Genomic DNA, 54,619 nt, shown 5'->3' with positions numbered 1-54,619 from the left:
TCGGCGCCCCGGAAGGAGTAGATCGCCTGGTCCGGGTCGCCGATCGCGCAGAGGTTGCCGTCGGCGGGGCTGAGCAGGCGCAGCAGCTCGTACTGCACCTCGTCGACGTCCTGGTACTCGTCGACGAAGATCCAGCGCCAGCGCTCCCGGTAGTGCCGCACCAGCTTCCTGTCGGCCTTGAGCAGCGCGACCGGCAGGGTCAGCAGCTCGTCCAGGTCCACCAGGTCCTGCTTGCGCAGCAGCGCGGCGTAGCCGGCCTCGTCGTCGCCCGCCTCGGCGCGGGCCTCCGCCCGCTGGGCGTCGTCGGCGATGCGGAAGTCCGCCGGCAGGCCGGCGGCGTCGGCGTTCTCCCGGAGGATGGTCAGGCCCAGCGAGTGGAAGGTGCCGACGGTGACGTCCTCGGCGACCGGGCCGAGCAGGCCGTCGAGGCGGTGCCGCAGCTCCTCGGCGGCCCGTCGGGTGAACGTGATCGCCAGGCACTGCTCCGGAAAGACGTTCAGCTCCGCGCAGAGGTAGGCGATCCGGTGGGTCAGCGTCCGGGTCTTGCCGGTGCCCGGCCCGGCGACGATGAGCAGCGGACCGCCCGGCGCGGAGGCGGCCACCCGCTGCATGGCGTCCAGGCGGTCCAGCAGGCCGGTGCCGACCTCCTCCATGCCGGCGAGCATCGGCTCGAACGGCTCGTGCGGCGAGGGCGTCGGCGCGATCGGGGGCGGGGGCGTGGCCGGCGCGGCCTTGCGCTTCGGCTCGGGCTTGGCCGCCGCCGGGCGCTTGGCCCGGGGCTTCGACGCCGGCTCCGTCGGGGTGCGCTGCGCCGGCACGGGTACGTCGAAGAGCGTCTCCTGGGCCCCACCGGCGTTGCCGCCCAGCTCGGCCGGGTCGAAGAGGGTGATGACGCCGTACTCGCCGTCGTAGCCGGGGACCCGGCGGACGTCGCCCCGGCGCAGCCGGCCGATGCCCTCGGCGAGCAGTTCCCCGCCGACCCGGCCGATCTCGTCGAGCGGCGTGGTGGTGAGGATCTCCAGCTCCGGTCCCAGGGCGGCGACCAGCTCGTGGAGCTTCCCCTCGACCTTCTTGGACCGGGCGCCCACCTTGTTGATCTCGCCGAGGATCTCGGCCAGCGGCACCAGGTGGGTGACGTCGCGGGCGTGCGCGGGCCGGTGCCCCGACGGCCGGTCGGCCAGCTCCTCGACCCGGCTGAGTACGCCGACGGTCAGCGGCTTGCCGCACTCCGGGCAGCGGCCGTCGGCGGCCCGGGTCTTCTCGGGCGACCAGTTGACCCCGCAGAGCCGGTGCCCGTCCGCGTGGTACTTGCCCTCCTCCGGGAAGAACTCGATGGTTCCGGCGAGCCCGTCGCCGGTACGCAGGGCGTCCCGGATGGCGAAGTAGTCGCGGGCGGTGGCGAAGACGGTGGCCTCCCGGGCCAGCGCCGGTGGCGAGTGCGCGTCGGAGTTCGACACCAGCCGGTAGCCGTCCAGGCTGCCGACGCGCCAGTTCATCTCGGGGTCGGAGGAGAGGCCGGTCTCCACCGCGAAGATGTGCCCGGCCAGGTCGGCGTAGCAGTCGGCGATCGCGTCGAAGCCCGACTTGGAGCCCAGCGCGGAGAACCACGGGGTCCAGATGTGCGCCGGCACGAGGTAGCCGTCGGCGCTGGCCTCCAGGGTGATCTCCAGCAGGTCCCGGGAGTCCAGGCCGAGGATCGGCCGGCCGTCCGAGCCGAGGTTGCCGATCCGCCCGAGCGCCGTGTTGAACCGGGCCACCGCGTCCAGGTCGGGCAGGTAGATCAGGTGGTGCACCTTGCGGGTGCGGTCGTCCCGCTTGTAGATCGTGGAGATCTCCACGCTGAGCATGAACCGGACCGGGTCCGCCTCCGCCTCGCTCGCCAGCCGGGGCGGCAGCCGGCGGGCGATGTCCCGCTCCGCCTCCGGGCTGAGCCGGTGCAGGCCGGGCTCGGCCGGGTGCAGCGTCTCGCGGAGGTGGTCGTACCAGGCGGGGTGGGTGAAGTCGCCGGTGCCGAGCACCCCGATGCCCTTGCGCCGCGCCCACCAGCCGAGGTTGGGCAGGGTGAGGTCACGGCTGCACGCGCGCGAGTACTTCGAGTGGATGTGCAGATCCGCGACGAACGGCGAGAGGCCGCCGGGGGGTGCGGGACTGAACGGAGGCACGCCGCATCCTGTCACGCCCGCGCCATTACCCACCCGTCGCCACGCACACCCGTGACCTGAGCATCCGGTGCTGGACAACGCCGGCCGCCCGCGCTATGGGTCAGCGGGAGCGCAGCTCCACCAGGGTGATCTGCGGCTCGGCGCCGACGCGGACCGGCGGGCCCCAGAAGCCGGCGCCGTTGGTGACGTAGACCTTGGTGCCGTCGACCTCGCCCAGGCCGGAGACCACCGGCTGCTGGAGCTTCACCAGCAGGTTGAACGGGACCATCTGGCCGCCGTGGGTGTGCCCGGAGAGCTGGAGGTCGACGCCGAACTTCGCCGCCTCCACGGCGGCGACCGGCTGGTGGGCGAGCAGCACCACGGGCCGGTTCGGGTCGCGGTCGCCGAGCGCCGCCGCGTAGTCCGCCGGGGCGGCCAGGCCGGTGCCGGCGGCGGTGACGTCGTTCACCCCGGCCAGGTCGAGCGCGCCGCCCCGGGCCTGGATCTCCGTCCGCTCGTTCTGCATGACCCGCAGGCCGAGCCGGTCCAGCTCCTGGACCCACTCCTCGACGCCGGAGTAGTACTCGTGGTTGCCGGTGACGAAGTAGCTGCCGTGCCGGGAGCGCAGGCCGCGCAGCGGCTCGGCCGCCTCGCCCAGCTCGGCGACCGAGCCGTCGACCAGGTCGCCGACGACGGCGACGATGTCGGCGTCCAGGCGGTTGATCGCGGCGACGATCCGCTCGGTGTGCGCCCGTCCGCGCAGCGGGCCGAGGTGGATGTCGGAGACCGTGGCGATCCGCAGGCCGTCCATGCTGCGGGGGAGCTTGGCCAGCGGGATCTGCACCCGGTCGAGCTGCGGCGGGCCGAGGGCGGTGCGGATGCCGTACCCGGTGAGGCCGGTGGCGGTGAGCCCGGCGAAGATCGCCGCCCCACGGGCGAGCAGCAACCGGCGGGCCGGGTCGTGGTCGGGCTGCGCGACGGCGTCGGCGGCCGGCGGGTCGGCCGGGCCCGCCGCGCCCACCATGGCGGGCTCGGGCGCGGCGGCGGTGGGCTCCGCGGCGACGACCCGGCGGCGCCGCACGAGCTTCGTCACCGCCATCGGCACTTCCAGCGCCACGAGCAGGACCAGCAGGTAGAACATGACGGCGAGCCAGAGGTAGCCCGGCCACGCGAGCCAGTAGAGGCCCGCCTGGGTGCCGGCCATGGTCGCCGGTACGAGCAGCGCGAGCACCAGGGCGGTGATCCCGCCGATCCGGCGCCAGCGCCCCGGGGCGGTGGTGTCCCGCACCAGACGCTTCCACAGGTAGAGGTGGATCAGGCCGGTGATCAGGGCCATGGTGGCGACGAACGCCAGTGCCGCCAGCATGTGTGTGCCTCCCTCAGCCGCCCGCGAAGGGCGGCAGGACGTCGATCGTGGCCCCGGCCGTCAGCGGTGCCCGTCGATCATGACAGGTCACGCCGTCGACCAGGAAACTCGCCACCGTCAGGACGGCGGCGAGCCGCTCACCGTGCCGGTCGGTCAGCTCCATGACGAGTTCGTCCAGGGACCGCCCGGCGGATGCGGTCTCCTCGGTCCGGCCGGCGGCGGCCCGCGCCCCGGCGAAGTAGCGGACGGTCAGCGGCGCCCCGGCGTCGGCCGGGCGGGTCGGTTCTGCCACGGTCAGCCTCCGATCGCGGACATCGGCCGGGCGGGCTGGAGGAAGGCCGGGTCGTCGATGCCGTGCCCGGCCCGCTTGCCCCACATCGCGGCCCGCCAGCGCCGGGCCAGCTCGTCGTCGTCCGCCCCGGCCCGCAGCGCGCCGCGCAGGTCGGACTCCTCGGTGGCGAAGAGGCAGGCGCGCACCTGCCCGTCGGCCGTGAGCCGGGTGCGGTCGCAGTCACCGCAGAACGGCCGGGTGACGCTGGCGATCACGCCGACCCGGGCCGGGCCGCCGTCGACCAGCCAGGTCTCGGCCGGCGCCGCGCCGCGTTCCGCCGGGTCGGGGGTCAGGTCGAACTCCCCGCGCAGAGCGGCCAGGATCGCGTCGGCGGTGACCATGGTCGCGCGGTCCCAGCCGTGCTGGGCGTCCAGCGGCATCTGCTCGATGAACCGCAGCTCGTAGCCGTGCGCGAGGGCGAAGCGGAGCAACCGCGGGGCCTCGTCGTCGTTGACGCCGCGCATGAGCACCGAATTGATCTTGACGGGGGTGAGCCCGGCGGCGGTCGCCCCGGCCAGCCCGGCCAGCACGTCCGCCAGGCGCGGGCGCCGGGTCAGCCGGGTGAACCGCTCCGGGTCCAGCGTGTCCAGCGAGACGTTCACCCGGTCCAGCCCGGCGGCGCCCAGCGTGGGGGCGAGCCGGTCCAGCCCGATGCCGTTGGTGGTCAGCGAGATGCGAGGGCGCGGCTCCAGCGCCGCCACGGCGGCCACGATGTCGGCCAGGCCGGGCCGGATCAGCGGCTCCCCGCCGGTGAAGCGCACCTCGGTCACGCCGAGCAGGCGTACCGCGACCCCGACCAGCCGGACGATCTCGTCGTCGCCGAGCAGTTGCGGGCCGGGCAGCCAGGCCAGCCCCTCGGCCGGCATGCAGTAGGTGCAGCGCAGGTTGCACTTGTCGGTCAGGGAGACCCGCAGGTCCCGGGCGACGCGGCCGTACCGGTCGGCGAGGACGCCGGCGGTCGGCGGGGCGGCGGTCACCCGTCGACGGTAGCGCGCCCGAGCCCGGCCAGGGCCGCCCGGGCGGTACGGGCGACCGCATCCCGGTACGCCGCGCCGAACAGGGCGGTGTGCACCAGCATCAGGTGGAGCTGGTGCAGCGGCACCCGTTCCCGCCACCCGTCGGCCAGCGGCCACTCCTCGGCGTACGCGGCGAGGATCCGGTCGAGGTGCGGCGCGCCGCCGAAGAGGGCCAGCTGCGCCAGGTCGGTCTCGCGGTGCCCGCCGTGCGCCGCCGGGTCGACCAGCCAGACCCGGTCGTCCGCGCCCCAGAGCGCGTTGCCCGGCCAGAGGTCGCCGTGGATCCGGGCCGGCGGCTCGTCCCCACCGAACTCGCCGATCCGCTCCACGACCTGCTCGACCAGGCCGGCCTCGGTGCCGGTGAGCGCGCCGCCGTCGACCGACCTCCGGAGGTACGGAACGAGCCGGGCCCGCGCGAACCACCCCGACCAGGGGCCGTCGTCGGGCGTGTTGTCCGCCGGCAGCGCCCCGATGAAGCCGTTCCACCCGGCGCCGAAGGTCGACGCCCCGGCGCGGTGCAGCCCGGCCAGCTCCCGGCCGAACCGCTCGGCCGCCCCGGGCGTCGGCTCGCCGGGGTCGACCCACTCCAGCGCGAGCAGCTCGGGCAGCGCCACCACCACCTCCGGTACGGCGACCGTCCCGGCCTCGCGGAGCCAGCGCAGGCCGGCCGCCTCGGTGGCGAAGAAGCCCTCCGGCGCGGGCCTGCCGGCAGTTTCCGGCCACGTCTTGGCGAACACCGAGTGTCCGTCGTCCAGCGTCAGCCGGGACGCGGCGCAGATGTCGCCGCCGGCGACCGGCGTCTCGCGGATCCGTTGGTGGGTCAGGAAGGTCGGCAGGTGCTCCGGATGCGCCCGCAGGTACGCCAGATCCATGACGGCAAGGTAACCCCCTGACGGCGTCCAGTCCCGCCGGAAACGGCCTGCCGTCCGATCCCGCCTGCCGACCGGTCCTGCCGGAATGGGGCGGTTGTGATCTTGGCGAGTTCCGGCCCCTCGGGGGGCCTTTTCGCTCCAAGATCGCCTCAGGTGGTTCGGGCGGTGCCCGTTGGGGGTGGTGTCAGCGGTCGAGGATTGGCTTGAGCTGTGTAAATACTCTCCGTGTCTGTGGATGAACCGCGTGTCGTCCACAGGGGCGGCGAGCGGCCCGCTGGCGTCGGAGGCTGCCAGACATGACCCCGACCGACCGCCCCCGGCTCGCCGTCCGTTCCCCCGCCGACCTCATCGCCGCCGTGCCCTACCTGCTCGGCTTCCACCCCGTCGACAGCGTCGTCGTGGTGGCGATGCGGGGCCGCCGGATCACCTTCGCCGCCCGCGCCGACCTGCCCGACCTCGCCGACCCGCGCGATCCCGCCGGCCACCTCGCCGGCGTCGTTGCCCGGCAGCACGCCGAGACCGCCACGGTCCTGGGCTACGGCCCGGCAGCGCTGGTCACCCCGGCCGTCGACGCCGTGCGCGCCGCCTTGACCGCCGCCGGGATGTCCGTGCTCGACGCCCTGCGTGTCACCGAGGGCCGCTACTGGTCGTACCTCTGCACCGAGCCGGAATGCTGCCCGCCCGACGGCACCCCCTACGACGCCGGCGCCAGCGAGGTCAGCGCGGCGGCCGTCTTCGCCGGCCAGGTCGCCCTGCCCGACCGGGCCGCCCTGGTCGCGCAGGTCGCCCCGGTGACCGGTCCGGCTCGTTCGGCCGTACGCCGGGCCACCGCCCGCGCCGAGCGACGCCTGGCGGACCTGCTCGACCGGGCGTCCGCGACCGACCCGCGCGGCGAGCGGGCACTCCGCTCCGCGGGGGCGGCAGCGGTACGCACCACGCTGCGCCGGCACCGGCGGGGGCAGCGGCTCACCGACGACGAGGTCGCCTGGCTGAGCGTGCTGCTGACCCACGTGCCGGTTCGCGACCACGCCTGGGAACGCACCGACGGGCGGGACGAGGACATCGCGCTCTGGACCGACGTGCTGCGCCGGGCCGAGCCGGAGCTGATCGCCGCGCCGGCCGCGCTCCTGGCGTTCGCGGCGTGGCGGGCGGGGCAGGGGGCGCTGGCGGCGGTGGCCCTGGAACGCGCCCTGGCCGAGCACCCCGGCCACTCGATGGCGCTGCTCCTCGACGACCTGCTGCGCCGGGGCGTGCCACCCTCCGAGCTGGACGGCTGGCCGGCGGTGGGGGCGCCCGGCGTGCTACGCCGCAGACGCAGGCGGCGCGAACGCTGAGCCGTGCGGCCAGGTCATCGCTCAGCTGCCGGTGAGGCAATCGCTCTGCTGCCGGTGAGGCAATCGCTCAGCTGCCGGTGAGGCAGAAGGGATGCCCCGCCGGGTCCTTGAAGACCCGCCACCGGTCGCCGCCCGGCTGGAACTCGGGTTTGGTCGCGCCCAAGCCCAGCACCAGCGCCTCGGCCTCGTCGAGGTCGTCGACGGTGAAGTCGAAGTGGCGCTGCTGCGGCGTCGTCTGGTCGGGCCAGCTCGGTGCCTGGTAGCCATCGACGCGCTGGAAGCCGATGAACAGCCCGTCCCCACGGGCCAGGGCGGCGAAGTCGTCGTTGGAATCAGCGGTCATGTCGAACCCGGTGGCGCGCTGATAGAACGACGCCAGTGCCCTCGGCTCCGGGCAGTCGAGTGTGATCGCCGTCAGCCTCAGTCTTGCGGGCATCAGCGCCTCCCTGGTGGCAACGATGTTGCGGCCGCGTGGCGTCGGGGCTGCGGGGCCACCGCGACATACTGCGGGCCCGCCTGCTGCACCGTTCAACCTAGCGCCGCCAGCACCAGGTCCCCGCCGGTCGAGCGCATTCGTACGGCGGCGGCGCGTCGGTGGGGTGAGGTGCCGGGCCGCACCACACGGCGGCCTGTCGGTGCGCCGCGTTCATAGGTCCTGACGTGTCGCATGTGAAGAGTCAGTCCGGGCGGAGTACTTTTCGCGCGCCGGGTCCCGTAGGGCGGGTGTCGCAGTAGTTCCGAGCCGAGGTGGTGGTAGGTGGAGGAGTTCCGGCGGCATGTCCCGTCCTGCCCGCGAGGCCGCCCGCCTGGCATGCGTCGCTTGGACGTCGCGTTCGACTACGGTGCCTTCCCTGTGTGGGCCTGGATCACGATCCCCGCTCACGGCGGTCGCCCAAGCCGTGAGGTCGTGGGCTCGGTCAGCCCGGAATGGCTGAGCATTTCGGCCAAGCTGGCGACCGAGCTGCGTGCGTGGTCGGACTGGATGGACCTGCACAGCGAGTACGGCGGTGGTCGGGCCGCCACCGACGAGCAGTACCGGGCGTGGGCGGCACAGGGCCGGAAGCTGGCCCAGCAACTGGCAGAGGAGACCGGCGCCGAAGTCGTCTACCAGGGGGATCGCGGCGAGATCGATCTCGACTGCCCGCACTGCGGTCGCCGCGGCTAGGAGCCCTCTCGGAGTTGGTCAAAGCCGAGTCCGATACGCCCGGCCAGTTCGGCGACGAACGCGCGCCACGTGGGCGGCGCGGAGGCGAGCGCCGGGAGCGTTCTGCGCGATGCCGACGACCGCAGCTTCACGTTCCGCCGGCCAGGTTCAGAGTGCGAACTGCCGGGCCACCTGGTCGGCGACCTCGTCTTCGCACATCCCGGGGACCAACCGTATCGCCCGCATGCCGAGCCGGTCGGTCTCGACGGTCAGGCGCTCGGTGAACAACCGGTCGCGTTCGCTCAGATTCTGCCTCGCCCGTTCCGGGTCGCTGGTCTTCGCCGGGATCTGCCAGGTCGAGCCTCGCTGGGCGAGGGCGGCGTCGCGGAAGTCCTCCGTGGGCAGCAGCCAGACCGCGCGATCGACCTCGGCGAGCAGTGGCTTGACCAGGTGCGGGAGGAGCCGGAAGCCCTCGGCCACCACGCGAGTGCCTGCCGGCAGGCTCAGCAGGTCGTCCACGATCAGGTGGAACGCCTCGCCATGGAACCAGTGGAACGTGTCCAGCATGATCTCGGGGGAGCGGGTGAGCCAGCGCTCGTCCATGTCCATCGCCTTGAACCGGTCCAGGCAAGGCGCTTCCTCGGCGGTGACATGGCCGGCGTGGTCACCCATGACATCGTCGGTGGCGTACAGATGCAAGCCGTACCGGTTGGCGAGCCGACGCGCGATCGTCGACTTACCGCTCGCGGGTCCACCGCCGATCCAGAACACGTTGCCAAGGCCTTCACGTATGGCATCCGTCGTCAGGTCAGCCTGTCGTGTGGGCATCCCCTCGGCCATGGCTCCGCTTGGGCATTGGCCGAGGTGCCCGTAGAGGTGGTCCACACACCATGTGTAGCGGATGCGCCATCCGACGAGAGGACTGCGGGGCGAGCATCGTCGGCGCGGCCCCGCCTGTCTCGGTCCCCACGAGATTGACGGTCCGTGGGCGTCACTGACGTTGTGGCAGGCCGAGAAGCCGTTCGCGGCCCAGTTGCTTCCCGTAGCAGTGGAAGAGTTCGAGGGGCGGGAGGAGGGTTCGCGTCCCCCGCGTCAGCCGGTCTGGGGGACGGGCGTGGCTGCGTCCCGGGTGTTCAGGCCCGCTCGGCCAGTTCGGCGACGAACGCGCGCCACGCGGACGGCGCGAAGGTGAGCGCCGGACCGGCCGGGTCCTTCGAGTCACGGACGGCGACGACGCCGGGGAGGTTGTCGGCGACCTCGACGCAAGCGCCGCCGTTCGAGCTGCTGCGGGTGCTCTTGCGCCACTGCGCGCTGGTCAGGTCATCCATGATCGCGCTCTCAACAGGTCGATGGTTTGGTCTCGCGGCAGCGCGACCGATCTCACGGTATCCCAGACCGCCCAGAGCGGAGCAACGTCATTCGTGAGACGGCCGGTGGCTTGGTCATCGAGGTAGCCGACCTCGCCGTCAGGCGTGCTGGCGATGATGAACGGTCCGGCCTGGCCGGGATGCAACCCCGCGCGGAGAGGAAGCACGTGGATCATGAGGTTCGGACGCCGGGCAAGCTCGATCAGGTGATCAAGCTGTGGTTGCATGACCGCCGGCTCTCCCCGGCGAAGCGCGGACTCATCAATGACGAAGACCAGAAGGGGAGGACGCGGGCGGTCGAGCACGGCGGCCTGCCGGCGTAGCCGGGCGTCGACATAGGCCTCCGCGTCGGCCATCAGCGGTCCGCTGGTGAGGACCGCCCTGGCGTAGTCCTCGGTCTGTAGGAGGCCCGGGAGGACGGCCGATTCGAACCACCGCAGTCCTGACGCCTCACGCTCGATCTCGGTCCACGGTCTGAACCAGGCTGGCTCGCGGCGTTTCAACGCGTCCGGCCAGAGTTCTTCTATGTCCTTGTTGAGAATCTCGGCGACCCGGGCACGGTGGCGGGTCTGCGGAATTCGTCCCTGGCTGACCCAGCGTGCCGCCGTCTTCGGATCGACGCCGACCTGAGCTGCGAGGCTCTCCGCAGTCTCCCCGGCCTTCGCCATCGCTACCTGTACCGCCCGGTTCATCCCCGCTCCTCGCCCGAACGTCCCGAATATCCCCGGTACAGATTGCTACGCGGTGTGATCGACTCGCAACCCTCGGCAGGGTGCTCTGTAGACGGCGCGAGCCGGTGGAGGCGCCCGAAGCCCGCCGGTCGCGCCGCGAGGGGGTCGCCGCCGGGCGAGCATCCGCGGCGGCCCCCTCCTCCAGACCGAGGGACGAGGGGGAAGACCTTGCCGCAGCGCCAGCCGCCGCCGAAGCCCGACCCGAAGCCCGCGCCGAGGCAGATCAGCTCGGGTGACGTCCTGTACCTGACCCGGTCCGCGAGCCCGCAGTTCGTCCGGCCGATCTCCGTGCGCGTGATCCGTGTCCTGACCGACTGGCACACGTACCACGGTTGGTGCTGGATCGACGTCTACCAGCTGGGCGCGCGCGGCGACGCCGTGGACCGGCGCTCGCTCTACGTGCGGTGCGAGGGGGTGCGTTGGCGTACCGCAGCGGCTCCGGCCTCCCCGGCGCCGGCCCGCCGCCGGCCGGTTTCCCGTCGGCGGGTCACGGCATGACCCGCCGCCGCGCCCACCTGCCCACCCGGCCCACCTGGCGCTGCGCGGCCTGCGGGATCGCCTGGCCGTGTTCGGCGGCGAAGCTGCGGCTGCTCGCCGAGTACCGGACGGACCGGCCGGCCCTGCTGATCCACCTGGCGACCCTCCAGGTCGAGGCGGGCGAACAGCTCGCCGCGCTGGACCAGGCCACCACTCCGGCCGACCTGACCGCCCGCTTCACCGGCTGGGCACGCCCGCGCTGACCGCACGATCGGAGGCACCGCCATCGGAGGCACCGGCACGGCAGACACCGGCACGGCAGACATCGGCACGGCGGGCACCGGCAACGGTGGTCTCCGTCGAAAGATGTACTGGACGTTCGTTCCGTGGGGCGAGTCGACAGGATCGACGCCGGCACAGAATGGTTCTGTGCCCCTACCCATCGCAAGCACCGCATGAGCGTCGGACTGCTGCTGTCGCTCGCCGGCCTGGCCCTGGTCGACAGCACGAGCATCGGCACGCTCTTCATCCCCGTCTGGCTGCTGCTCGCGCCCGGGCCGGTCAACGCCCGCCGGATCCTCCTCTACCTCGGCACGATCGCCGTCTTCTACTTCGGCGTCGGGCTGCTGCTCGCCCTCGGCGGTAGCCGGCTGGCCGACGTCCTCGGCGGGGCGATGGACAACCGGCCGGTGCTCTGGGCGCAGCTCGTCCTCGGGGTCGGGCTGTTCGTGCTCAGCTTCCGCTACGACGGCAAGCGGCGTCCGCGCAGCGGGGGCGTGCTGCGTTGGCGGGACCGGGCCACCGCCGGCGACTCCTCGGCGCGTTGGCTGGTCGGGCTGGCGCTGCTCGCCGCGCTCGCGGAGGTGGCGACGATGCTGCCGTACCTCGGCGCGGTCGGCCTGCTGACCACCTCGGGGCTCGGCGCGGCCGAGATGGTGGGGCTGCTCGCCGCCTACTGCCTGGTCATGGTCCTGCCGGCGGTGCTGCTGCTGGCGGCCCGGATGGCGCTGCCGAGGCTGGTCGAACCGGTGCTGGCCCGGCTCAACGCCTGGATCATGCGGGCCTCCGGCAGCATGCTCGGCTGGATCCTCGGCATCGCCGGTTTCCTGCTGGCCCGCGACGCCGCGTTCCGGTTGGGGCTGTTCGGCTAGGCCGGCGGATCAGGTGGTGACCCGTTCGGGCCGGGCGTAGACGTTCATCGCGTCGCCGCGCAGGAAGCCGACCAGCGTCAGCCCGGCCTCCTCGGCCAGCTCCACGGCCAGGGTGCTCGGCGCGGAGACCGCCGCGAGCAGCGGCACCCCCGCCATCCACGCCTTCTGGGTCAGCTCGAAACTCGCCCGCCCGGAGACCAGCAGGACGTGCCCGGCCAGCGGCAGCCGCCGCTCGCGGACCGCCCAGCCGACCACCTTGTCGACGGCGTTGTGCCGGCCCACGTCCTCGCGCAGCACCACCAGGTCGCCGTCGGCGGTGAACAGGCCCGCCGCGTGCAGGCCGCCCGTGCGGTCGAAGCCGCGCTGGGCCGCGCGCAGCCGGTCCGGCAGCGCGGTGAGGACCGCCGCCGGCACCGTCAGCGGGTCGTCGCCCACCGCGAAGACCGATCGGGTACGCACGGCGTCGATGCTCGCCTTGCCGCACACCCCGCAGGAGCTGGTGGTGTAGAAGTTCCGCGACGGATCGACGGTGGGTTCGGGCACGCCGGGCGACAGCACCACGTCCACCACGTTGTACGTGTTGGGTGCCTCCGCGCCGGCGCAGAGCTGCGCGGTGCGTACGTCGTCGGCGGAGCGGATCAGCCCCTCGGTCAGCAGGAAGCCGATTGCCAGGTCGAGGTCGTCGCCGGGCGTACGCATGGTCACCGCGAGCGGGCGTCGCCGGCCGGGACCGGCCGCACCGACCCGGATCTCCAGCGGCTCCTCCACGGCGAGGGTGTCCTGCCGGCGTACCGAGGTGCGGCCGGTCGCCGCGTCGAGGTCGATGCGGAGCACGCCGCGCCGGTCAGTCGCCCGTCCCATCCCGCCATCCTGCACCCCTGGGCCGGGACACCGCGCGGCGACGACCCGTCCGTATCCGCGATGTACGCGACCTGTACGCCGCCCGCCGTACGGTGTGACCCGTCCGCAGGAGGAAGTCCGGAGAGGTGGGCCATGGCCGTCAGGGTCGCTGTCGTGGACGACGGGTCGCTGACCTTTCGGGGGGTCGCCGACGCCCTCGGGCGGGCTTCCGGGGTGACCGTGGTCGGCGTGTTCCCCTCGGTCGAGCCGGTCGCCGCCCTGCGGGACGCGCCGCAGGTAGTCGTCGCCGACCGCTGCGCGGAGTCGAACGCCGGCCCGTGGTGGCCCGACGGGCCGGCGTTCGTCGTCCTCGCCACGTGCCAGGACACGGTCCGGGTGCGGGCCGCCCTGGACGCGGGCGCGCTCGCCTATCTCGGGCGGGACGTCGACGAGGCCACCCTGCTGCGGGCGGTCCACGCCGTCGGCCGGGGCGACCTCTACCTCGATGGCGCGGCGCGGGTCGCCCTGCTGCCCGACGCCGTCGCCGACGTCTGCGACGACGGTCCGCCCGCGCTGACCGCCCGGGAACGGGACGTGCTGCGGCTCGTCGCCGAGGGCCTCACCCACCAGCAGATCGCCCGCAAGCTCTGCCTGTCCAAGTCGACGGTCGACACGTACACGCATCGCCTGCGACAGAAGACGGGCGCCGTGAACAAGGCGGGACTGACGCGGATCGCGATGGCGTTCGAGGCGTACCCCGCCGCCTAGGACCGAAGGACCGTTACGTCAGCCCCGGGTCTTCACCAGGAACGAGTAGCCGATCCGCTTCGTGCCGTTCCAGTTGTACATCGGGTAGCACGGCCCCGGCGAGGTCCACGAGCTGATGTACGACGGCCGGGCCGCGTTGCACGCCTTCAACGTCGAGTAGAGCGGGCTGTTGTAGTCCGCCTGGGCGGGCGCGGCCAGGCCGAGCACGGCACCGCCGGCCACGGCGGCCACCGCGATGAGACTGCGGACGCGCGGGCGGCGCGGAGTCTTCGCCATCGTTGTTCCCTTTCTTCGCCTCGACCCGTCGCGCCGAGGGGTGTCGCCGGTGGAGGTCGGGCTGTTCCCGGCCACTCGCGCTCGTCGAGCCCCTCACTCGGCAGAGCGGCGTTACAGGACCAGACTCGACCGGCGGCCGTCCACGGTCACGTCCCACTTCTGTGTAGGCCGCTCGACGCCGAGGCCCCGCTCGGGATCGGTCCGCATCCCGGCCGACGCCGACGGCGGGTCGCCGCCAATGCCCCGCCGAGCCGCCCGGCGGATACCGTGGCCCGGTGGACGCGTACGCAGCTGTGGTGCTGGCGGGCGGCGCCGCGCGGCGGATGGGGGGCGTGGACAAGCCCGCCCGGACGGTCGGCGGCCTGCCGATGCGGGACCGGGTGCTGGCCGCGGTCGCCGATGCCGCGCCGCGCATCCTGGTCGGCCCGCCCGGACCGGTGCCCGCCGGGGTGCGGGTGACCCGGGAGGATCCCCCGGGCGGCGGCCCCGTCGCCGCCGCGGCGGCCGGGCTGGCCCTGCTCGACCCCGGTACGCCGGTGGTCGCCCTGCTCGCCGCCGACCTGCCCCTGCTCACCCGCGCGGCGGTCGGGGAGTTGCTCGACCGTCTCGACGCCGACGGTCACGACGGCGCCTGCTACGTCGACGGCGACGGTCGGCGGCAGACCCTCTGCGGGGTGTGGCGGGCGGCCCCGCTGCGCGCCGCCCTGGACCGCCTCGCCGCCGAGCGCGCCACCAGGCCCTCCGGCGGGTCTCCTGACGGCCGGCCCACCGGCGGGGCCGCCGAGCGCGCCACCAGCCACGACGACGGCTCCGCCGCGCCGCTGGCGGGGGCACCGATCAGGGCGCTGCTCGCCGGGCTGCGGGTGCGCGAGGTGCCGTGGTCCGGTGCCGGCCCGCCGCCCTGGTTCGACTGCGACACTGACGAGGACGTACGCCGGGCGGAGGAGTGGACGCGATGACGGTCATGGACGACTGGGTGACGGCGGCCTGTGCCGAGCTGGACCTGGACCCCGCCCAGGTGCCGGTGCCGGCCGTGCTCGACCTGGCCAAGGACGTGGCGCACCAGGTGCTGCGTCCGGGCGCGCCCGTCACCGCGTACCTGCTCGGGCTGGCGGTCGGGCGGGGCGCGGACCCGGCCGGCGCCGCGGCCCGGCTCAGCGCGCTGGCCGCCGCCTGGCCGGTCGAGCTCGGCGCCGAACGCGCGGGCGGAACACCCGCCTGACCTCCGCTGTCCGATCACGGTCGGGCTGATTCGTCTCCCCCGTTCCGTGGGTAGGGTGACCTTGACGGACGGAGGCGATCATGACGGCAGACCACCCCTCGGCGCCGGGCGGCGACTCGCCCGGCACCCTGCCGGCGCACCACGAGCCGATCCTGCTCGACGAGCCCAGTACGGCCGACCTGCGGGCCAAGGTCACCCAGGCCTGGCACGAGTTCGCCCGGGCGCTCGCCGAGCGGTTGACGGCGCTGCCCACGGGCACGCACGTCGCGCTGACCCTCGACCCCACCGCCTCCGGCACCGGCGACGCGGTCTACTCGGTCAGCATCGACGTCGGTGAGGAGGGCCGGCTGGCCGCCCGCGCGGTCGGCAACGCCACTCTGCCCGAGGGCTACCGGCTGGACCGGGCCGCCGTGGCGGACATGATCGCGCTCGGCTGGTCGCCGCCCGGCGTCGTGGAGGGCTCCGGCGAGCACTTCGGGCTGGACGGCGGCACCGCCGAGGCGACCCGACTGGCGGCCCTGCTCACCCGGACGCTGCGCGACGTCTACGGCGCCCCGCACCCCGCCTTCCTCGTCTACCTCATCCACGACGCCGAGGGCGAGCCGCTGCCGGTGGAGCCGCTGGGCACCGCGCGCAGCGAGTTCGGCCCGGACCGCAACGTCGAGGCCGACCTGGACGAGGCGCTCGCGGCGGCCGCCGCCGCCCAGGCGCCCGAGCACGACGTGGCCGCGCTCGCCGAGCAGGTCCGCACGGTCGTCTCGACCATGCTCAAGTCGGACTCGGACCGGTTGCAGGTCGACTCCGACGGTGACATCAACATCCGTGCCGGCTCGGCGATGGTCTTCGTCCGGGTCCGCGACAACCCGCCGCTGGTGGACGTCTTCTCCCCGGTGCTGACCGAGGTCGAGCCGACCGAGCGGCTCTACGTGAAGCTCTCCGAGCTGACCAACCGGATGCCGATCGGCCGGCTCTACTGCGCCGACGACACCGTGTGGGCGTCCATCCCCGTCTTCGGCCGCAACTTCCAGGCCACCCACCTCATGCTCGCGGTCCAGGTGATGACCGGGCTCGCGGACGAGCTGGACGACCGCCTGCACGGCGAGTTCGGCGGGAAGCGGTTCTTCGGCGAGGGGGACAAGCCGGTCAAGCGGGACCAGGAGGAACACCGCACCGGCATGTACCTCTGATCCACGCCCCACCCCCGGTGGTGGCGGGTGGGGCCCGGAAACCCCGAGAAACCGGGCCCCACCCGCCGGGGAGGGAGGATCAGGTCACGGGGAGCCAGTCGAGGCTCCGGGCGGTGGTCGGATCGGTGGCCCGCAGGCCGGCGGCGGAGACGGTCCACAGCACGTCCCCGACCAGCAACGACCGGAGGACCGGGCCCGCCGGGCCGGTGTGGGAGACCGTGCCGACCTCGCCGATGTCGGTCCCGGACACCCGCAGCAGCCGTACGTCGTCGCCGACCGGCAGGGCGACCAGGCCCGTCTCCGGGTGGTGCAGGAAGGCGTGCGTGTCGTGCTCCAGCGCGGAGTACGCCCTCGGCACGTGCCACTGGTCGAGCCGGGCCGGGCGGGCCGGGTCGCGGACGTCGAACAGCGAGACCTGGAGCCCCTGCGTCCGTCCCCGCCGGTCGGCCTCCTGGCCCACCCCGAGCAGCCGGCCCTCCGGCAGCGGGTGCAGGTACGCCGAGTACCCGGTGATCTTCAGCTCCCCGGTGACCCGGGGCGCGGTCGGGTCGGTCAGGTCGACCGCGTAGAGCGGGTCGGTGAGCCGGAACGTGACCACGTACGCGGAGCCGCCGAGGAAGCGCACGGACCAGATCCGCTCGCCGGGGCCGAGGCCGGTGACCGCACCCGTGCGGACCAGCGTGTCCCCGTCAGGGCGCAGCACGTACACGGCGGACTCCGAGGTGGGACGGGTGCCCCAGGCCTCGCCCGTGGTGGTGGCGACCCGCAGGTGCCCCTGCCACTCCGAGAGGGCGTACTGGTTGACGAGCGTGCCGGGCACCGAACCGGAGGCCACGTAGCGGGGACGCCCGGGCGAGCCGGTGTCGAACCGGTGGATCTCGGTGACCTGCGGGTCCGGCCGCCAGGTGCCCCCACGGGGCGAGCCGGGCCGGGCCGTGACCGCCCGTTCCCCGGCGAGGTAGAGACTGCTCCCGGTGCCGTAGACGGTGGTGGCGTCGGCGGCGACGCTGACCGGGTCGCCGTCGCCGAGCCGGTCGCCGGCGAGGTCGAAGCTCAGCACGGTCAGCATCGACGTTCCGGACCAGGCGGGTGGCCGGCTCAACCGGTCGCAGCCGACCCGGCCCACGTGCCGTTCCGTCCCGGCCGTCCACTCGTACGCCGGCAGCCACGCCTCCACCCCGGCGGCGGCGATCACCGCGCGGTTGGCGGCGGTCCGCGTCGCGTCGGTGCCCCGTTCGGCGTACGGGAAGACCAGCCGGGGGCGGCTGCGGACCACGACCCGCGCGGTGGTCCCCGTCTGCCGGGCGTCGACGAGGCTCCCGTCCATCCGGTAGGTGCCGAGCACCCGTGGCGTGCCCGCGAGGTCGACCAGGATCAGGCTCGGCGCGGTGCGGGGCCGCGCGGCGCGGGTCGCCCGCTGGAGTTCCGGGCCCACCTGGGTCAGCACCAGCGCCCGGTCGCCCTGCAACAGCAGGGTCGCCTGCTCCCCCCAGCTCAGCTCCGGCGTCGCCCGCGTGAGGTCGAGGCGGCCGGTCTCCCGCCGGGCGGCCGGGTCCACCACCCGCAGCACGCCCCGGGTGACGGTCACGATCCGCCGCCCGTCCGTCTTGACCAGGTCGGGTTCGTCCGCGCCGGCCTCGTGCACGTTGGTCGTGGAGTGCTCCTGGGCGGGCTGGGCGGACTGGGCCGACGCCCGGGCCCCGGACGCGTCCTTGGGAACGTCGCCGAAGGCGGCCCCGGTGCGCCAGCCGTTGCCGAAGCCCCACGGGCCGACGGACGCGTCGGCGGCGGCGCGGAGCCCGGCGAGCGCCTGGGCGCAGGAGTCGTAGGAGACCAGCAGGGGTGCGGCCGTCGGCTGCCTCGGGGCCGCCGGGCCGGGCGGCGGCGCCGGGATCGCGCTGCCGCCGAGCAGGGTGAGCGCGGCCAGCGTGCCGACCGCGAAGATGGGGGCTCCCCGTGTCATGGCCGGTTCGACGCGCCCGACCGGCCGATGGTTCCGGCCCTCCGCCGACCTTCCGCGCCGCCTTCCGCGCCGCCGTCGGATGTTCCGGCCCTCCGCCGACCTTCCGCGTTGCCTTCCGCGCCGCGCCCGCCCCGGTCAGCGGGGAGAGGGGCCGACGCCGGGGGAGTCCACGAGCCGGGAGAGCACGATGGTGCTCCGGGTCGAGGTCACGAAGGGCTCGGCCCGCAGCCGCTCCAGCGCCGCCTCCAGGTGCCCGATGTCGGCGGCCCGCAGGTGTACGAGCGCGTCGGCCTCGCCCGAGACGGTGTAGGCGCCGACCACCTCGGGGTGCCGGCGGGTGGCCACCCCGATCTGGGCCGGGGTGGTCCGGCCGGCGCAGAACAGCTCGACGAACGCCTCGGTGGTCCAGCCGACGGCGGCGGGGTCGACGACGGCGGTGAAGCCCCGGATCACGCCGGCCGCCCTCAGCCGGTCCACCCGCCGTTTGACCGCCGGGGCGGAGAGCGACACCCGCTGACCGATGTCTGCGTACGAGGCGCGGGCGTCCGCGACGAGCAACGCAATGATCCGCTGGTCTACAGCATCTATCTGCAACGTTCCGCCTCTGCGAAGCAACGGTTGTGGCTGTTACCAAAGTTCGAGGGTACCTACTCTTGGTCACCGTGAACCAGCAGCGAGTCCCGCGAAAGCGGACATATCTCATGTGCTCGCCCGAGCACTTCGCGGTCGAGTACGCGATCAACCCGTGGATGGACGTGAGCACCCCGGTCGACTCGGAGCTCGCGGTCAAGCAGTGGGACCGCCTGCGGGAGACCCTGGTCGGTCTCGGCCACGAGGTGCACCTGCTGACCCCCGAGCAGGGGCTGCCCGACATGGTCTACGCCGCCAACGGGGCGTTCGTGGTCGACGGCACGGTCTACGGCGCGCAGTTCAAGCACGAGCAGCGGGCCGCCGAGGCGGCCGCGCACCGGGCGTTCTACGAGACGCAGGGCTGGCGGTTCATCGCGCCGATCGAGACCAACGAGGGCGAGGGCGACTTCGCGTACCTGCCGGAGGCGCACGGTGGGCTGATCCTCGCCGGTCACGGCTTCCGCACCGAGCTGCCGGCGCACGCCGAGGCGCAGGAGGCGCTCGGCCGGCCCGTGGTGTCGCTGCGCCTGGTCGACCCGCGCTTCTACCACCTGGACGTCGCGCTGGCCTCGATCGACGACGAGAACATCGTCTACTACCCGGGCGCCTTCTCCGCCGCCAGCCAGCGCGTGCTCACACAGATGTTCCCCGACGCGGTGGTCGCCGACGCCGAGGACGCCCTGGCCTTCGGCCTCAACCTGGTCAGCGACGGGCTCAACGTCGTGCTGAACAGCGAGGCGACCCGGCTGGCCGGGAAGCTGAAGGCGGCCGGCTACCACCCGGTCCCGGTCGAGCTGGCCGAGCTGAAGAAGGGCGGCGGCAGCGTGAAGTGCTGCATCGCCGAACTCCGCCCCTGACCGCCCGCCCTCCCATCCCCCCTCCCCGCCCCTCCGCCCCTCCCCACCCCTCCCCGCCCCCGCTCCTGACGACGCGTCGATCATGCAGTTGTGGTGCCGGTTGCGTGTTGGAATGCGCACTTCATCCCCCACCACAACTGCATGATCGGCGGGGCGGGGCGGGGCGGGGCGGGGCGGGGCGGGGCGGGGGGCGGTGGGGTGGGGTGGGGTGGGGTGGGGTTAGCCGAGGGTGGCTAGTTCGGTGACCAGGACGTTGGACAGGACCTGGCCGTCGAGCTGGACCTCGCGCAGGTACCACTTCTGCTGCGGCGTACGCGGCTGGTTGAACTGCCACACCCCGCGCGGGCTGTCGATCTGGCCGATCTTGCCGAGGGCCAGGTTGACCTGCTGCGGGGTGGGTGACCCGCCGGCGATCCGGATCGCCTGGTCGAGCACCTGCGCGGCGTCGTACGAGGCCATCGCGTAGGTGGTCGGCGAGGTGCCGTGCTTCTTGCGGTATGCCGAGGCGAACCGGCGGTTGGCCGTGTTGTTCAGGTCGGACGAGTAGTTGAGCGCCGTCTGGATGCCCAGCGCGTCCTCGGCCTTGACGCTGCCCAGCACGGCGCCCTCGGTGAGGAAGCCGGGGGCGTAGACCTTGCCGGTGAACCCCTCGATGCGCAACTGCTTGATGAACTCGACGGCGGCCGGCCCGGCGAAGAAGCAGAACACCGCCGTCGGGTTGCGGCCCAGCGCCTTGCGGATGTCGGCCCGGTACGCGGACTTCGACGGGTTGGTGAAGACCTCCGTCGAGACCACCGGGTCCTTGATCCGGGGGTCGGACTCGCCGAACTCCTGCCGGAAGCCCCGCACCACGTCCTGGCTGCCGACGCTGTCCGGCGCGATGATCGCCAGCCGGGCCGACGGTTCCAGCTGTTCGCGCAGGTAGCGGCCCAGCGCCCGGCCGGCCTCGTCGAGCACGTACGACGTCCGCCAGATGTAGACGACGCTCTGGAGGCTGGACGGCGAGGCGTTGGAACCGATCAGGGGCACCCGGGCCTGCTCGACGGTGTCCCGGATGGCGGACATGACGTTCGCGTCGACCACGCCGGTGAGGGCGAGCACGCCCTGCTTCAGCAGCCCCTCGACGGCGGCCTTGCCGGTCTTGACGCTCTCGCCCTCGTCGGCGGTGAGCAGAGTGGTGGGGTGCCCGCCCAGCAGCTTGTCGTTGAGGTCGAGGAAGAGCTGGAAGCCGTTGGTGATCTCGTCGCCGATCGCCTTGAGGCCGCCGCTGGTCGGCGCCACGAGGCCGATCTTGATCGGGCTGCCCGTGGCCGTTTCGCCGTCGGCGTCGTCGGTGCCGCACCCGGCGACCAGTCCGGCCGTACCGAGCGCGGCCAGCAGTTGGAGGGCCCGCCTGCGGTTCATCTGCGACACCGAGTTCCTTCCGGGGAGCGTTGCAGGGCGGATCACGCCCCCTCGGCGTTCTACCCGGTCAGCGACGCTGCGTCAATGCTTAGCGATCTTCCCGCAGCGATCGGAAAGCAGCCGTGATCTGCGGCCACGCTGCGGACTCCGGATCGATGAGCCCGAAATGCTCGCATTCCGCCAGCTCAACGAGGTGAATGTCGCCGCCCGCCGCCCGCCCGGCGGCGACGAACTCCCGGCTCATCCCGACCGGCACGTGCTCATCCAACGCGCCGTGCGCGACTACTGTCCGTGTCGGTACGGGCACCAATGACCGTGGATCCGCTGCGGCGTACCGCTCGGGGTGGTCCGCCGGGCCGCCGCCCAGCAGCGCGGCCACCGCCCCCTCGTCCAGGTCCAGCCGGTACGCCTCCGCGAGGTTCGACACCGGGGCCAGCGCCAGCACGCCGCCGACGGCGTCCGGGGCGGTCGCCGCCACGTACAACGCCAGGTGTCCCCCCGCCGAGTGGCCCACCAGCAGCGGCGACCCGGCGGCGACCCGGCCGGGCAGCGCCTCGGCCGCGAGCCGGGGCAGCTCCGTCACGCCGGTCAGCACGTCGGTCAGCGTCGCCGGCCAGCCGCCACCCGGCTGCCCCGTCCGGCGGTACTCCACCTGCGCCACGGGGTGGCCCAGCCCGGCCAGAGCGGCGGCCAGCGGATCGGTGTGCCGCCGGTCGTACTCGGCCCGCCAGAAGCCGCCGTGCACCACGACGACCAGCCGACGGGCCGGGCCCGACCCGGCCGGGAGACGCAGGTCGGCGAGCTGGTCCGGGTCCTCGCCGTAGGAGACGGTGACGTCGGGGGCCGGAGCGGGCCGGCTGAGCACGTCGCGGGGGTCGGCGGGCATGGCGCGACCGTAGCGCGGATCACGCGCGGATCCGAGGCCGGGGATCGGTCCCCGGGCGCATGGGCGCTCGCGGCTGGGTAAAGATGGGTCCCATGACCGAAGCGCACTCCGCTGGACAGAACGACGAGCCGGGCCAGGATGGCACCGGTCACTCCGGAACGGTGGTGGTGGTCGGCCCGGACGGGCGACCCGTCGGCACCGTGCAGACCGACGAGGCACACGGCGAGGACCCGACCCGACTGGTCGAGCAGCCGGCCAAGGTGATGCGGATCGGCAGCATGATCAAGCAGCTGCTCGAGGAGGTCAAGGCCGCCCCGCTCGACGACGCCAGCCGGCACCGGATGCGGGAGATCCACGAGCGGTCGATCGTCGAGCTGAAGGAGGGGCTCGCCCCCGAGCTGCGCGAGGAGCTGGAACGCATCTCGCTGCCCTTCACCGAGGAGAAGGCGCCCAGCGAGGGCGAGCTGCGCATCGCGCACGCCCAGCTCGTCGGCTGGCTGGAGGGCCTGTTCCACGGCATCCAGGCGGCCCTTGTCGCGCAGCAGATGGCCGCCCGCGTGCAGCTGGAGCAGATGCGCTCCGGCCGGCAGGCGCTGCCCAGCGGCCCCGGCGGCGCCATGCTGCCGGGCATGCCGGGGATGGGCCAGCCGCCGCAGGGCGGCGAGGGGCACAGCACCGGCCAGTACCTCTGACCGCGCGGCCGGCCGGGGACGCCGGCCGGCCGCTCACCCCACCCCGAAGACCTTCTCCAGGTACGCCGCCACGCCGTCCGCCGAGTTCGCCGCCGTGACCTCGTCGGCGATCTCCAGGACGGCGTGGTGCGCGTTCGCCACCGCCACCCCCCGTCCGGCCCAGGTCAGCATCGGCACGTCGTTCGGCATGTCGCCGAAGGCGAGCACGTCCCGGGCGTCGATGCCGAGCCGCGCGCAGTACCACGCCAGCCCGGCCGCCTTGGTCACGCCGGCGGCGGAGATCTCCACCAGCCCCGAGTACGACGAGTGGGTCGCCTCGGCCAGCCCTCCGAGGGCCGCGGCCACCAGGGCGACGAACGCGTCCGGGTCCTGCTCGGCGGAGCGGGCCAGCAGCTTCACCGCCGGCGCCGCCAGCAGCTCCTCGGGGGTCTCGACCGCCCGGATGGCGTCGTGGTCGGCGTCCCAGCGCAGCGGGTAGTGCGCCTCGTGCCGCATCTGCCGGCTGTCGACGATCTCCACCGCGAAGCTGACCTCGGGCACCTCGGCGCGCAGCCGCCGGGCCACCTCGGCGAGCAGTTGCGGGGCGAGCGGATCGGCCCGCAGCACCTCGTCCGTGACCGGGTCGTAGACCACCGCGCCGTTGGCGCAGATCGCCGGCAGCGGCTCGGCGAGCTGCTCGTACACCATCTTCAGCCATCGGATGGGACGGCCGGTGACCAGCACGACCGGCGTGCCCCGCGCGGACAGCCGGGCCAGCACCTCGGCGGTGTGCGGGCTGAGCGTGCGGTCGTCCCTGAGCAGGGTGCCGTCGATGTCGGTGGCGATCAGCCGTGGTGCCTCTCCCATCAGCGGGACAGTAGCCGATCGAGGTACACCGCCACCCCGTCGTCGTCATTGCGCAGGGTCACCTCGTCCGCGACGGCGCGGACCGTCGGGTGGGCGTTGGAGACCGCGACCCGGGCCCAGCCGGCCCACTCGAACATCGGCAGGTCGTTGGGCATGTCGCCGAAGACCAGCACCTCGGCCGGGTCGACGCCGAGGCGCTGCGCCACCACGGTCAGCCCGGTGGACTTGTCGACCCCCGGCGGGCAGATCTCGACGAAGCCCAGCCCGGCCTGGGTGAGCGTGGCGACCTCCGGCGGGACGACCTGCCGGGCGACCGCGAGCAGTTCGTCGACGTGGTGGTCGGCGGTCCGGACGAACGCCTTGATCACGTCGCAGGAGAGGCACTCGGCGCGACTGCGCGTCTCGAACGCGTCCTGGTAGGGCCAGCTCGGGTGGTAGTCGCCCCAGAGCGGCGCGTCGTGCTCGTCCGACGCTTCGACCATCACGGTCAGCGGCCCGACGGCCGCCTCCAGGTCGGCCAGCAGCGTGGCCAGCACCTCGGCGGAGAGGCGCTCGTCGCGCAGCACCACCGGCCCGGACGGGTCGCTCTGGTCGACGACCCGGCCGCCGCCGGCCATCACCAGGAAGTCCGCCGCCCGGATGTCGTTGCGGGTCAGCTCGGCCAGGCGGGGCCCGCGCCCGGTGGCGCCGACCACCGGGATGCCGGCGGCCCGCACCCGGTCGAGCACCTCGTGGGTGTACGCGGAGACGGTCTCGTCGCTGCGGACGAGCGTCCCGTCGAGATCCGTGGCGATCAGCTTGGGCAGGCCCGGGCGGGTCATCGTTCCTCCTTCGCCCGCCGCCGTCGCAGCCAGCCGTCTCGGTCCTCGGTGCCTCGACCTCTTGGTGACGGCGGGCAGCAAACGTACCTCGCGGAACGGGCCCCGACCATGGCGTTCCGGCGAATGCGGTGCCAACGGTCGACGGCCTGCCGGTGTCCCGTCCGGGACCCTCCTGCGGGCCGTACGGTGGACGGGTGGGAGAGCGGGACTGGCCGGTGGCGGAGGCCGTCGACACCGAGCGGCTGCTGCTGGAGCCGCTCCGCCTCGACCACGCCGAGGAACTCGCCCCCCTCCTGGACGACCCGGCCCTGCACGAGTACATCGGCGGCAGCCCGGCCACCCCGCAGCAGCTCCGGGAGCGGTACCGCCGGCAGACGGCGGGGCGGTCCCCGGACGGCCAAGAGGGCTGGCTCAACTGGGTCGTCCGGCACCGGGACAGCGGCGACGCGGTCGGCACCGTGCAGGCCACCCTGCGGCTCGACGGTGATCGGCCGGTCGCCGAGCTGGCCTGGGTCGTCCTGACGCCGCACCAGGGCCGCGGCTACGCCGGCGAGGCCGCCGTCGGCCTGGTCGGCTGGCTGGCGGAGCACGGCATCGAGGCGCTGGTCGCGCACGTGCACCCCGACCACCGGGCCTCCGCCCGGGTGGCCGAGCGGCTCGGCCTGCGGGCCACCGACGAGCGATCGGACGGCGAGGTCCGCTGGGTGGCCCCCTGAGGGAGGCCGGGCGCGCCGGCGGTCACCGGAGCGGGGTGGGGCCCGCGACCGGTCAGTCCCGGGGTTCGGGACGGGCGAAGGGGACGGTCGGCCCGACGGTGAGGTCGGCCGGCGCGGGCGGCCCGTCGTCCGCCACGTCCCGCGACCTGCGGCGACGCCAGGCCACCGGCGCCGCCTCGTTCCCGCCGTCCGTCCCGACCGCGTCGTCCGGCTCACCGGGGAGCCGGGCCGTACCGGCCGGGGCCAGCTTCAGCGCCGCCGCGAAGAGCGCACAGGCCAGGAACGCGGTCACCAGGCCCCGGCCGTACTCGACCCGGAACCCGTCGTCCGTCGAGTAGAAGAAGACGCGCTGGCCGGCCTCGTCGAGCGAGGCGGCGGTCGCGACCAGCAGCCCCAGCAGCGCCACGGCCACCGCCAGCCCGGCGAGCCGGGCGTTCGGACGCACCGCGACAGTGCCGCGCAGCGCGAGCACCACCGCGCAGACCAGGGCGAACAGCCCGACCAGGTAACCCACTCCGAACCCGCCGATGTCGGACACCCCGCCCGGCACCCGCAGCGGCGTGTTGCCCTGCGGGCCGGCGTTGGGAATGGTCATCACCTGCCACTCGCCGAGCATCGAGGCGAGGGCGGCCACCGCGCCGAGCGCCGCGAGCAGCACGGGGAGGCGGCGGTCCCGGCCCAGGCCGGAGAACGTACGCCCGAACCGCCCCGGCCCGTCCGGCTCCGTGCTGCCCCACTCCAGGACGGCTGCACCGTCGGACCGCTGTTCCTGCCGGGGAATGGGGGAATCCTGGGACATCGGCCACCCTTCCGCGTTCGCGGGCCTGCCCCGAATCATGACACAGTACGCACCCGGTGACGCGGAGCGTGAACGGTCGCCGACGGGTGCCCGTTGGGCTAGCGTCGGGTGCATGCCTATCCGTACCGCTTCCGCACAATGGCAGGGCGACCTCACCGAGGGGTCCGGCACGATCCGCACCGGCAAGGGCGGGCTGGAGGGGAACTACTCCTTCAAGTCCCGGTTCGAGGAGGGTGAGGGCACCAACCCCGAGGAGCTGATCGGTGCGGCCCACGCCGGCTGCTTCTCGATGGCGTTCTCCAAGGCCCTCGCCGAGGCCGGCTCGCCGCCCAGCTCGGTGGAGACCACCGCCAAGGTCCACCTCGACAAGACCGACGCCGGAATGACGGTGACCCGGATCGAGCTGGACACCGTCGGCCAGGTGCCCGGCATCGACGAGGCGCAGTTCACCAAGCTCGCGGAGACCGCCAAGGAGAACTGCCCGATCTCCCGCCTGCTCGCCCCTGGCGCCCAGATCAGCCTGACCGCCCGCCTCGCCTCCTGACCGTCCCGTCCGTCGGCGTCGACCGCCACGGGGACCACGTTCCCCGTGGCGGTCCGCGTTCCCCGTGGCGGTCCGCCGAGCCGGGCCGGCGCTCGGGCCGGCGGGTCCGACCGGCGCGGGCGGGCCGGGTCGTCGGGCAGAATGGGCGGGGTGCCGGTGGAGATGAGTCGCGAGCGCTTCGAGGAGCTGGTCGGCGACGCGCTCGACGAGGTGCCCGAGGAACTGCTCGCCCTGATGAGCAACGTCGTGATCCTGGTGGAGGACGACCCGCCCCCGGGCGAGGACCTGCTCGGCCTCTACGAGGGGCACGCCCTCACCGAACGCGGCTGGGACTACGCCGGCGTGCTGCCGGACCGCATCCTGATCTACCGCAACCCCATCCTGCGCATCTGTGACGACGACGAGGACGTCGTGGACGAGGTCGCGGTGACGGTGGTGCACGAGATCGCCCACCACTTCGGCATCGACGACGCCCGCCTGCACGAGCTGGGCTGGGGCTAGGCGGGCGGTTGTTGCCTCGGTCGCCTACCGTCGGTCCAGGTACCGCGAACTCAGGAGGCACTTCCAATGCGCAGCGAGCTGTTCTCGGCGGAGAACCTGGAGAAGGAGTCCGCGCAGCCCGGCATGCGGCTGCAGAACTCCAAGATGTTGAAGATCGAGCTCAACGGCGAGGCGATGGCCCGGGTCGGGTCGATGGTCGCCTACCAGGGGCAGGTGCAGTTCCAGGCGCTCGGCTCCGGCGGGCTCGGCAAGTTCCTCAAGCAGAAGCTGACCGGCGAGGGCGTCCCGCTGATGAAGGTCTCCGGCCGGGGTGACGTGTTCCTCGCCGACTTCGCCAAGGACGTGCACGTCATCGACCTGGAGCCCGGCGACGCGCTCTCCATCAACGGGTCCAGCGTGCTGGCCTTCGACTCCACCCTCCAGTACGACGTCCGGATGGTCGGCGGGGCCGGCATGGCGTCCTCCTCCGGCCTGTTCAACTGTGTCTTCAGCGGTCACGGTCGGATCGCCATCACCACCAAGGGCACCCCGGTGGTGCTCAGCGTCGACGCCCCCACCTACGTCGACCCGCAGGCGGCGGTCTGCTGGTCGGCCAACCTCCAGACCGGCTACCACCGCGCCGAGCAGCTCGGCCTCGGCACGCTGCTGGGCCGGCGCACCGGCGAGTCGTTCACGATGAGCTTCGCCGGTCAGGGCTTCGTCGTCGTCCAGCCCTCCGAGGAGCCGCCCATCATGGGCAGCGGCACCCAGGAGCAGCAGGGCGGGCTCCTGGGCGGCCTGCTCAGCTGAGGCACGCCCCGCACCGCCTCGCGCCGCCCCCGCCCCGCGCCGACCGGCCCCGCCGGATCCGACGCGGGTCGGGGGCGGTGCCGTTGCGGAGGGCGCGGCCAGCTCCCGTGCGGTGCGGTTCCGGGGCTGCCGTCAGCTGAGGTCGCCGGCGCGGAGGCGGGCCAGCCAGGCGGCGGCGTCGGCGTAGTCGGCGTCCGAGAGGCCGGCGGGGGGCGGGATCGGGCGGTCGCCCGTCCCGGGGAACCGGTGCCGGGGGTACGAGCCCAGGAAGCGCACGTCGGCGCAGACGCGGCGCAGCCCCTGCAACGCCTCGCCGAGCCGCACGTCCGCCACGTGCCCGGCGCAGTCGAGGAAGAAGACGTACCGGCCGAGCGCCTCCCCGGTCGGGCGGGACTCGATCCGGCTCATGTTGATCCCACGGACGGCCAACTCCATCAGCACCGACAGCAGCGCGCCGACCCGGTCGTGGGCGATGTAGACCGCCAGCGACGTCACGTCGTCGCCGGTCGGCGGCGGGGGCGGCCCGGGGCGGGACACCAGCGCGAAGCGGGTCACCGCGTCCGGGTGGTCGGCGATCTTGTCGGCGAGCACGTCCAGCCGGTGCCGGCCGGCACCGATCGGGGCGCAGATCGCCGCGTCGTACTCGCCGGCGGCGGCACCGGCGGCGGCCGCTCCGTTGGAGAGCACGTCGACCACGACCGCGTCGGGCAGGTGCGCGCGCAGCCAACCCCGGCACTGGGTGGACGCCTGCGGATGGGCGGCGACGCTGCGTACGTGCGGGAACGTCGTGCCGGGGCGCGCGGCGAGCACGAACTCGACCGGCAGGATCACCTCGCGGGTGATCACCAGGGGCTCGCCCTCGGCGAGTTCGTCCAGGGTCACCCCGACCGCGCCGCCGATCGAGTTCTCCAGCGGCACCAGGGCCGAGTCCGCCTCCCCGGCCCGTACGCTCTCCAGCGCCTCGGGGACGCTGCGGGCCGGCGTGCGGCTGCCCCGCTCGGCGGCGGGGATGCTGTTCAACGCCTGCTCGGCGAAGGTGCCCTCCGGCCCGAGGTAGACGAAGCGCGTCGGCGGTGTTCCCGGCATGGCGACAGCCTACGCACCCGGTACGCCGAGCGACCCGCCCTCGCAGACGCGCGTCCGGATGCCGGGCGGTCCGGCGGCGCGGACCTCGGCGGTGCAGACGTCGGTGCCGGCGGTGACCAGGCGCGGGGCACCCGGCCGGCCCTGGGTGATCACCTGGAGCGTCTCGTGCCCGGTCACGTCGAGCACCGTGTAGTGCCACTCACCGGCGCAGAGCGGCCCGGTCCGGACCCGGACCCGGACGCCGTTCGGCAGGACGCCACCCCGGCCCCGCACCAGGTCGACGATCCTCGTTCCCGAGGGGCCGTCCGGGCAGGGGACCGCGACGAGGCCGGGGTCGGCCGTGGGGGTGTTCCCCCCGGCGCCGGGCAGGCCGGTGGCGGGCGGGGGCGTCGGCGCGGCGCTGGGCGTGGTGGGGACCGTGGTGCGGGTCGGGGCGGTGGTCGGGGCGGGCCGGCGCAGCTCCGGTGGGGTGCCGCAGCCGGCGAGGGGCAGCGCGGCCAGCAGCACGACGGCTGCGAGGCGGCGGGCGTACGCCGGCGGGACCGGGCGGGACGACGGGCGGACGAGCGGCGGGGGCGGAGCCGACGGCCGGTCGGTCCGGGCGCACGGCGGAACCGCTCCGGGCCGGGCGGCGGGGCCGGGCGGTCGGGCGGGCTTGGCGTGGCGCGAGGGGGTGGGCGGCACGGCCGATCCTCGGGACATCGGGGAGCGTCACTGCGGCCGGGAGGCCGAGCCCATCCTAGGAGGAACCGGCGGTCGGGTGAAGATCAGACGAGGACGCGATGGCCGGCACGCTCCAGCGCGGCGGTGGCCTCGCGGAGCCGAACGGCGGGAACCAGCAGGTAGTCGGTGTCGTAGGTGGAGAAGGCGACCACGCTGACCCGGGCTGCGGCGAGCGGGTCCACCAGCGCGGCGAGGGTGCCGCTGACCGCCAGGTCGAGCGGTTCGGCGACCCGCAGGCAGCGCCAGGCGGTCTCGCCGACGGCCTGCTCGGGCGCCCGGTCGGCGGGGCAGATCAGCGAGATCCCGTCGGCCGTCCAGCTCACCGTGACGACGTCGCCGTTGCTCAGCCCGCCCGACAACTCGGGCGGCAGGGCGGAGCCGGCGGCCAGGCGGCACACGGCGTACTTCCCCGGCAGCAGAGCGATATCGAGCATGAGGGCACCTTACGGCCTCGGTGCGGGCCCGCCCCAGATTCGCCGCGTGCGGCGAACGCCACATCCCGCCGCTGGTCAGACCGGGGAGAAGAACGTGAGCGAACCGGCGACCGTCCCGCTGGTGAACACCGGGGTGGAGATCGCGTCGACGGTCGAGTCCGGCGCGTCGGTCGACGCGCCCTGGACCCGGAGCAGCCCTCGGGCCAGGCGCCCGGAGGAGAGGGCCAGCAGCGGCGGGATCTTGTCGATCTCGGGCTCCGTCAGCTCGCAGCGGTTGGCCGTGAAATCGAGCAGCCGTAGCCCGCCGTCGAGCAGCGGCAGCCCGGTCACGTCCTCCGGGTCGCCCAGGCAGAGCAGGTCGCAACCGGCGACGGAGACGGCGACGACCCTCGTCCCGGAGTCGATCAGCAGGCACGGCTCGTCGGCGTGGGAGACGGTCGACGACCACCGACCGAGATTGTCGAACTCCTGCCCTGTCGGTGTTCCCGCCGCCGGCACGAACACGTCAGAGAGCGAGAGTTCGACGTGGGCCACCGAGCCTCCTATGTACACCGACGGTCCGTCCACGCTAGCCGGTCGTCGCGGGTGACGCCGACCGCGCGTGGTCGCCGGGCCGCCGGTGGGTGAGGGAGTGCCCTGACCAGGCGGCCGGCGACGGCGCGACCGACGGGTGCCAACCGGCACCCGGGTGCGTGGCGTCGCCGGTGACGTTACCGTCGGTTGGCCGGCTTGTCAGCGGCCGTTCGGCCGCCCTCGTACCACCGGTAGTCCGCGGCCGGGCGGTACGCGCCGTTCACCCAGGTCTCCGGGTGCTGCGCGACCCGGGAGAGCTTCTCGGCCGTGGCCGGACTGATCCGGCTGCCCCCGGCGACGAGCAGGCGGTCCAGCTCGCGGTGGGTGGCCATGAGGCAGTCCTTCGGCAGGCCGTAGACGCTGATGACGCCGGAGCCGACGAAGGTCAGCACCGGCGTCACCGGGATCGGCAGCCCCACGGCGTCGGAGAGGGCCTTGCTGGCGCGCTTGGCGTCGCGGCGGGCCTCGGCCACGTAGGGCGGTCGCTTCCCGTTGATCTGGACCACGTCGCCGGCGACCAGCACCCGGGCCCGGCCGTGGTCGGCGATGGTGACCGCGAAGAGCCCGCTCGGCCCGATGGCGAGGAAGCCTGCGCGTTCGTCGCGTTCGTGGTCGAGCAGGAGGTCGGAGGCGTCCGTGCGGGGCCACTCGATGACGTGCCACGCGGGCCCGAGATGGTCGAGCCGGCCGAGCGCCCGTGCCCCGGCTGCCTCCAGCCGCCGGGCGCCCCGCTCCGCCCTGCGGCGGCGGGCCCACTCCAACGGGGACGGACGGACGGGTGCGAGCACCCCCGGCGACTCCACACGGGGGTGTGGCACCGCCGCGGGCGGCAGTGCCCGGGCGGACGGTACGGCTTGACGAGCGGGAAAGACAGTCATCGCGACCTCCGGCAAAAGGTCCCTCGAAGTTATGTCCTCACTACCCTACGTTGCCAGTCCCCTGTGTCGGCAAGTTGGAACGCCGGAGTGAGTGCGGATGAATGCCATATTCATCCACCCCTGTTTTATCGGATGCCGCCAAACCCTGCCCTACGCTGCGAGGGTGACCCACTACGTGGACAGCGAAGTCGGTCGGCTCGGGACGGTGCTGCTGCACCGCCCCGGTCCTGAGCTCGCCCGGCTCACCCCCCGCAACAACGACTCGCTCCTCTTCGACGCCATCCCGTGGGTCGGCCGCGCCCAGGAGGAGCACGACGCCTTCGCCGCTGCGCTGCGCGAGCGCGGCGTCGAGGTGCTCTACCTTGCCACCCTCCTCGCCGAGACGCTCGCCGTCGCCGACGCGCGGGCCGAACTCACCGAGGAGGTGCTCCGTTCACCCAGGCTCGGCGACTCGCTACGCGCCCGGGTCGCCGATCACCTCGCGTACCTCGATCCCGTCGCGCTCGCCGACGTGCTCATCGCCGGGCTCGCCCACGAGGAACTGCGGGTCAGCAGGGAGCGGCCGGGCGGCCTCGTCTACACCCTGATGGACCGGCACGACTTCGTCATCGACCCGCTGCCCAACCTGCTGTTCACCCGGGACTCCTCGTTCTGGGTCGGCGACCGGGTCGGGGTGACCAGCCTGGCGATGCCGGCGCGGCGGCGGGAGACCACGCTGACCGACGCCATCTACCGGCACCACCCGCGCTTCGCCGGCACCGAACTCGTCTACCAGCCCGGCCTGGAGCACCTGGAGGGCGGCGACGTGCTGCTGCTCGCGCCGGGGGTGCTGGCCGTCGGGGTGGGCGAGCGGACCACGCCCGCCGGCGCGGAACGCCTCGCCCGGCAGGTCTTCGCCGCCGGGCTCGCGCACACCATCCTCGTCGTCCCGATCGCCCAGGAACGGGCGACCATGCACCTCGACACCGTCTGCACGATGGTGGACGTCGACGCCGTGCTGATGTACCCGAACATCGCCCACACGCTGTCGGCGTACACGGTGATCGCCGGGGCGGACGGCGAGGACCCGCGGGTGGACGGCCCGGCGCCGTTCCTGCGGGCCGCCGCCGACGCGATGGACCTCGCCCAGCTCCGGGTCATCGACACCGGCCTGGACCCGGTCACGGCGGAACGCGAGCAGTGGGACGACGGCAACAACACCCTGGCCCTCGCGCCCCGGCTCTGCGTGGGCTACGAGCGCAACACGGAGACCAACGCGCAACTGGAGCGGGCCGGCATCGAGGTGATCCCGATCGCCGGCTCGGAGCTGGGCTCGGGCCGGGGCGGACCGCGCTGCATGTCCTGCCCGCTGGTCCGCGAGCCGCTGGGCGGGCCGGCACCTCTCCCGTAGGCAGAAGGCCCGTTCCGCGCGCCGCAGGCCCCGCAGGCACCCGCCAGGCCCCGCGAGCACTGCCCGCAGCGACCCGCCAGGACCCCCTGCGGGCGCTCGCAGGCATCCCGCCAGGCGTCGCAGGCCGGAGACCGGAGGCCCCGCCGAAGCCGCCGAGCGGCGGCCCCGGCGGAGGCACCCGGCTCAGCGCAGGGTGAGTTGGCGGCCGAGCAGGCCGTGGCGGGCCCGGCGGCCGGCGGCGTCCAGCGGGGCGGGCTCGGCGAGCGCCTCCGCGTACCGCTTGGCGAAGTCGGCGACCGGCTGCTCCCAGTCGGCGGCCGGGACGTCCTCCGGCAGGTCCCACACCGGCACCAGCCGGCCGTGGGCCCGGAACATGCCCGCGAACCGGGTGTTCTCGCCGAGCACCAGCGTGCCGGCGACGCTCAGCCGGGCCAGCGCGTCCAGCGCGGCGTCCTCGTCGTCGGGCAGCACCCAGCGCACGTGCGCCTTCTCCGGCACCTGGCACCAGTACGCGGCCCGGGCGGCGGAGAGCCGTACGGTGGGGTAGATCGCGGCGTTCGCCCGCTCCAGGGACGCCTGCACGTTCGGGTCGTCGCCGGCCCCCGGGTCGAGCCAGAACTCGAACCCGTCCTGCATGCTGACCTCCAGCGGGCCGTCGACGAGGACGTCCTGCAACCGGGGGCCGGGGCCGGGCAGCGGCGGCACGGGCACCGGGCGGCCCGGCTCGGCCCGCAGCGCGCAGAGCAGCGCCTCGGCCAGGTCCCGGGAGACGTCGCCCGACTGGAGGTGACGCTGGAGCCCGATGAGGACCCGCCCGTCCGGCTTGGTCATGGCGGGGGTGGCCATCGGCAGCACGGTGGCCAGCGTGACCTCCCGGTCGCCGAACTCCTCGACCAGGGCGGGGGCCAGCCGCAGCGGTGCCGAGGCGGCCGGCACCAGTTCCCGCAGGGCGATCCACTCCGGCTCGTCGGTCAGCCCCTCGAACGGTCGGGGCACGAAGATGTCCCGTACCTTCTCCCGCTTGGGGGTGGCTTCGGCGGCCCGCTGGCTCTTTCGACGCTTGCTCACGGCGAGACAGCCTAGAGGCCCCCGCCGCCCGGTGGGGGCAGGACCCGCCCTCGCGGCCGGTCAGCCGGCGACGGCCAGGTCCGACCGGGTGACGTCGGCGGGGTCGAACTCGGCCCACACGCTCTGGCCCAGGCCGTCCCGCTCGACGCCCCAGCGGTCGGCCAGCCCCGAGATGATGTGCAGCCCCCGGCCGTCGACGGCGTCGGTGTCGGCGATCCGCATCGTGGGGCCGGCGGCGGCGCCGCCGTCGGTCACCCGGAGCTGCACCTGCTGGCCGCCGGGCGAGTGGCGCAGCCGCCAGGCCACCCGGACCACTCCGCCGGGCAGCGGATCGGCGTGCCGGATCGCGTTGCCGACCAGCTCGGCCAGGACCGCGACGAGGTCGGCCAGGAGCGGCGGGGGTACGACGTCGGCCAGTTCCTCGGCGAGGCGTCGCCGCGCCACCCGTGCACCAGCGGCGTGGTGGGGCACCACCACGCACCACGCCCGATCGGCAGCTCCCGTCGACACCCTTCGTCCCTTCACGCCCCCGTTGCCCGTCGCCGGTCACCCGCGGGGCAGCCGCACCTCTGCGACCGTACCGCCACCGGCCCTCGGCCGTAGGGATACCCATCCATTCTGCTGTTCAACGATCCGACGGACGAGATAGAGGCCGAGTCCTGCCCCGGCATAGCGGCGGCGGTCGCCCGACTCGCCCTGCCAGAACCGGTCGAAGGCCCGCTCCACGTGCTCCGGCCGGATGCCGATGCCCCGGTCGCGCACCTGGAAGGAGACCGTCGACCCGTCCGCGTCGGCGGTGATCTCGATGAGCGAGCCCGGCGCGGAGTACTTGCCGGCGTTCGTGCACAGCTCCGTGAGCACGGTGGCCAGGCTCAGCCGGTGCCCGAGCGCCTTGGGCAGGTCCGCGGGTAGGCGGAGGACGAGTCGCTGCCGCAGCTCCGCCGGCAGGTCGACCGCCGCCGCGCGCAGCGCGTCACCGAGGTCGTACGGGGCGGAGGGCTCGTCGCCCGGCCCCGCCTCGGCGGCGGAGGAGAGCAGCCGGTCCACCAGCCGGGCCAGCTCGTTGGCGCGTTGCCCGATCACGCGGGCGGCCTGCCGCCGATCGGCCTCGGTCAGCGACTCCCAGTGGTCGGTGAGCGTGTCCGCGTAGCCCTTGATCACGGTCACCGGCGTACGCAGCTCGTGGCTGGTCACCGCCACGAAGAGGTCCCGGTCGTGGTCGCGGCGCTGCTGGTCGGTGATGTCCCGGAAGGTGACCACCCGCAGGGTGCCGGGGCCGGGCAGCTCGCCGGAGGTGATCTTGAGCCAGCGGCCGTCCGGCATCCGGTGGTCGAGCACCTGCCCGGACGGGGGCAGCGGGAAGGGCAGCGGCCGGTTGAGCGCCTGGGCCACGGAACGGCCGGTGACCCGGGCGGCGGCCGGGTTCCAGAGCCGGACGTGGGTGTCCCGGTCCACCACGGCCAGGCCGTCCGCCAGCGCCGCCACCACCGGCCCGTCACCGTGCACGGGCAGCCCGGTCTGGTCGCCGTACATGTGGGCGATGCAGGAGGCCACGTAGCCCGCGACGGCGTGCTGCTCGGCGTCCAGCGGGTCGTCGCCGTCGGGATAGAGCACGTGCAGGCTGCCGACCGTCAGCCCGCCGATCTCCGCGCGGGAGACCACCATCCGGAGCAGGCCCCGCTCGGCGAGTTCACCGCAGAGCCTGCCGGTGAGCTCGTCCGTGCGGACCTGGCGCACCCGCGCGCCGGAGAGCAGGCAGACGGTGGCGGGGTCGTCGGCCGGCACGGGGTGGCCGACGGCCCACTCGGCGGCGCCGGTCGCGGCGATCACCCGGCCGCCGGTCGGGGCGAACTCGACGAACGCCGTGCCCGCCGCGCCGAGCGCCGACCGGGCCACGCGGAGCAGGTGGGTGAGCACCGGAAGGCCGGTGCCGCCCGAGTTGATCATTTCGATCACCGTGGTGTGGCCGGCGATGAGAGCGGAGAGGTCGGTGCGCTCCGGCATCCTCCGAGTGTGCCCCGCCGTTCCGTCCCGGGACCACCCCTGCCCGACCCGGCCTCCGCCCGGCGCCACCCCGGTCAGCGGCCCAGCCTGACCAGCGTGTGCGCCGGCCGGTCGGTGATGATGCCGTCCACCCCGGCGGCCAGGACGAGGTCCAGGTCCGCCGGCTCGTTGACGGTCCACACGAAGACCTGGTTGCCCGCCGCCCGCAGGGCGGGCACCAACTGCGGACGGGCCCGCACCAGGGCGACGCCGGGGCCGGCGATCCGGGTGCCGAAGGGCAGCCGCCCCAGCCATACCCAGCGCGGCAGCACGTCCAGCAGCAGCACCGTGGGCAGCGCGGGGGCCAGCCCTCGGATCCGGCGTACGGCCAGCGGCGAGAACGACATGACGGTGACCCGTACGGGATCGTCCGGTTTCGGCTCGGCCAGGCCGTACCGGCGCAGCATCGCGACGAGCCGGCGCTCGACGTTCCCGCCGTGGCGGGAGGGGTGCTTGGTCTCGATCAGCAGCCGCACCGGCCTGCCCGCGGCCAGCACCGCGTCCAGCAGCCGCTCCAGGGTGAGCAGCCGGGTGTGCGACTCGTCCAGCACCTCGTCGCCGTCGGCGGGCGTGCAGCCGGGGTGCCAGGAGCCGAAGTCCAGCGCCTCCAGCTCCGCGAGGGTACGGGCGCTGACCAGCCCCTGGCCGTTGCTCGTGCGGTCGAGCCGGCGGTCGTGCACGCAGACCAGGTGGCCGTCCCGGGTCAGCCGGACGTCGCACTCCAGCCCGTCGGCCCCCTCGTCGAGGGCCCGTAGGTAGGCCGCGAGGGTGTGCTCGGGCAGGTCGTGGGAGGAACCGCGGTGGGCGAAGACGAGAGGGGCGTCCATTCCGCCCGTCCTAGAGGACCCGGCCCGGCTGCCCGTCCTCGCCGACCACCGGTCGCCCGGCGGCGGCCCACTCGCCCATCCCGCCCGCGACGTTGCGCACCTGGTCCCAGCCGTTGCGCATCAGGTAGGTGACGACCTGTGCGGAGCGCCCGCCGGAGCGGCAGATGACGGCGACGTCGCGGTCGGTCGGCACCTCGGCGATGCGGGCCGGCAGCTCCATCATCGGCAGGTGGTGCGCTCCGGGGGCGTGGCCGGCGTGCCACTCGTCGTCCTCCCGGACGTCGAGCAGGTACGCGTCGTCGGCGATCTCGGTCACGGTCACGGTGGGAACCTGGGGTCCGAACACGGGCCAAGCCTAGATCCTCGCCCGGGCGGCCGGTGGCGGGCCGCCCCCGACGTCACAACCGGGTGACCCACCGCGGGTTGGCCCGCGCCCAGTCCGGCACTCGGGTGCCGCGTACCGCCTCGAAGAGGCCGTTTCCGCCGTTGTCGAGCACCACGTACGACACCTGGTCGATGGTCTGGGGGCGGGAGGGGACCTGCACGCCGCGCAGCGCGTCGGCCGGCAGGTCGCGCAGCGCGAGGACCAGGTCCTCCAGCGGTACGCCGTTGGTGTCCACGGTCAACGAGGCGCCCACGGCGCGGATGACCTGGTCCAGCTTGACCGGGTTGGTCCGCAGCGACGTCTCACTCGCGCGTTCCAGCATCGCCCGGAGCAGTTGCTGCTGGTGGGTCTGCCGGTCGTAGTCGCCGCCCGGCAGGTCGTAGCGCTGCCGGACGTAGTCGAGCGCCTGGCCGCCGTCCATCTGCTGGCAGCCGGGCGGGAAGACGCGGTCGGTGTGGATCGAGCGGACCTCGGTGTCCACGCACATGCGTACGCCGCCGAGCAGGTCGATGACCTTGCGGAGACCGGAGAAGTCGATCAGTGCCGCGCCGTCGAAGCGGACGCCGGTCAGCCGGGCCAGGGTGGCCGAGAGCAGCCGGGTGCCCGCCTGGCCGCCGCCGCCGTGCTCGTACGCCGCGTTGATCTTGTCCTGGCCGCCGCCGTAGCCGTTGCCGGCGGGGATGGCGACGAGCAGGTCCCGGGGGACGGAGACCAGGTACGCCTCGCGCCCGCCGGCGGGGACGTGCACGATGAGGATGGTGTCCGAGCGTCGGTCCGCCGCGCTGCCGCTCTGCCACCGGTCGGTCCCCACCAGCAGGTAGTTCAGCGGCCCGTCGGGGTCGGTGCGCTCCTGGCGGGCGGTGGGGTCGAGCAGTTGCTCCCGGACGACGCTGCCCTCGTACCGGTCGGTCAGCGCGTTCAGACCCGCCACGGCGAGCCCGGCCAGCAGGACCAGGGCCAGGCCCAGGCCGAGCAGCAGCCGGGGCCAGCGGACGCGGGGCGGCCGGGCGGGCCGGGCGTCGGCCCCGGCCCGGCCCCGACCGTCGCCCGTCGATCTGGACGTGACGCCTCCCCGCGACCCGTACGTGAATGCTTCTCACGTCAGGCTAGGCGTCGGCTCCGGCCGTCCGGGCCGCTTCGCCGACATCGCCCGGCGAATCGGCGCGGACGGCCGGCGTCACTCGCGGTTCGAGACGACCTCGGGGTTGGCGAAGACGAATTCGGCCAGCTTGTCCTGTTTCACCGCGCGGAACATGTCCAGCGTCTGCGAACTCAGCGTCTCGCGGCTGCCGTCGCTGTGGAAGGTGCCGCCGTTGGTCTTGAGCATCACCAGGTCGTTGCCGGTCACCCCGCGCATGGTGAAGACGAAGTCGGCGACCGGCACGCCGGCGGTGTCGAGGATGAACGCCTTGCCGGCCGCCTCGATCAGCTTGTTCAGCTTGATCGGGTTGGTCAGCGTCCCGTCCTGGGTGGCCTTCTTCGCCATCGCCTTGATCAGCTGCTGTTGGTTCTGCTGCCGGTCGTAGTCGCCGTTCTTGAGGCTCTTGCGCTGCCGGGAGTAGTCCAGCGCCGCCCAGCCCTCCATCTCGCGGCAGCCCTTCTTGTGCACCACGGGCGTCATCCGCTTGCCGGTCTTCTTCGCGTCGGCGTTCCACATCGGCTTGCCGTCGACGTACGACATGTGGATCGACTCGACCTCCTGCTTGACGCAGATGCGCACGGTGCCGAGGGCCTCGATGACGTTCTTGAATCCGCCGAAGTTGATGATGGCCGCGCCGTCGAAGCTGATCCCGGTCATCTTCTTGATCGTCTGCGCCATCAACTGGGCGCCGCCCTCCCAGCCGCCGCCGTTGCGGGCGCCGGCCTGGAACGCCGCGTTGATCTTGTCGGTGCCGCCGGAGTAACCGCTCTTCTTGAAGGCCGGGATCTGGGCCTCGGTGTCCCGGGGGATCGAGATCAGGTACGCCTGGTCGTGCGTCGCCGGGATGTGCAGCACGATGATGCTGTCCGCCCGCACGTCGTCGGCGGCCCACCGCTCCCGGGCGTCCACACCGAGCAGCAGCATGTCGATCGGGCCGTCCAGGCTGGCGCCACCCTCGGCGTCGGTCTTGCCCGCGTCGCCGAGCAGGTTGCGCTGGGCGATGTTGCCGGTGGCGCTGCTGATCAGCGCCTTGCTGCCGACGATGGCCGCACCGCTGGCGACCATCAGCACGGCGCCGAAGATCAGGGTGAGTCGGGCCCAGAGCGGATCCTTGCGGCGGGACCGCTTCTTCGCGGACCCGCCACCGGGCTTGCCGCCCTTGACGGGCTGCTTCGGGATGCTCGTGGAGGCCCGGACCGGGCCACGGGGGGACTCCAGCGCCGGAGGGCGACGGCTGGTCTGAACCGGCATGCGTGCTCCAGCTCGCGTTGTCAGGGGGCGGGATCACTTTACGGACGCTTTCCCGTCCTGGCGAGGTCGTCCGACCGTCAAATACCGTTCGTACGGCCGTCATCCAGGAAAACTGACCGAACGGACAGATCGATACGGCTGGTCGGCGGTTGGCTCACAGGAAGCGGTCGGCCGGCCCTCCGAATCGTGATGACGTTTGTCGATCACGGGAGGGCCGGCCGGCGGGGCTGGTCAGTTTCCGGTGCCGTCCTTCTTCTGGTTGGCCTCGACCCAGGCCGTCATGGTGTCGGCCGACATCGCCTTGTACATGGTCAGCGCCTTTTCCTTGTCCGACACCACCACCGACTCCCCGTTGATGGTCTGGCTGCCGACGTGCGGGCTGGTCACGAAGGTGAGGTTCTCGCCGCGCAGGTTGCGGAACTGGACCCCCATGTCGACCAGCGAGAAGCTCTGGTCGACGGTGACCGCGGCGGTGACCGACTTGAGGAAGTCGTTTAGCTTCTTCGGATTGGTCAGTGTGCCCGTGCTCGCCGCCTTGTCCATCAGGGCGCGGAGGAACTCCTGCTGGTGCCGCATCCGGGCGAAGTCGCCGTCCGGGAACTGCTTGCGCTGCCGGATCCAGTCCAGCGCCTCGGCGCCGTCCATGTGGTTGGTGCCCTTGGTGAACGTCCGGTACGGCTTGTGGATCGAGGTGATGGTCCGCTCGACCTTCAGGTCGACGCCGCCGAGGGCGTCGGTGACCTGCTTGAAGCCGGCGAAGTCGATCGCCATCACGTGGTCGAGCCGCACGTCGGTGAAGCACTCCACCGTCCGGACGGCCAGCGGCAGCCCGCCGAAGGCGAAGGCAGCGTTGATCTTCCCTCGCTGCCCGCTGCCGCAGTCCGCGTTGGCGCCCTCCGGGATCGGCACGTAGAGGTCGCGGGGGATGGAGACCAGGTAGGCCTTCTGGTGGTCCGACGGGATGTGCATCACGATGATCGTGTCGGCCCGCCACTTGCTGGACTTGTCCACGGGGGCGTCCGGGTCCCGGGAGTCGCTGCCCACCAGCATGATGTTCAGGGCGCCGTCCACCGCCTTGGCCGGGCGGCCCCCAGTGATCTCCGAGAACGGGTCGGTGCGGGCCAGGTCGTCGTTGAGGCCGCGGGCGTAGAACCAGGCGCCCGCCCCGCCGAGCAGCGCGAGCACCAGCACGGCCACGCCGGCCACCAGGGCGATTCGGCCCCACCGGGGGCGGACGCCGCGCCGGCCCGGCCGGTCGGGTCCGCCCGGTCCGCCTGGGCCGGCCGGTCCGCCCGGCCCCGCGGGACCGCCGGGGCCGCCGGCCCGTGGCTCGTCCGCCGCCGGGGACCAGCGGGCCTCGACCGGCCGGGCGCGTCCGGCGTCCCGGCCGGGGCCGGGCACCGAGGCGCGCCCGGCGCTGCGGTGCAGGTGCGGGAGTGGAACTCCGGCGGGCATGGTCGCTGACATGTAACTCAGGGTACGTACGCGCGGCCACTGTCGCCCCGTAGCGCCGCCGACGTGTGCGCCGGCGGCGGCACGCCCGCTAGACCATCCGCTCGCGGAAGTACTCGATGGTGCGGCGCAGGCCGTCCTCGGGCGCCACGGTCGGCTCGTATCCGAGCAGCTCGCGGGCGAGGGTCAGGTCCGGGCGGCGCATCTCCGGGTCGTCGGCGCTGCGGGTGATGTAGGTCACCTCGGAGCTGCTGCCGGTGAGCGACACGATCGTCTCGGCCAGCTGCCGCATGCTCATCTCGTGCTCGGTGCCGCAGTTGATCGGCCCCGTCTCGCGGGAGTCGAGCAGCAGCAGGATGCCGTGCACCAGGTCGGACACGTAGCAGATCGACCGGGTCTGGTTGCCGGTGCCGTGCACGGTGATCGGCTCGCTGCGCAGCGCCTGGGAGATGAAGGTCGGGATGGCCCGGCCGTCGTCCGGGCGCATCCGCGGGCCGTACGTGTTGAAGATCCGGACGATGGCCGTGTCCAGCCCGCGGTTGCGGTGGTAGGCCATGGTGGCCGCCTCGGAGAAGCGCTTCGCCTCGTCGTAGACGCTGCGGATGCCGATCGGGTTGACGTTGCCCCAGTACGACTCGGGCTGCGGGTGCTCCTTCGGGTCCCCGTACGCCTCGGAGGTGGAGGCCATCAGGAAGCGGGCGCCGTCGGCGACCGCGCGGTCCAGCAGGTGCAGGGTGGCAACCGAGCCGACGCGGAGGATCTCCACCGGCAGCTTCTCGAAGTCGGTCGGGCTCGCCGGCGAGGCCATGTGCAGGATGGCGTCGAACCGCTCGGCCATCGCCGGGTGGTGGGTCGGCAGGCCGTCGGAGATGTCGGCCTCGACCAGGGTGAAGTTCGGCTCGTCCAGCAGGTGGGCGACGTTCTCCTTCGACCCGGTGATGAAGTTGTCGAGCGCGACCACGGTGCAGCCGCGAGCGATCAGGGCGTCCACCAGGTGCGATGGTACGAAGCCGGCGCCGCCCGTGACGAGGATGCGGTGACCGGGTCCGAAGCGGGCAACAGCGTTCATGCCGGTCAGCCTACCCACTGCCCCGAGCCGCCCTGACGCAAGGAAGGGCCCCTCGTCGCCCGGCGACGACGAAGGGCCCTTCCCCGCACCTGTGGGAGGCCGTCAGTGGGCGCCGGCGCCGGTGACGGAACGCACCTCCAGCTCCGCGTACTTCTCCTCGTCGTGCTCCTTGGAGATCACGGTGCCGATCCACCCGCACAGGAAGCCGAACGGGATGGACAGGATGCCCGGGTTGGACAGCGGGAACCACTGCCAGTCCTGCTCGGGGAACATCGAGGTGGGCGCGCCGGAGACCACCGGCGAGAAGAACACCAGCAGTACGGCGGAGAGCAGGCCGCCGTAGATGGCCCACACCGCGCCCGAGGTGTTGAACCGCCGCCAGAACAGGCTGTAGAGGATCGCCGGCAGGTTGCCGGAGGCGGCCACCGCGAAGGCCAGCGCCACCAGGAAGGCCACGTTCAGGTTCTGCGCGTAGATCGACAGCACGATCGAGATGGCGCCGATCACCAGGGCGGAGACCCGGGCGACCCTGACCTCCTGCCGTTCGGACGCCGTCCCGTCCTTGATCACGTTGGCGTAGAAGTCGTGCGCCAGGCTGGACGAGGAGGCCAGGGTCAGGCCGGCCACCACGGCCAGGATCGTGGCGAAGGCCACCGCCGCGATGATCGCGAGCAGGGTGGCGCCGCCCAGGTCGCCGCCGAGGAAGTCGATGCCGAGCGCCTCGGCGAGCTGCGGCGCCGCCGTGTTGCCGGCCTTGTCCTGAGCGATGATCGCCTCGCTGCCGACCAGCGCCGCCGCGCCGAAGCCGAGGGCCAGGGTGAGCAGGTAGAAGGTGCCGATGATGCCGATCGCCCAGAGCACACTCTTGCGGGCCGCCTTGGCCGTCGGGACGGTGTAGAAGCGGATCAGGATGTGCGGCAGGCCGGCGGTGCCGAGCACCAGCGCGATGCCGAGCGACAGCAGGTCGACCTTGTTGTAGAAGGTCTGTGTCGCGTTGCCGGCCACCTCGACGCCGTAGCGCAGCCCGGGTTCGAGGAAGGCGCTGCCCTTGCCCGAGGAGGCGGCGGCGTCGCCGAGCAGCGACGACAGGTTGAACTTGTACTTCGCCAGCACCAGCAGGGTCATCACCAGCGCGCCGCCCATCAGCAGGAACGCCTTGACGATCTGCACGTAGGTGGTGCCCTTCATGCCGCCCACCGTGACGTAGACGATCATGAGGGCGCCGACCATGATGATGGTGGCCACCTTGGCGGTGTCGGCGTCCATGCCGAGGAACGTGGTGCCCGGCTTGATGCCGAGCAGCAGGGCGACCAGCGCACCCGCGCCGACCATCTGCGCCAGCAGATAGAAGATCGACACCGTGATGGTGGAGACGGCCGCGGCGGTCCGCACCGGGCGCTGGCGCATCCGGAAGGCCAGCACGTCGGCCATCGTGTACCGGCCGGAGTTCCGCAGCAGCTCCGCGACCAGCAGCAGCGCCACCAGCCAGGCGACCAGGAAGCCGATCGAGTAGAGGAAGCCGTCGTAGCCGTAGAGGGCGATGATGCCGGCGATACCGAGGAACGAGGCGGCCGACATGTAGTCGCCGCCGATGGCCATGCCGTTCTGGAAGCCGGAGAAGGACCGGCCGCCGGCGTAGAAGTCGGTGGCGGTCTTGGTCTGCCGGCTGGCCCAGATGGTGATGGCCAGGGTCACCGCCACGAAGACCAGGAAGAGCGTGATGGTGAGGTTGCGGGCGGTGGTGCTGCCCGCCTCAGCCGCGAGGACCGTGTTCATGGCCCACCTCCCCGATCTCGGCGCGGATCCGGTCGGCCACCGGATCGATCTTCCGGTCGGCGAAACGGGAGTAGAGCCAGGCGATGAGGAAGGTCGAGACGAACTGGAGCAGGCCGAAGACGAGGGCGACGTTGATGTTGCTGCCGAAGAGCTTCGTGCCCATGAAGTCCCGCGCGTACGCGGACAGGATCACGTAGAGCGCGTACCACAGGAAGAACGCGACGGTCATCGGGAAGATGAAGCCGCGCAGCGTGCGCCGCAACCCGGCGAACTCGTCCGACCGCTGTACGGCCAGGTACCGGTCCGCCGCCGAGGCCGACGGCGTGGACGCGGGTGTGTCCGTGGACATTTGTGGATCACCACCTTCACAGGCGTGGGGAGTTTCGCGCACCGTAGAAAGCGCGCTCCCCGCCGGGGAAGGGCGAGATCGACGCCGGTCGGCGGCTGCGCCGAACGGCACGGTGGCTGCGCCGAGTGACGCAGCTCACTCCGTTCACCGGTCACGGGCGCGGCCGGGGCGGGCCGAACGGACGCCCGGTCGAGAGGGTCTGCCACCCCGCCGGCCGCGAAGTGTCCGACATCGAGGCGCGCCGCCGGTCGCCGGTCGTCAGGTCAGCTCGCGGTACCGGCCCCGGTAGTGCAGCAGCGGGTCCGTCTCCCCGGCCAGCTCGACGGCCTCGATGGTGGCCTCGACCAGCAGGCCCCAGCCGTACTCGCGGGCGGTGTCGAGCCGGCACCCCGCCCAGCCGCCGGCGTCGGTCGGCACCGGGCCGTAGGGGGTGTCGGTCCACGCGCCGGTGGCGAACAGGCCGCCGGGGGACGGGAAGAGGCCCGCGAACCGGTCGGCGAGCTGCCGGTGCGACGGGCTCAGCGGGGCCACCGCGAAGCGGCCGGCGGACTCGACCGCCGCCCACAGGTCGGACTCGGGGTCGACCAGGCCGAGCAGCCGGTCCGGCTCGCCCTCCGCGACCAGTGTCGAGGAGACCGTCAGGCCCGCCGGCTCCGGCGCCGTCCAGAGCGTCACCGGCGACGCCAGCCGACCCCGCAACCGGCGTACGGGCGAGCGTTGGTCGGCGGGCACGGCGAACGGGTCGATGTGGTGGATCTCGGCGCCCGGCTCTTGATTCACGTGAAACATTCTGCCGCGCCGGGCAGTCGTCCGAGCCGGTAAGCGGCGGCGGCCCGCCGGGGCGACCGGATCAGCGCGTACCCGGGTCGCTCTCGTCGTCGTCGGTCAGGGATCGGCGGGCGGCGGCCAGCACCTCCGGGTCGGCGCAGCCGGCGGCGTACCCGGCGATCCGGCGGCGGATGTCGCGGCCGAGCAGCCAGGACCCGATCCGGTCCGCGACCGGGCGGAGGAACGCGGGCCGGCACCGGAAGCTGTACCGCCAGGTGGCGATGGCGTGGCCGGGCTCCGGGGCGGGCGCGAACCGCCAGCCGCCGGCGAACATCTCGAAGAACCACGGCCCGCGCACCATCTTCATCCCGACGTGGCTCGGCGGGGCCCAGGAGACGTACTCGCTCACCATCGTCAGGCCGTGCCGGGAGCGGGTGAAGGTCCGCTCGCCCTTGCCGGGCCGGGTCGCCCCGTCGGTGAAGTGCTGCTCGCGCACGAACGGGTCCCACCGGTAGCGCACGGGCGCGGTGGTCTGGGAGACCGCGAAGGCCAGCTCGGGCGGGACCGGCACGGTGATCACCGCTTCGACGACGGGCATCAGGCCATTGTGCCGCCGACCGGCAACCACCGCGTCCGGAGTGTGCCGGCCCGCCTTCCGCGCCCGGCCCGCCGTCAGCGGCGCGGGGTCACCGTGGCGAGCAGTTCCGGCATCCGGCGGTCCAGCACGTCGCCAGCCAGGTACGCGCCGAGCAGCGCCGCCCCCAGGCCGTACGCCGCCCCGAGCGGCAGGGCCAGCCAGAGCCAGGCGTCGCCGAGCAGCCCGGCGGCCACCACCATCGGCACCGCCGCCACCGCGGTGGCGAGCATCGCCAGCAGGGTGAGGAAGCTCTTCGCGATCCCGGCACCGGTGTTCAACGCGAACGGGTTGCTCGTCTCCGGCAGCGAGTACGCCCCGAGCACCGAGACGAAGCAGTTCACCGCCAGCCCCGCGCCGTACGTGGCGAACAGGGTGCCCGCCATCAGCCCGATCCAGCCGGGCTCGCCGACGACCACCGCGACGACCACGGAGATCACCGCCAGCATCGGCAGGACGTAGAGCGAGAACGCGGCCATCCGGGCCCGCAGCTCCTGCTGGCCGGAGACGCCCGCGACCACGTTCGCCGCGTACGCGCTGCCGTCGAAGCCGAACTGGTTGGCCAGGGTGACGGCGGCGAGCAGCCCGACGAAGAGCATCGACAGGCTGGACAGCACCGGGGACGAGTCGAGACTGGCGTTGAACCCCTCGGCGCTGTCGATGGTGAAGCCCGAGCCACCCACGTTGACCATGACCGGCACGAAGAGACCGACGACCGCGACGGTGATCAGGTTGGCCCGGCGTCGGGCGTCCCGCCACCAGTAGCGGGTCTCCCGGGCGACGAGGGCGCCGAACCGGTCCCGCCGGACCCAGCCGACGGCCCTCGGGAAGAGCTGGGCGACCGCTCCGCCGGTCGCGCCGCGCTGGGCGCGGGCCGGCCCGGCACTGGCCGTGCCCACCATCGCGGACTCGAGCGAGCGGGACCACCAGGCCAGCAGCGCGACGATCGTCGCCGCCGTGATCAGCAGCTTCACCGGCGCGGCCCAGAGGCGGCCCTCGGCCACGTCGATGCCGGCCGTCCAGGGCGCGCCGAACGGGGTCCAGCCGACCACCTCGGCCACCCCGTCGAGGCGGTCCCAGTCGGCGTCCGAGAGGGCGGCGACGCCCAGGAGCTGCAACGGCCCGAGCAGCGCGGCGAGCACGGCGAGCAGCACGGCGGCCAGGTCACGGACCCGGCGGGACCGCAGCGCCGTCGCGAAGGCGCTGGTCACCGCCCGGGCCGCCGCGACGCAGAGCAGCAGCCCGGCGACCACCCCGACGAGGGCGACCGCGGCGGCCGACCAGCCGCCCAGCGCCCCGGCGGTGACCACCAGCCCGCACAGGGCCAGCAGCACCGAGATCGTGGGGACGCTGACGAAGGCGGCGGCGAACAGCCCGGTGACGAGCGTGCGGCGGGGCAGCGGCAGCAGCGCGAACCGGGCCGGGTCCAGCGTCTCGTCCACCCCGAAGAAGACCAGCGGCAGCAGCAGCCAGCCGAGCACCGTCAGGCCACCGCCGAAGGCGGCGACCATCAGCGCGTAGCGGCTCTCGTCGGCCAGGCCGGGCGCGGCGAAGAGGAAGAAGCCGGTGCCGGCGAACCAGAGCCCGGCCACCGCGCCGCCCACGAAGAGGGCGACCCGCCAGCCCTGGCCCCGGAAGTTGTTGCCCATCACCCGCAGCTTGAGCCGGACGAAGTGCCGGGCGGAGACCTTCCGGACGGGCTGGGCGGAGACGGTCGGTCCGGTCACCGCGACAGCCACGCCAACTCCTCGCCGGTCGCCGTGCGGCCGCCGACCACCTCGACGAAGACCTGCTCCAGCGAGCGGCCGCCGCGTACCTCGTCGATGGGGCCGACCCGCTTGATGGTGCCCGCCGCCAGGATCGCCACGTGCGAGCAGAGCCGCTCGACGACCTCCATCACGTGGCTGGAGAAGACGACGGTGCCGCCCCCGGTCACGTAACGGTGCAGGATGTCCCGGATCAGCGCGGCCGACACCGGGTCGACCGCCTCGAAGGGCTCGTCCAGCACCAGCAGCCGGGGGCCGTGCAGCAGCGCACAGGCCAGGCCGATCTTCTTCTTCATGCCCGCCGAGTAGTCGACCACCAGGGTCCGGCCGGCGTCGCCGAGCGCGAGTACGTCCAGCAGCTCCGCCGCCCGCTGGTCGACCACCGCCGGGTCCATCCCCCGCAGCAGACCGTGGTACGCGAGCAGCTCCGCGCCGCTGAGCCGGTCGAAGAGCCGTACGCCGTCGGGCATCACGCCGAGCAGCTGCTTCGCCTGCACCGGGTCGGCCCAGACGTCGTGACCGAGCACCCGGGCGTCGCCGGCGTCCGGCCGGAGCAGCCCGACCGCCATCGACAGGGTGGTGGTCTTGCCCGCTCCGTTCGGGCCGAGCAGGCCGTAGAAGGAGCCGGCCGGCACGTCGAGGTCGACACCGGCGACGGCGACCTTGCCGTCGAAGTGTTTCGCCAGGCCACGCAGGGCGAGCGCCGGGTGCTCAGCAGTCATGCGTCGACCGTATCCGGCCGCGACCAGCCGTTGCTCCGGCCGCAGGATGATCCCCGGTCATCCCCGAGTCGTACCCCGCACGGCCCGTGTCGTCGCCGGGGGCGGCCAGCGCCTTACAGCCGCAGCGCCTCCGGGGCGTGCAGGCGGAGCATGGTGGCGCCGACGTCGGCCGGCGCCCGGCGGCGGGTCGCCATCGAGACCGCCACCATCACGGCGAAGGCGAGCGGCACCGTCCAGGCGGCCGGCTGCGCGGTGAGCGTGGCCGGCCAGCCGGACAGCGGCGGGCCGAGCACCGTGACCAGCACCGCCCCGACCGCCGCGCCGCCGCCGACCAGGATGCCGGCGGCGGCGCCGAGATCGGTCAGGCCCCGCCACCAGATGCCCAGCACCAGCAGGGGGCAGAAGCTGGACGCGGCGACCGCGAAGGCCAGCCCGACGACCTGGGACACGTCCAGCCCCGCGAGGTTGAGCGCGAGGACCGTCGGCACGGCCCCGGCGATCACCGTGGCGAGCCGGAAGCCGCGTACCGAGCCGCGCCCCAGCACGTCCGTGGAGATCACCCCCGCGACGCTGGTGAGCAGCCCGGACGAGGTGGAGAGGAAGGCCGCGAACGCGCCGGCCGCGACCAGCGCGGCGAGCATCCGGCCGACCGTGCCGTCGCCGAGCGCGGCGCCGGGCAGCAGCACCACCACCGCGTCGGTCTGCCCGCTCAGCAGCAGCTGCGGGGTGTAGATCCGACCCAGCACCCCGTAGATGGTGGGCAGCAGGTAGAACGCCCCGACCAGGGCGAGCACCACCAGCGTGGTGCGGCGGGCGGCGGCGCCGTCGGGGTTGGTGTAGAAGCGGACCAGCACGTGCGGCAGCCCCATGGTGCCGAGGAACGTCGCCAGGATCAGGGAGTAGGTGGCGAACAGGCCCCGGTCGTCGTCCCCGGCGGCGCTGGGCAGCAGCCAGTCGGCGGCGTCGGTGGCCACCCCGGACACCTCCGGCACCGGGTCGCCGGCGGCGAAGGACAGCTCGTCGCCGGGGCGTACCTCCTGGATCCGGCCGTCGGGGAGGGTGAGGGTCGCGCGGTGCTCGACCACGACGGTGGTCGCGGTCCGGAACGCCGGTCCGTCGGGCGGGGTCACCGCCGGGCGGGCGTCGGCCTGCCACTGCAACGCCAGGAAGATCGCCGGTACGGCCAGCGCGGTCAGCTTCAGCCAGTACTGGAAGGCCTGGACGAAGGTGATCGCGCGCATGCCGCCGAGCGCGACGTTCGCGGTGACCACCACGGCCACCAGCAGGGCCCCCAACGGGTACGGGGAGCCGGTCACCGTGGCCAGCGTCAGCCCCGCCCCCTGGAGCTGCGGCACGAGGTAGAGCCAACCGATGAAGATCACGAAGGCGGTGGCCAGGGTCCGCAGCCGACGTGACCCGAGCCGCAGCTCGCAGAAGTCCGGCAGGGTGAACGCGCCGGAGCGGCGCAGCGGGGCGGCCACGAACAGCAGCAGGGCGAGGTAGCCGGCGGCGAAGCCGACGGGGTACCAGAGCACGTCGACGCCGTACTTGAGGATCAGCCCGGCGACCCCGAGGAAGCTCGCCGCCGACAGGTACTCCCCGCCGATCGCGGCGGCGTTCCAGGTCGGGCTGATCGCCCGCGAGGCGACCAGGAAGTCGGAGGTGGTCCGCGCCAGCCGCAGCCCGTAGAAGCCGATGCCGACGGTGACCAGGGTGACCGCCACGATCGCCGGTACGACGAAGCCGTTGCCCACCTCAGCGCTCCGGCCGCTGGACCAGGTCGGTGAAGTCCTGCTCGTTGCGCTCGGCCAGCCGCACGTACGCCCACCCGACGGCGATCAGGAACGGGAACGACGCCACCCCGAGCAGCAGCCAGGGCAGGTTGACGCCGAGCACGGTGACCCGGCCGACGGCGGGCGCGACGGCGAAGAGCCACGGCAGCCCGCCGAGCCCGATCGCCACCACCAGGGAGAGCCGCAGGGCCAGCGCGAACTGGGCGCGGACCAGCCCTCGGACGAGCGCGTCGCCGACCCGGGTCTGCTCGGCCAGTTCGGCGCGGGTGCGCTCCGCCCGGTCCTCGCGGCGGGACACCTCGGCCAGCACGATCCGGGCCCGGGGCTGGGGTGGCGTGAGCTGCCCCGGCACCCCGGGGCGGCCCGTCTGCTCCTCCGGGGTGCCGGGCCGGCTCGTCGGGGGCGCCGGAACGGGATCGTCGGCAGCGGCCACCCCGGCAGTCTCGCCCGATCGCCGCGATTGTCAAGGGCTTCCGTAGGCGTCGCGCCCGCCACCCGGCCGGCCCGGCCGGAGCCGTCCACACCGGGCTGTGGACAACTTGTGGAGAACGGGTCACCCCTGTGGATAACTTCGTGGACGCTTTGGCGGGGCGCCCGGTGGCCGGTCACCCGCCGCAGCACTCACTTCGTGTCGACGTGCTCCAAGCCGACGCGCTCGGGGCGGGCGGAGGCGGAGCCCAGCCAGGTGTGCGGGTTGCCGTACCAGCACCAGCCGAGCTTCGGCGCGCCCTGGCTGATCCAGAGCGCCGGCACCCGCTTGTCGCCGCAGCGGGAGCCGACCAGCGAGAAGCACTTGTTCTTCGCCAGCGCCTCCGGGTACAGGGTGACGAAGGCGAGCCCCTCGTCGATGGTGAGCGGCAGCCGGCCCTGGCCGGTGATCACCTCCATGGCGGCGGCGGGCGCCAGGTTCAGCGTCTCCTCGCCCCGGTCGACGTCGAAGAGCAGGTACGCCGGCCCGGCCGGCACCTCCAGCTCCTTGATCGGGTCGAACTTCGGCAGGTCGCCCTCGGCGTAGTGCCGGTCGACGATGCCCGGCTTCCGCTTGCCGGCCAGGGTGGTCAGCGCGACGCGCTCCTCCACCGGCACCAGGTCGCGGGTGATCACCAGGAGGAAGGGCACCCGCGCCTCGGTCGGGGCGGGCAGGCCGGCCGCCCCGGCGACGGCCGCCGCGCGCAGCGGCGCGACGAGGTCACGGAAGGCGTCCTCGGTCAGCTCGGCGAGGGCCGGGTAGCCCAGCTCCACCAGCCGGTCGAGCTGGCGGTCGAATTCGGTCGCGGCGTCGGACAAGGCGGCCTCCAATTGTCGTACGGAGTACCGTACAGCGTACGCCGAAGCGCGCGTATTCCCGCCCGGAAGGAAAATCCAAGCACGACCTACGGGTCCTCCGGACGCTGTCGAGCTGCCCCGTCCATGGGACCGGAAGGCGCCTGCGGCCTCCGGGTCCCGCCTGCGGCCTTTCGGCCTCCCTCTCACGCCTGCCGGCCTTTCGGCCTCCCTCTCACGCCTGCCGGCCTTTCGGCCTCCCCCTCACGCCTGCCGGCCTCTGGTCTCATGGACGGGGCAGCTCGACAGGCACCAGGCGGGCGATGTCCTCGCCCCCGCAAACGGCACGCACCGGCGCGGCACGGGCCGGGGGCAGGTGGATCGTCAGCGGTTCCAGTCCTGCTTCGCCGCGCGGACCAGCTTGTCCTTCAGCTCGCGGGTGTGCCGGCGGCTGACCGGCAGCTCCGTCGAGTCGACCACCACCACGTACCCCGAGTTCACCAGCCGCAGTTCGGCGATCAGCTTGAGCTGCACCAGGTACGACCGGTGGATCCGGACGAACCCGGCGTCCGCCCAGCGCTCCGCGAGGGTCGCCAGCGACACCCGGACCAGGTGCGAGCCGTCTGCGGTGTGCAGCCGGGCGTAGTCGCCCTGCGCCTCCACCCATCGCACCGCCGAGCGGGGCAGCATCCGCGTGGTGCCCGCCAGCTCGATGGGGATGGTCGGATCCTCCTCCGCCCGGGCCAGCGCCGCCGGATGCGACGGCACCACCCGGGCGCCGATCACCCGGCGCAGCGACTCGGCGAGCCGCTCGGCGCGTACGGGCTTGCGGACGTAGTCGGTGGCGCCCAGGTCGAACGCGTCCACCGCCCCGTCGTCGTACGCGGTGACGAACACGATCGCCGGCGGCCGGGCGAAGCGGCGCAACACCCGGGCCAGTTCCATACCGTCCAGGCCGGGCATCCGGATGTCGAGGAAGACCACGTCCACGTCGCCGTCGCGGAGCACCCGCAGCGCCTCGGTCGCGTCGCCCGCCGTGTGCAGCCGGGCCACCCGGGGATCGGCCCGCAGGTGGTACGCCAACTCGTCCAGCGCCGGCGGCTCGTCGTCGACCGCCAGCACCCGCAGGAACCCCGCCGCGCTCACCACGCCGCTCACGAGCCGGCCCGTACGCCGGGATGGAACTTCGGCACCCGCATGCTCACCTTCGTGCCCGAGCCGAGACCCGTCTCGACGACCAGGCCGAAGCCGTCCCCGAAGACCGACCGGAGCCGCTCGTCGACGTTGGAGAGCCCGACGTGCTGGCCCGGGTCGTCCCCGACGCCGGCCCGCGCGGCGTCGCCCGGGTCCCCGGCGGCGCCGGCCAGCTCGGCGATGCCGGCGGTCAGCGTGCTCGGATCCATGCCCACTCCGTCGTCCTCCACGGTGATGTGGCACTCGGTGCCCGCGTCCCGGGCCTCGATGCTCACCATGCCCGTGCCCGGCTTGCGGGACAACCCGTGCCGGACGGCGTTCTCCACCAGCGGTTGCAGGCAGAGGAAGGGCAGCGTCACGGGCAGCACCTCCGGGGCGATCTGGAGGCGCACCTGGAGCCGGTCGCTGAACCGGGCCCGCTCGATGGTCAGGTAGCGGTCGATCGAGCGCAGCTCCTCGGCCAGCGTGGTGAACTCGCCGTGCGCCCGGAACGAGTACCGCGTGAACTCGGCGAACTCCAGGATCAGCTCCCGGGCCCGGTCGGGGTCGGTGCGGACGAACGAGCCGATCGCGGTCAGCGCGTTGTAGATGAAGTGCGGGCTGATCTGTGCACGCAGGGCGCGTACCTCGGCGCGGGCCAGCCGCTCCCGCGAGGAGTCCAGCTCGGCCAGGGCGAGCTGGTTGCCGGCCCAGTGCGCCGTCTCCAGGGTGGCCTGCACCAGGCCCGGCTCCGGCTGACCGTCGGCGACCGCGACCAGCACCCCGACCCTGCGCCCGTCCGCGCCGGTCAGCGGGGCGACCACCGCGCCGCGTACCGGGCAGTCGACCCGGTCGCAGTGCAGCTCCGGCTCGCCGAGGACCGTCGAGCGGCCCGTCGCCACCGCCCGCCGGGCCGCCGCGACCAGTTGGGCGTGGTGGTGCCCGCCCCGCCCGTCGAGGGCGAGCAGGCTCTCCCGGTCCGTCAGCGCCAGCCCGGCCGCCCCCACCAGCGCCCGCAGATGGCGTACGGCCTTCGCCGCGTTCGCGGCGCTCAGGCCCGCGCGCAGCGGCTCGGCGGCCAGCCCGGCGGTGTGCAGCACCTCGTAGGTCGCCCGCTGGGTGGCCGTGGCGATGCCCCGCCGCGCGCGCAGCCGGACCACCGCGAACAGGGCCGCACCCAGCGCGGCGATCAGCGAGACGACGCCGAAGACGCCCGAGAGGTTGCCACCCACGCAGCGATCCTGGCCCCTGCCGGCCCGCACGCCAAGGGGTCAGTACGCGCCCTTGCGGGCGAGCACCACCCCGACGGTGCGCCACAGGATGCTCAGGTCGTACGCCAGCGACCAGTTGTCGACGTAGTAGAGGTCGAGCCGGACCGCCTCGTCCCAGGAGAGGTCGGAGCGGCCGGAGACCTGCCACAGCCCCGTCATGCCCGGCCGGACCAGCAGCCGGCGGCGCACGTCACCGAGGAAGTCGCCGTCGTCGGCGGGCAGCGGGCGCGGCCCGACCAGCGACATCTCGCCCTTCAACACGTTGATCAGCTGCGGCAGCTCGTCCAGCGACGAGGCCCGCAGGAAGCGGCCCACCGGGAAGACCCGGGGATCCTGCTTCATCTTGAACAGCATGCCGTCGGTCTCGTTCCGGTCGACCAGGCTGGCCAGCCGGTCCTCCGCGTCCACGTACATGGTGCGGAACTTCCAGACCCGGAAGGTGCGGCCCTCGTGGCCGACCCGGGGCTGGCGGAAGAAGACCGGGCCGGGATCGGAGAGCCGGATCGCGATCGCGATGGCCAGGAAGACCGGGGCCAGCAGCAGCAGGCCGAGCCCGGCGGCCACCCGGTCCATCAGGTTCTTGGCCAGCAGCGCCGGGCCGGAGAGGGTCGGCTCCTCGACGTGCAGCAGCGGCAGGCCCTCGATCGGCCGGATGTGCACCCGGGGCCCGGCGATGTCGGTCAGCTGCGGGGCGACGACCAGGTCGACGCCCGAGCCCTCCAGCTGCCAGGCCAGCCGGCGCAGCTCGCCCGGCTCGGAACTCGCCGAGCCGCAGACCGCGATCGTGTCGCCGCCGACCTCGCGGACGAGGGCGAGGACGTCGCGGCCCGCGTACACGGGGACCGGGGTCTCGATGCCCTTGGCCGCCGCGTAGCCGTCGGTGATGTGGATGGCGACCGGCATCAGCCCGGCGGCCGGGTTGCGGGTGACCGCGGTGTAGACCTCCAGGCACTCCGGCAGGGTGCCGATCAGCACCATCCGGTGACCGGCCTGGCTGATGTTGCGCCGGACCACGTGCAGCACGAAGCGACAGAGCATCCGGTTCAGCAGGATCAGCAGCAGCGCCGCGAGCAGGGCGGTGCCGACCGTGTAGCGGGACAGGTCGGTCTTGGT

At 73.6% G+C, this 54,619-nt stretch carries 59 protein-coding genes and 1 pseudogene (2 of these 60 only partly in view); 16 read left to right on the top strand and 44 right to left on the bottom strand.

Features of this window, described 5'->3' with window-relative positions; translation table 11 throughout:
• From ACFHW0_RS07330 to ACFHW0_RS07310, 5 genes are all read right to left on the bottom strand, one after another.
• A protein-coding gene (locus ACFHW0_RS07330) for a UvrD-helicase domain-containing protein (protein ID WP_416606335.1) crosses the window boundary here: on the bottom strand, positions 1-2,162 show its 5' portion. 1,033 nt of this gene lie to the left of the window's left edge; the window shows 2,162 of its 3,195 coding nt (coding positions 1-2,162); the start codon lies at positions 2,160-2,162; the stop codon falls past the left edge of the window.
• Between the two features lie 100 nt (positions 2,163-2,262).
• The gene (locus ACFHW0_RS07325) at positions 2,263-3,507 is read right to left on the bottom strand and encodes a metallophosphoesterase (RefSeq protein ID WP_416606334.1); all 1,245 of its coding nucleotides are present in this window, start codon (positions 3,505-3,507) and stop codon (positions 2,263-2,265) included.
• Between the two features lie 13 nt (positions 3,508-3,520).
• Positions 3,521-3,799: a MoaD/ThiS family protein gene (locus ACFHW0_RS07320; protein WP_416606332.1), complete on the bottom strand. Its 279-nt coding sequence runs from the start codon at positions 3,797-3,799 to the stop codon at positions 3,521-3,523.
• Between the two features lie 2 nt (positions 3,800-3,801).
• Positions 3,802-4,815, bottom strand: a complete 1,014-nt coding sequence (gene moaA / locus ACFHW0_RS07315) for a GTP 3',8-cyclase MoaA (RefSeq protein ID WP_416606330.1) — start codon at positions 4,813-4,815, stop codon at positions 3,802-3,804.
• Complete coding sequence (locus ACFHW0_RS07310; RefSeq protein ID WP_416606328.1) at positions 4,812-5,726, bottom strand: fructosamine kinase family protein; 915 nt, start codon at positions 5,724-5,726, stop codon at positions 4,812-4,814. Before ACFHW0_RS07310 ends, moaA begins: the two co-directional genes overlap by 4 nt.
• A 296-nt stretch (positions 5,727-6,022) precedes the next feature.
• Here ACFHW0_RS07310 and ACFHW0_RS07305 point away from each other — a divergent pair, with 296 nt between their 5' ends.
• Positions 6,023-7,060, top strand: coding sequence for a DUF4192 domain-containing protein (locus ACFHW0_RS07305; protein ID WP_416606327.1), 1,038 nt, complete (start codon positions 6,023-6,025; stop codon positions 7,058-7,060).
• Positions 7,061-7,127: 67 nt separating this feature from the next.
• Here ACFHW0_RS07305 and ACFHW0_RS07300 read toward each other — a convergent pair whose 3' ends face one another.
• Positions 7,128-7,496 (bottom strand): VOC family protein, encoded by a 369-nt coding sequence (locus ACFHW0_RS07300; RefSeq protein WP_416606326.1) that lies wholly within the window; start codon positions 7,494-7,496, stop codon positions 7,128-7,130.
• Positions 7,497-7,880: 384 nt separating this feature from the next.
• On the opposite strand from ACFHW0_RS07300, the gene ACFHW0_RS07295 reads away from it, so the two are divergent.
• Positions 7,881-8,225, top strand: coding sequence for a hypothetical protein (locus tag ACFHW0_RS07295; protein ID WP_416606324.1), 345 nt, complete (start codon positions 7,881-7,883; stop codon positions 8,223-8,225).
• A gap of 147 nt (positions 8,226-8,372) precedes the next feature.
• Here ACFHW0_RS07295 and ACFHW0_RS07290 read toward each other — a convergent pair whose 3' ends face one another.
• From ACFHW0_RS07290 to ACFHW0_RS07280, 3 genes are all read right to left on the bottom strand, one after another.
• The gene (locus ACFHW0_RS07290) at positions 8,373-9,089 is read right to left on the bottom strand and encodes a hypothetical protein (RefSeq protein ID WP_416606323.1); all 717 of its coding nucleotides are present in this window, start codon (positions 9,087-9,089) and stop codon (positions 8,373-8,375) included.
• A gap of 248 nt (positions 9,090-9,337) precedes the next feature.
• Positions 9,338-9,532 carry a DUF397 domain-containing protein gene (locus ACFHW0_RS07285; protein ID WP_416606322.1) on the bottom strand — a complete coding sequence of 65 codons (195 nt, stop codon included), beginning with the start codon at positions 9,530-9,532 and terminating at the stop codon, positions 9,338-9,340.
• Positions 9,520-10,263, bottom strand: coding sequence for a Scr1 family TA system antitoxin-like transcriptional regulator (locus ACFHW0_RS07280; protein WP_416606321.1), 744 nt, complete (start codon positions 10,261-10,263; stop codon positions 9,520-9,522). The genes ACFHW0_RS07285 and ACFHW0_RS07280 overlap by 13 nt, the downstream gene beginning before the upstream one ends.
• Positions 10,264-10,470: 207 nt before the next feature.
• Between ACFHW0_RS07280 and ACFHW0_RS07275 the strand changes: the two genes are divergently transcribed.
• From ACFHW0_RS07275 to ACFHW0_RS07265, 3 genes are all read left to right on the top strand, one after another.
• Entirely contained in the window at positions 10,471-10,800 is a 330-nt protein-coding gene (locus ACFHW0_RS07275; RefSeq protein ID WP_416606320.1) for a hypothetical protein, read from the top strand.
• The gene (locus ACFHW0_RS07270) at positions 10,797-11,042 is read left to right on the top strand and encodes a flavin reductase (RefSeq protein WP_416606319.1); all 246 of its coding nucleotides are present in this window, start codon (positions 10,797-10,799) and stop codon (positions 11,040-11,042) included. The genes ACFHW0_RS07275 and ACFHW0_RS07270 overlap by 4 nt, the downstream gene beginning before the upstream one ends.
• A 192-nt stretch (positions 11,043-11,234) precedes the next feature.
• On the top strand, positions 11,235-11,930 hold the full coding sequence (locus ACFHW0_RS07265; RefSeq protein WP_416606318.1) for a GAP family protein: 696 nt from the start codon (positions 11,235-11,237) through the stop codon (positions 11,928-11,930).
• Between the two features lie 9 nt (positions 11,931-11,939).
• Here ACFHW0_RS07265 and fdhD read toward each other — a convergent pair whose 3' ends face one another.
• Positions 11,940-12,791: a formate dehydrogenase accessory sulfurtransferase FdhD gene (fdhD, locus tag ACFHW0_RS07260; protein WP_416606316.1), complete on the bottom strand. Its 852-nt coding sequence runs from the start codon at positions 12,789-12,791 to the stop codon at positions 11,940-11,942.
• Positions 12,792-12,923: 132 nt separating this feature from the next.
• Here fdhD and ACFHW0_RS07255 point away from each other — a divergent pair, with 132 nt between their 5' ends.
• Positions 12,924-13,538 (top strand): LuxR C-terminal-related transcriptional regulator, encoded by a 615-nt coding sequence (locus tag ACFHW0_RS07255; RefSeq protein ID WP_416606314.1) that lies wholly within the window; start codon positions 12,924-12,926, stop codon positions 13,536-13,538.
• Positions 13,539-13,556: 18 nt separating this feature from the next.
• Here ACFHW0_RS07255 and ACFHW0_RS07250 read toward each other — a convergent pair whose 3' ends face one another.
• A complete protein-coding gene (locus tag ACFHW0_RS07250; protein WP_416606312.1) occupies positions 13,557-13,814 on the bottom strand; it encodes a hypothetical protein in 258 nt (85 codons plus the stop codon).
• Between the two features lie 275 nt (positions 13,815-14,089).
• Here ACFHW0_RS07250 and mobA point away from each other — a divergent pair, with 275 nt between their 5' ends.
• From mobA to ACFHW0_RS07235, 3 genes are all read left to right on the top strand, one after another.
• Entirely contained in the window at positions 14,090-14,773 is a 684-nt protein-coding gene (gene mobA, locus ACFHW0_RS07245) for a molybdenum cofactor guanylyltransferase (protein ID WP_416606310.1), read from the top strand.
• Positions 14,770-15,036 carry a DUF6457 domain-containing protein gene (locus tag ACFHW0_RS07240; RefSeq protein WP_416606308.1) on the top strand — a complete coding sequence of 89 codons (267 nt, stop codon included), beginning with the start codon at positions 14,770-14,772 and terminating at the stop codon, positions 15,034-15,036. The genes mobA and ACFHW0_RS07240 overlap by 4 nt, the downstream gene beginning before the upstream one ends.
• A gap of 80 nt (positions 15,037-15,116) precedes the next feature.
• Positions 15,117-16,223: a T3SS (YopN, CesT) and YbjN peptide-binding chaperone 1 gene (locus ACFHW0_RS07235; protein WP_416606307.1), complete on the top strand. Its 1,107-nt coding sequence runs from the start codon at positions 15,117-15,119 to the stop codon at positions 16,221-16,223.
• A 79-nt stretch (positions 16,224-16,302) separates the two neighbouring features.
• On the opposite strand, the gene ACFHW0_RS07230 is transcribed toward ACFHW0_RS07235, so the two are convergent.
• Together ACFHW0_RS07230 and ACFHW0_RS07225 are read right to left on the bottom strand one after the other, a co-directional pair.
• Entirely contained in the window at positions 16,303-18,186 is a 1,884-nt protein-coding gene (locus tag ACFHW0_RS07230; RefSeq protein ID WP_416606306.1) for a beta-propeller domain-containing protein, read from the bottom strand.
• Positions 18,187-18,321: 135 nt separating this feature from the next.
• On the bottom strand, positions 18,322-18,780 hold the full coding sequence (locus ACFHW0_RS07225; protein ID WP_121397466.1) for an Lrp/AsnC family transcriptional regulator: 459 nt from the start codon (positions 18,778-18,780) through the stop codon (positions 18,322-18,324).
• A 59-nt stretch (positions 18,781-18,839) separates the two neighbouring features.
• Here ACFHW0_RS07225 and ddaH point away from each other — a divergent pair, with 59 nt between their 5' ends.
• Complete coding sequence (ddaH, locus tag ACFHW0_RS07220; RefSeq protein ID WP_416606305.1) at positions 18,840-19,673, top strand: dimethylargininase; 834 nt, start codon at positions 18,840-18,842, stop codon at positions 19,671-19,673.
• Positions 19,674-19,892: 219 nt separating this feature from the next.
• On the opposite strand, the gene ACFHW0_RS07215 is transcribed toward ddaH, so the two are convergent.
• Positions 19,893-21,086, bottom strand: a complete 1,194-nt coding sequence (locus ACFHW0_RS07215) for an ABC transporter substrate-binding protein (protein WP_416606303.1) — start codon at positions 21,084-21,086, stop codon at positions 19,893-19,895.
• Positions 21,087-21,165: 79 nt separating this feature from the next.
• Positions 21,166-21,963, bottom strand: a complete 798-nt coding sequence (locus tag ACFHW0_RS07210) for an alpha/beta hydrolase family protein (RefSeq protein ID WP_416606301.1) — start codon at positions 21,961-21,963, stop codon at positions 21,166-21,168.
• A gap of 83 nt (positions 21,964-22,046) precedes the next feature.
• Here ACFHW0_RS07210 and ACFHW0_RS07205 point away from each other — a divergent pair, with 83 nt between their 5' ends.
• Positions 22,047-22,655, top strand: a complete 609-nt coding sequence (locus tag ACFHW0_RS07205) for a bacterial proteasome activator family protein (RefSeq protein WP_416606299.1) — start codon at positions 22,047-22,049, stop codon at positions 22,653-22,655.
• A 33-nt stretch (positions 22,656-22,688) separates the two neighbouring features.
• Here ACFHW0_RS07205 and ACFHW0_RS07200 read toward each other — a convergent pair whose 3' ends face one another.
• Positions 22,689-23,501, bottom strand: coding sequence for an HAD family hydrolase (locus ACFHW0_RS07200; protein WP_416606297.1), 813 nt, complete (start codon positions 23,499-23,501; stop codon positions 22,689-22,691).
• Positions 23,501-24,322, bottom strand: coding sequence for an HAD family hydrolase (locus ACFHW0_RS07195; protein ID WP_416606296.1), 822 nt, complete (start codon positions 24,320-24,322; stop codon positions 23,501-23,503). The genes ACFHW0_RS07200 and ACFHW0_RS07195 overlap by 1 nt, the downstream gene beginning before the upstream one ends.
• A gap of 194 nt (positions 24,323-24,516) precedes the next feature.
• On the opposite strand from ACFHW0_RS07195, the gene ACFHW0_RS07190 reads away from it, so the two are divergent.
• On the top strand, positions 24,517-25,038 hold the full coding sequence (locus tag ACFHW0_RS07190) for a GNAT family N-acetyltransferase (protein ID WP_416606295.1): 522 nt from the start codon (positions 24,517-24,519) through the stop codon (positions 25,036-25,038).
• 52 nt (positions 25,039-25,090) lie between these two features.
• Here ACFHW0_RS07190 and ACFHW0_RS07185 read toward each other — a convergent pair whose 3' ends face one another.
• Positions 25,091-25,837: a hypothetical protein gene (locus ACFHW0_RS07185; RefSeq protein ID WP_416606294.1), complete on the bottom strand. Its 747-nt coding sequence runs from the start codon at positions 25,835-25,837 to the stop codon at positions 25,091-25,093.
• Between the two features lie 112 nt (positions 25,838-25,949).
• Here ACFHW0_RS07185 and ACFHW0_RS07180 point away from each other — a divergent pair, with 112 nt between their 5' ends.
• From ACFHW0_RS07180 to ACFHW0_RS07170, 3 genes are all read left to right on the top strand, one after another.
• Positions 25,950-26,381, top strand: a complete 432-nt coding sequence (locus ACFHW0_RS07180; protein ID WP_416606293.1) for an OsmC family protein — start codon at positions 25,950-25,952, stop codon at positions 26,379-26,381.
• A 156-nt stretch (positions 26,382-26,537) separates the two neighbouring features.
• Entirely contained in the window at positions 26,538-26,882 is a 345-nt protein-coding gene (locus tag ACFHW0_RS07175; RefSeq protein WP_172896728.1) for a metallopeptidase family protein, read from the top strand.
• Between the two features lie 66 nt (positions 26,883-26,948).
• On the top strand, positions 26,949-27,671 hold the full coding sequence (locus tag ACFHW0_RS07170; protein ID WP_416606292.1) for an AIM24 family protein: 723 nt from the start codon (positions 26,949-26,951) through the stop codon (positions 27,669-27,671).
• 132 nt (positions 27,672-27,803) lie between these two features.
• On the opposite strand, the gene pheA is transcribed toward ACFHW0_RS07170, so the two are convergent.
• From pheA to ACFHW0_RS07145, 5 genes are all read right to left on the bottom strand, one after another.
• Positions 27,804-28,757, bottom strand: coding sequence for a prephenate dehydratase (gene pheA / locus ACFHW0_RS07165; protein WP_416606291.1), 954 nt, complete (start codon positions 28,755-28,757; stop codon positions 27,804-27,806).
• A 9-nt stretch (positions 28,758-28,766) separates the two neighbouring features.
• Positions 28,767-29,264, bottom strand: a complete 498-nt coding sequence (locus ACFHW0_RS07160; RefSeq protein ID WP_416606710.1) for a hypothetical protein — start codon at positions 29,262-29,264, stop codon at positions 28,767-28,769.
• Positions 29,265-29,524: 260 nt separating this feature from the next.
• The gene (locus ACFHW0_RS07155) at positions 29,525-29,914 is read right to left on the bottom strand and encodes an ACT domain-containing protein (RefSeq protein ID WP_416606290.1); all 390 of its coding nucleotides are present in this window, start codon (positions 29,912-29,914) and stop codon (positions 29,525-29,527) included.
• A gap of 75 nt (positions 29,915-29,989) precedes the next feature.
• Positions 29,990-30,448, bottom strand: coding sequence for a hypothetical protein (locus ACFHW0_RS07150; protein WP_416606289.1), 459 nt, complete (start codon positions 30,446-30,448; stop codon positions 29,990-29,992).
• Between the two features lie 176 nt (positions 30,449-30,624).
• Positions 30,625-31,365: a hypothetical protein gene (locus tag ACFHW0_RS07145; protein ID WP_121397479.1), complete on the bottom strand. Its 741-nt coding sequence runs from the start codon at positions 31,363-31,365 to the stop codon at positions 30,625-30,627.
• 163 nt (positions 31,366-31,528) lie between these two features.
• Between ACFHW0_RS07145 and ACFHW0_RS07140 the strand changes: the two genes are divergently transcribed.
• Positions 31,529-32,755, top strand: a complete 1,227-nt coding sequence (locus ACFHW0_RS07140) for an arginine deiminase (protein WP_416606288.1) — start codon at positions 31,529-31,531, stop codon at positions 32,753-32,755.
• A gap of 183 nt (positions 32,756-32,938) precedes the next feature.
• Here ACFHW0_RS07140 and ACFHW0_RS07135 read toward each other — a convergent pair whose 3' ends face one another.
• From ACFHW0_RS07135 to ACFHW0_RS07035, 21 genes and pseudogenes are all read right to left on the bottom strand, one after another.
• Positions 32,939-33,823: a DUF5926 family protein gene (locus ACFHW0_RS07135; protein ID WP_416606287.1), complete on the bottom strand. Its 885-nt coding sequence runs from the start codon at positions 33,821-33,823 to the stop codon at positions 32,939-32,941.
• A 60-nt stretch (positions 33,824-33,883) separates the two neighbouring features.
• Entirely contained in the window at positions 33,884-34,333 is a 450-nt protein-coding gene (locus tag ACFHW0_RS07130) for an ATP-binding protein (protein WP_416606286.1), read from the bottom strand.
• A 36-nt stretch (positions 34,334-34,369) separates the two neighbouring features.
• Positions 34,370-35,827, bottom strand: coding sequence for an ATP-binding protein (locus ACFHW0_RS07125; protein WP_416606284.1), 1,458 nt, complete (start codon positions 35,825-35,827; stop codon positions 34,370-34,372).
• Positions 35,828-35,901: 74 nt separating this feature from the next.
• Entirely contained in the window at positions 35,902-36,693 is a 792-nt protein-coding gene (locus tag ACFHW0_RS07120) for a glycerophosphodiester phosphodiesterase (RefSeq protein WP_416606282.1), read from the bottom strand.
• A gap of 10 nt (positions 36,694-36,703) precedes the next feature.
• Positions 36,704-37,039, bottom strand: a complete 336-nt coding sequence (locus ACFHW0_RS07115; RefSeq protein WP_416606280.1) for a rhodanese-like domain-containing protein — start codon at positions 37,037-37,039, stop codon at positions 36,704-36,706.
• 52 nt (positions 37,040-37,091) lie between these two features.
• On the bottom strand, positions 37,092-38,033 hold the full coding sequence (locus ACFHW0_RS07110; RefSeq protein WP_416606708.1) for an LCP family protein: 942 nt from the start codon (positions 38,031-38,033) through the stop codon (positions 37,092-37,094).
• A gap of 222 nt (positions 38,034-38,255) precedes the next feature.
• The gene (locus ACFHW0_RS07105) at positions 38,256-39,470 is read right to left on the bottom strand and encodes an LCP family protein (RefSeq protein ID WP_416606279.1); all 1,215 of its coding nucleotides are present in this window, start codon (positions 39,468-39,470) and stop codon (positions 38,256-38,258) included.
• A gap of 231 nt (positions 39,471-39,701) precedes the next feature.
• On the bottom strand, positions 39,702-40,937 hold the full coding sequence (locus ACFHW0_RS07100) for an LCP family protein (protein WP_416606277.1): 1,236 nt from the start codon (positions 40,935-40,937) through the stop codon (positions 39,702-39,704).
• A gap of 76 nt (positions 40,938-41,013) precedes the next feature.
• The gene (locus ACFHW0_RS07095) at positions 41,014-41,991 is read right to left on the bottom strand and encodes a UDP-glucuronic acid decarboxylase family protein (protein ID WP_416606275.1); all 978 of its coding nucleotides are present in this window, start codon (positions 41,989-41,991) and stop codon (positions 41,014-41,016) included.
• Between the two features lie 102 nt (positions 41,992-42,093).
• Complete coding sequence (locus tag ACFHW0_RS07090; protein WP_416606273.1) at positions 42,094-43,767, bottom strand: cation acetate symporter; 1,674 nt, start codon at positions 43,765-43,767, stop codon at positions 42,094-42,096.
• Complete coding sequence (locus tag ACFHW0_RS07085) at positions 43,745-44,116, bottom strand: DUF485 domain-containing protein (protein ID WP_416606271.1); 372 nt, start codon at positions 44,114-44,116, stop codon at positions 43,745-43,747. Before ACFHW0_RS07085 ends, ACFHW0_RS07090 begins: the two co-directional genes overlap by 23 nt.
• A 258-nt stretch (positions 44,117-44,374) precedes the next feature.
• Positions 44,375-44,920 (bottom strand): annotated as a pseudogene (locus ACFHW0_RS07080) (flavin reductase family protein); the annotation flags it as partial.
• A gap of 46 nt (positions 44,921-44,966) precedes the next feature.
• The gene (locus ACFHW0_RS07075) at positions 44,967-45,482 is read right to left on the bottom strand and encodes an SRPBCC family protein (RefSeq protein WP_416606269.1); all 516 of its coding nucleotides are present in this window, start codon (positions 45,480-45,482) and stop codon (positions 44,967-44,969) included.
• Positions 45,483-45,556: 74 nt separating this feature from the next.
• Positions 45,557-47,257: an ABC transporter permease gene (locus tag ACFHW0_RS07070; protein WP_416606267.1), complete on the bottom strand. Its 1,701-nt coding sequence runs from the start codon at positions 47,255-47,257 to the stop codon at positions 45,557-45,559.
• Positions 47,242-48,006, bottom strand: a complete 765-nt coding sequence (locus tag ACFHW0_RS07065; protein ID WP_416606265.1) for an ABC transporter ATP-binding protein — start codon at positions 48,004-48,006, stop codon at positions 47,242-47,244. Before ACFHW0_RS07065 ends, ACFHW0_RS07070 begins: the two co-directional genes overlap by 16 nt.
• A 113-nt stretch (positions 48,007-48,119) precedes the next feature.
• A complete protein-coding gene (locus ACFHW0_RS07060; protein WP_416606263.1) occupies positions 48,120-49,760 on the bottom strand; it encodes a cation acetate symporter in 1,641 nt (546 codons plus the stop codon).
• Position 49,761: 1 nt separating this feature from the next.
• A complete protein-coding gene (locus tag ACFHW0_RS07055; RefSeq protein WP_416606706.1) occupies positions 49,762-50,151 on the bottom strand; it encodes a hypothetical protein in 390 nt (129 codons plus the stop codon).
• A gap of 269 nt (positions 50,152-50,420) precedes the next feature.
• Positions 50,421-51,086, bottom strand: coding sequence for a DUF5701 family protein (locus tag ACFHW0_RS07050; RefSeq protein ID WP_416606261.1), 666 nt, complete (start codon positions 51,084-51,086; stop codon positions 50,421-50,423).
• Between the two features lie 360 nt (positions 51,087-51,446).
• Positions 51,447-52,208: a LytR/AlgR family response regulator transcription factor gene (locus tag ACFHW0_RS07045; RefSeq protein ID WP_366641750.1), complete on the bottom strand. Its 762-nt coding sequence runs from the start codon at positions 52,206-52,208 to the stop codon at positions 51,447-51,449.
• 8 nt (positions 52,209-52,216) lie between these two features.
• Positions 52,217-53,467 (bottom strand): sensor histidine kinase, encoded by a 1,251-nt coding sequence (locus tag ACFHW0_RS07040; protein WP_416606259.1) that lies wholly within the window; start codon positions 53,465-53,467, stop codon positions 52,217-52,219.
• Between the two features lie 39 nt (positions 53,468-53,506).
• Positions 53,507-54,619 carry the 3' portion of a sugar transferase gene (locus ACFHW0_RS07035; RefSeq protein ID WP_416606703.1) on the bottom strand. The gene runs 459 nt beyond the window's last position, so only the last 1,113 of its 1,572 coding nucleotides appear in the window; its start codon lies off the right edge, out of view — the gene reads right to left on this strand; the stop codon is at positions 53,507-53,509.

The sequence above is a fragment of the Micromonospora sp. LOL_025 genome, assembly GCF_048060285.1.
GTDB lineage: Bacteria > Actinomycetota > Actinomycetes > Mycobacteriales > Micromonosporaceae > Micromonospora.
This window is presented reverse-complemented; position numbering and strand designations above follow the sequence as displayed.

Bases quoted from the DNA above. Each gene is read 5' to 3' on its own strand.
- ACFHW0_RS07325 (WP_416606334.1), bottom strand. From the start codon at position 3,507: ATGCTGGCGGCACTGGCGTTCGTCGCCACCATGGCCCTGATCACCGGC.
- ACFHW0_RS07310 (WP_416606328.1), bottom strand. From the start codon at position 5,726: ATGGATCTGGCGTACCTGCGGGCGCATCCGGAGCACCTGCCGACCTTC.
- ACFHW0_RS07305 (WP_416606327.1), top strand. From the start codon at position 6,023: ATGACCCCGACCGACCGCCCCCGGCTCGCCGTCCGTTCCCCCGCCGAC.
- ACFHW0_RS07300 (WP_416606326.1), bottom strand. From the start codon at position 7,496: ATGCCCGCAAGACTGAGGCTGACGGCGATCACACTCGACTGCCCGGAG.
- ACFHW0_RS07285 (WP_416606322.1), bottom strand. From the start codon at position 9,532: ATGGATGACCTGACCAGCGCGCAGTGGCGCAAGAGCACCCGCAGCAGC.
- ACFHW0_RS07280 (WP_416606321.1), bottom strand. From the start codon at position 10,263: ATGAACCGGGCGGTACAGGTAGCGATGGCGAAGGCCGGGGAGACTGCG.
- ACFHW0_RS07270 (WP_416606319.1), top strand. From the start codon at position 10,797: ATGACCCGCCGCCGCGCCCACCTGCCCACCCGGCCCACCTGGCGCTGC.
- ACFHW0_RS07265 (WP_416606318.1), top strand. From the start codon at position 11,235: ATGAGCGTCGGACTGCTGCTGTCGCTCGCCGGCCTGGCCCTGGTCGAC.
- fdhD (WP_416606316.1), bottom strand. From the start codon at position 12,791: ATGGGACGGGCGACTGACCGGCGCGGCGTGCTCCGCATCGACCTCGAC.
- ACFHW0_RS07255 (WP_416606314.1), top strand. From the start codon at position 12,924: ATGGCCGTCAGGGTCGCTGTCGTGGACGACGGGTCGCTGACCTTTCGG.
- ACFHW0_RS07250 (WP_416606312.1), bottom strand. From the start codon at position 13,814: ATGGCGAAGACTCCGCGCCGCCCGCGCGTCCGCAGTCTCATCGCGGTG.
- ACFHW0_RS07240 (WP_416606308.1), top strand. From the start codon at position 14,770: ATGACGGTCATGGACGACTGGGTGACGGCGGCCTGTGCCGAGCTGGAC.
- ACFHW0_RS07235 (WP_416606307.1), top strand. From the start codon at position 15,117: ATGACGGCAGACCACCCCTCGGCGCCGGGCGGCGACTCGCCCGGCACC.
- ACFHW0_RS07230 (WP_416606306.1), bottom strand. From the start codon at position 18,186: ATGACACGGGGAGCCCCCATCTTCGCGGTCGGCACGCTGGCCGCGCTC.
- ACFHW0_RS07210 (WP_416606301.1), bottom strand. From the start codon at position 21,963: ATGCCCGCCGACCCCCGCGACGTGCTCAGCCGGCCCGCTCCGGCCCCC.
- ACFHW0_RS07205 (WP_416606299.1), top strand. From the start codon at position 22,047: ATGGGTCCCATGACCGAAGCGCACTCCGCTGGACAGAACGACGAGCCG.
- ACFHW0_RS07200 (WP_416606297.1), bottom strand. From the start codon at position 23,501: ATGGGAGAGGCACCACGGCTGATCGCCACCGACATCGACGGCACCCTG.
- ACFHW0_RS07195 (WP_416606296.1), bottom strand. From the start codon at position 24,322: ATGACCCGCCCGGGCCTGCCCAAGCTGATCGCCACGGATCTCGACGGG.
- ACFHW0_RS07185 (WP_416606294.1), bottom strand. From the start codon at position 25,837: ATGTCCCAGGATTCCCCCATTCCCCGGCAGGAACAGCGGTCCGACGGT.
- ACFHW0_RS07180 (WP_416606293.1), top strand. From the start codon at position 25,950: ATGCCTATCCGTACCGCTTCCGCACAATGGCAGGGCGACCTCACCGAG.
- ACFHW0_RS07170 (WP_416606292.1), top strand. From the start codon at position 26,949: ATGCGCAGCGAGCTGTTCTCGGCGGAGAACCTGGAGAAGGAGTCCGCG.
- pheA (WP_416606291.1), bottom strand. From the start codon at position 28,757: ATGCCGGGAACACCGCCGACGCGCTTCGTCTACCTCGGGCCGGAGGGC.
- ACFHW0_RS07155 (WP_416606290.1), bottom strand. From the start codon at position 29,914: ATGCTCGATATCGCTCTGCTGCCGGGGAAGTACGCCGTGTGCCGCCTG.
- ACFHW0_RS07145 (WP_121397479.1), bottom strand. From the start codon at position 31,365: ATGACTGTCTTTCCCGCTCGTCAAGCCGTACCGTCCGCCCGGGCACTG.
- ACFHW0_RS07125 (WP_416606284.1), bottom strand. From the start codon at position 35,827: ATGCCGGAGCGCACCGACCTCTCCGCTCTCATCGCCGGCCACACCACG.
- ACFHW0_RS07120 (WP_416606282.1), bottom strand. From the start codon at position 36,693: ATGGACGCCCCTCTCGTCTTCGCCCACCGCGGTTCCTCCCACGACCTG.
- ACFHW0_RS07105 (WP_416606279.1), bottom strand. From the start codon at position 39,470: ATGCCGGTTCAGACCAGCCGTCGCCCTCCGGCGCTGGAGTCCCCCCGT.
- ACFHW0_RS07100 (WP_416606277.1), bottom strand. From the start codon at position 40,937: ATGTCAGCGACCATGCCCGCCGGAGTTCCACTCCCGCACCTGCACCGC.
- ACFHW0_RS07095 (WP_416606275.1), bottom strand. From the start codon at position 41,991: ATGAACGCTGTTGCCCGCTTCGGACCCGGTCACCGCATCCTCGTCACG.
- ACFHW0_RS07090 (WP_416606273.1), bottom strand. From the start codon at position 43,767: ATGAACACGGTCCTCGCGGCTGAGGCGGGCAGCACCACCGCCCGCAAC.
- ACFHW0_RS07085 (WP_416606271.1), bottom strand. From the start codon at position 44,116: ATGTCCACGGACACACCCGCGTCCACGCCGTCGGCCTCGGCGGCGGAC.
- ACFHW0_RS07075 (WP_416606269.1), bottom strand. From the start codon at position 45,482: ATGCCCGTCGTCGAAGCGGTGATCACCGTGCCGGTCCCGCCCGAGCTG.
- ACFHW0_RS07065 (WP_416606265.1), bottom strand. From the start codon at position 48,006: ATGACTGCTGAGCACCCGGCGCTCGCCCTGCGTGGCCTGGCGAAACAC.